Origin of the sequence: Gilliamella sp. HK2, from assembly GCF_001690265.1 — a bacterium.
Taxonomy (GTDB): Bacteria; Pseudomonadota; Gammaproteobacteria; order Enterobacterales; family Orbaceae; genus Gilliamella; species Gilliamella apicola_C.
On the sequence record NZ_LZGV01000086.1, the window covers coordinates 1 to 57671 of the forward strand.

Annotated in this window: 55 protein-coding genes and 3 tRNA genes (1 of these 58 running past the window's edge); 37 read left to right on the forward strand and 21 right to left on the reverse strand. The window is 34.1% G+C overall.

What is annotated here, in order from left to right:
* The 3 genes from A9G45_RS08745 to A9G45_RS08755 form a co-directional block, all read right to left on the reverse strand.
* The coding region (locus A9G45_RS08745) for an ABC transporter permease (RefSeq protein ID WP_065572391.1) at positions 1 to 1111 on the reverse strand (1111 nt) is incomplete at its 3' end.
* A gap of 14 nt (positions 1112 to 1125) precedes the next feature.
* On the reverse strand, positions 1126 to 2265 hold the full coding sequence (locus A9G45_RS08750; protein WP_065568261.1) for an ABC transporter permease: 1140 nt from the start codon (positions 2263 to 2265) through the stop codon (positions 1126 to 1128).
* The gene (locus A9G45_RS08755) at positions 2247 to 3218 is read right to left on the reverse strand and encodes an HlyD family secretion protein (RefSeq protein WP_065568260.1); all 972 of its coding nucleotides are present in this window, start codon (positions 3216 to 3218) and stop codon (positions 2247 to 2249) included. The genes A9G45_RS08750 and A9G45_RS08755 overlap by 19 nt, the downstream gene beginning before the upstream one ends.
* Before the next feature lie 351 nt (positions 3219 to 3569).
* Between A9G45_RS08755 and A9G45_RS08760 the strand changes: the two genes are divergently transcribed.
* Entirely contained in the window at positions 3570 to 4859 is a 1290-nt protein-coding gene (locus A9G45_RS08760) for an NAD(P)/FAD-dependent oxidoreductase (RefSeq protein ID WP_065568259.1), read from the forward strand.
* Between the two features lie 95 nt (positions 4860 to 4954).
* On the forward strand, positions 4955 to 5557 hold the full coding sequence (locus A9G45_RS08765; RefSeq protein ID WP_065568258.1) for a YiiX family permuted papain-like enzyme: 603 nt from the start codon (positions 4955 to 4957) through the stop codon (positions 5555 to 5557).
* Between the two features lies 1 nt (position 5558).
* Here A9G45_RS08765 and rnhB read toward each other — a convergent pair whose 3' ends face one another.
* Genes rnhB through fabZ form a run of 4 tightly spaced genes read right to left on the reverse strand, consistent with a single transcriptional unit; the run spans position 5559 to position 8567 of the window.
* Positions 5559 to 6149 carry a ribonuclease HII gene (rnhB, locus tag A9G45_RS08770; RefSeq protein ID WP_065568257.1) on the reverse strand — a complete coding sequence of 197 codons (591 nt, stop codon included), beginning with the start codon at positions 6147 to 6149 and terminating at the stop codon, positions 5559 to 5561.
* Positions 6150 to 7298: a lipid-A-disaccharide synthase gene (lpxB, locus tag A9G45_RS08775; protein ID WP_065568256.1), complete on the reverse strand. Its 1149-nt coding sequence runs from the start codon at positions 7296 to 7298 to the stop codon at positions 6150 to 6152.
* Positions 7298 to 8077, reverse strand: a complete 780-nt coding sequence (lpxA, locus tag A9G45_RS08780; protein ID WP_065568255.1) for an acyl-ACP--UDP-N-acetylglucosamine O-acyltransferase — start codon at positions 8075 to 8077, stop codon at positions 7298 to 7300. The genes lpxB and lpxA overlap by 1 nt, the downstream gene beginning before the upstream one ends.
* Positions 8078 to 8120: 43 nt before the next feature.
* Positions 8121 to 8567, reverse strand: a complete 447-nt coding sequence (gene fabZ, locus A9G45_RS08785; protein ID WP_065568254.1) for a 3-hydroxyacyl-ACP dehydratase FabZ — start codon at positions 8565 to 8567, stop codon at positions 8121 to 8123.
* A 231-nt stretch (positions 8568 to 8798) separates the two neighbouring features.
* On the opposite strand from fabZ, the gene fkpA reads away from it, so the two are divergent.
* Genes fkpA through tusC form a run of 3 tightly spaced genes read left to right on the forward strand, consistent with a single transcriptional unit; the run spans position 8799 to position 10347 of the window.
* Positions 8799 to 9608 (forward strand): FKBP-type peptidyl-prolyl cis-trans isomerase, encoded by an 810-nt coding sequence (gene fkpA, locus A9G45_RS08790; RefSeq protein WP_065568253.1) that lies wholly within the window; start codon positions 8799 to 8801, stop codon positions 9606 to 9608.
* Between the two features lie 4 nt (positions 9609 to 9612).
* Positions 9613 to 9978 carry a sulfurtransferase complex subunit TusD gene (tusD, locus tag A9G45_RS08795; RefSeq protein WP_065568252.1) on the forward strand — a complete coding sequence of 122 codons (366 nt, stop codon included), beginning with the start codon at positions 9613 to 9615 and terminating at the stop codon, positions 9976 to 9978.
* A 15-nt stretch (positions 9979 to 9993) separates the two neighbouring features.
* On the forward strand, positions 9994 to 10347 hold the full coding sequence (gene tusC / locus A9G45_RS08800; protein WP_065568251.1) for a sulfurtransferase complex subunit TusC: 354 nt from the start codon (positions 9994 to 9996) through the stop codon (positions 10345 to 10347).
* 208 nt (positions 10348 to 10555) lie between these two features.
* Here the strand turns inward: tusC and nagE are convergent, their stop codons facing one another.
* Entirely contained in the window at positions 10556 to 12049 is a 1494-nt protein-coding gene (gene nagE, locus A9G45_RS08805; RefSeq protein ID WP_065568250.1) for an N-acetylglucosamine-specific PTS transporter subunit IIBC, read from the reverse strand.
* Between the two features lie 248 nt (positions 12050 to 12297).
* Here nagE and nagB point away from each other — a divergent pair, with 248 nt between their 5' ends.
* From nagB to A9G45_RS08820, 3 genes are read left to right on the forward strand one after another with little or no spacing between them, the layout of a single operon-like run.
* Positions 12298 to 13104, forward strand: a complete 807-nt coding sequence (nagB, locus tag A9G45_RS08810; RefSeq protein WP_065568249.1) for a glucosamine-6-phosphate deaminase — start codon at positions 12298 to 12300, stop codon at positions 13102 to 13104.
* Between the two features lie 11 nt (positions 13105 to 13115).
* On the forward strand, positions 13116 to 14258 hold the full coding sequence (gene nagA, locus A9G45_RS08815) for an N-acetylglucosamine-6-phosphate deacetylase (RefSeq protein ID WP_065568248.1): 1143 nt from the start codon (positions 13116 to 13118) through the stop codon (positions 14256 to 14258).
* A 36-nt stretch (positions 14259 to 14294) separates the two neighbouring features.
* A complete protein-coding gene (locus tag A9G45_RS08820) occupies positions 14295 to 15524 on the forward strand; it encodes an ROK family protein (RefSeq protein WP_065568247.1) in 1230 nt (409 codons plus the stop codon).
* 69 nt (positions 15525 to 15593) lie between these two features.
* Here A9G45_RS08820 and asd read toward each other — a convergent pair whose 3' ends face one another.
* The 3 genes from asd to A9G45_RS08835 form a co-directional block, all read right to left on the reverse strand.
* Entirely contained in the window at positions 15594 to 16697 is a 1104-nt protein-coding gene (gene asd / locus A9G45_RS08825; protein ID WP_065568246.1) for an aspartate-semialdehyde dehydrogenase, read from the reverse strand.
* A 309-nt stretch (positions 16698 to 17006) separates the two neighbouring features.
* Positions 17007 to 17083 (reverse strand) — tRNA-Pro (locus tag A9G45_RS08830).
* A 25-nt stretch (positions 17084 to 17108) separates the two neighbouring features.
* Positions 17109 to 17184 (reverse strand) — tRNA-His (locus tag A9G45_RS08835).
* 518 nt (positions 17185 to 17702) lie between these two features.
* Here A9G45_RS08835 and A9G45_RS08840 point away from each other — a divergent pair.
* Complete coding sequence (locus tag A9G45_RS08840) at positions 17703 to 18383, forward strand: response regulator transcription factor (protein ID WP_065568294.1); 681 nt, start codon at positions 17703 to 17705, stop codon at positions 18381 to 18383.
* 17 nt (positions 18384 to 18400) lie between these two features.
* Positions 18401 to 19699 carry an ATP-binding protein gene (locus A9G45_RS08845; protein WP_065568245.1) on the forward strand — a complete coding sequence of 433 codons (1299 nt, stop codon included), beginning with the start codon at positions 18401 to 18403 and terminating at the stop codon, positions 19697 to 19699.
* A 3-nt stretch (positions 19700 to 19702) separates the two neighbouring features.
* Here the strand turns inward: A9G45_RS08845 and A9G45_RS08850 are convergent, their stop codons facing one another.
* A complete protein-coding gene (locus A9G45_RS08850; protein WP_176701653.1) occupies positions 19703 to 20374 on the reverse strand; it encodes a M15 family metallopeptidase in 672 nt (223 codons plus the stop codon).
* A gap of 254 nt (positions 20375 to 20628) precedes the next feature.
* On the opposite strand from A9G45_RS08850, the gene A9G45_RS08855 reads away from it, so the two are divergent.
* The 3 genes from A9G45_RS08855 (at position 20629) to A9G45_RS08865 (ending at position 23029) form a co-directional block, all read left to right on the forward strand.
* Positions 20629 to 21747, forward strand: coding sequence for a bifunctional tRNA (adenosine(37)-C2)-methyltransferase TrmG/ribosomal RNA large subunit methyltransferase RlmN (locus A9G45_RS08855; RefSeq protein ID WP_442903050.1), 1119 nt, complete (start codon positions 20629 to 20631; stop codon positions 21745 to 21747).
* 30 nt (positions 21748 to 21777) lie between these two features.
* Positions 21778 to 22386, forward strand: a complete 609-nt coding sequence (locus A9G45_RS08860) for a hypothetical protein (protein ID WP_065568243.1) — start codon at positions 21778 to 21780, stop codon at positions 22384 to 22386.
* A gap of 67 nt (positions 22387 to 22453) precedes the next feature.
* Positions 22454 to 23029 carry a manganese efflux pump MntP gene (locus A9G45_RS08865; protein ID WP_065568242.1) on the forward strand — a complete coding sequence of 192 codons (576 nt, stop codon included), beginning with the start codon at positions 22454 to 22456 and terminating at the stop codon, positions 23027 to 23029.
* Positions 23030 to 23200: 171 nt separating this feature from the next.
* Here the strand turns inward: A9G45_RS08865 and A9G45_RS08870 are convergent, their stop codons facing one another.
* From A9G45_RS08870 to A9G45_RS08890, 5 genes are all read right to left on the reverse strand, one after another.
* On the reverse strand, positions 23201 to 25330 hold the full coding sequence (locus tag A9G45_RS08870) for an AAA family ATPase (RefSeq protein ID WP_065568241.1): 2130 nt from the start codon (positions 25328 to 25330) through the stop codon (positions 23201 to 23203).
* A gap of 14 nt (positions 25331 to 25344) precedes the next feature.
* Entirely contained in the window at positions 25345 to 26976 is a 1632-nt protein-coding gene (locus A9G45_RS08875; protein WP_065568240.1) for a hypothetical protein, read from the reverse strand.
* A gap of 374 nt (positions 26977 to 27350) precedes the next feature.
* Positions 27351 to 28997 carry a chaperonin GroEL gene (gene groL / locus A9G45_RS08880; RefSeq protein WP_065568239.1) on the reverse strand — a complete coding sequence of 549 codons (1647 nt, stop codon included), beginning with the start codon at positions 28995 to 28997 and terminating at the stop codon, positions 27351 to 27353.
* Between the two features lie 46 nt (positions 28998 to 29043).
* Positions 29044 to 29337 (reverse strand): co-chaperone GroES, encoded by a 294-nt coding sequence (locus tag A9G45_RS08885; RefSeq protein ID WP_034915350.1) that lies wholly within the window; start codon positions 29335 to 29337, stop codon positions 29044 to 29046.
* Between the two features lie 147 nt (positions 29338 to 29484).
* A complete protein-coding gene (locus A9G45_RS08890; RefSeq protein WP_065568238.1) occupies positions 29485 to 29919 on the reverse strand; it encodes an FxsA family protein in 435 nt (144 codons plus the stop codon).
* 158 nt (positions 29920 to 30077) lie between these two features.
* On the opposite strand from A9G45_RS08890, the gene A9G45_RS08895 reads away from it, so the two are divergent.
* A tRNA-Phe gene (locus A9G45_RS08895) sits at positions 30078 to 30153 on the forward strand.
* Positions 30154 to 30620: 467 nt separating this feature from the next.
* Here the strand turns inward: A9G45_RS08895 and A9G45_RS08900 are convergent.
* Positions 30621 to 31391 (reverse strand): hypothetical protein, encoded by a 771-nt coding sequence (locus tag A9G45_RS08900; protein WP_065568237.1) that lies wholly within the window; start codon positions 31389 to 31391, stop codon positions 30621 to 30623.
* 375 nt (positions 31392 to 31766) lie between these two features.
* Here A9G45_RS08900 and A9G45_RS08905 point away from each other — a divergent pair, with 375 nt between their 5' ends.
* The 14 genes from A9G45_RS08905 (at position 31767) to A9G45_RS08970 (ending at position 43185) form a co-directional block, all read left to right on the forward strand.
* On the forward strand, positions 31767 to 32366 hold the full coding sequence (locus A9G45_RS08905) for an inovirus-type Gp2 protein (protein ID WP_065568236.1): 600 nt from the start codon (positions 31767 to 31769) through the stop codon (positions 32364 to 32366).
* A 121-nt stretch (positions 32367 to 32487) separates the two neighbouring features.
* Positions 32488 to 32949 (forward strand): hypothetical protein, encoded by a 462-nt coding sequence (locus A9G45_RS08910; RefSeq protein ID WP_065568235.1) that lies wholly within the window; start codon positions 32488 to 32490, stop codon positions 32947 to 32949.
* A gap of 278 nt (positions 32950 to 33227) precedes the next feature.
* On the forward strand, positions 33228 to 33407 hold the full coding sequence (locus A9G45_RS14115) for a hypothetical protein (RefSeq protein ID WP_131798866.1): 180 nt from the start codon (positions 33228 to 33230) through the stop codon (positions 33405 to 33407).
* A gap of 364 nt (positions 33408 to 33771) precedes the next feature.
* A complete protein-coding gene (locus A9G45_RS08920; protein ID WP_065568233.1) occupies positions 33772 to 34362 on the forward strand; it encodes an EcsC family protein in 591 nt (196 codons plus the stop codon).
* A gap of 115 nt (positions 34363 to 34477) precedes the next feature.
* Positions 34478 to 34930, forward strand: coding sequence for a RadC family protein (gene radC / locus A9G45_RS08925; protein ID WP_065568232.1), 453 nt, complete (start codon positions 34478 to 34480; stop codon positions 34928 to 34930).
* 302 nt (positions 34931 to 35232) lie between these two features.
* A complete protein-coding gene (locus A9G45_RS08930; RefSeq protein ID WP_065568231.1) occupies positions 35233 to 35859 on the forward strand; it encodes a hypothetical protein in 627 nt (208 codons plus the stop codon).
* Positions 35860 to 35910: 51 nt separating this feature from the next.
* Positions 35911 to 36447, forward strand: coding sequence for a hypothetical protein (locus A9G45_RS08935; protein WP_065568230.1), 537 nt, complete (start codon positions 35911 to 35913; stop codon positions 36445 to 36447).
* 40 nt (positions 36448 to 36487) lie between these two features.
* On the forward strand, positions 36488 to 36814 hold the full coding sequence (locus A9G45_RS08940) for a hypothetical protein (protein ID WP_065568229.1): 327 nt from the start codon (positions 36488 to 36490) through the stop codon (positions 36812 to 36814).
* A gap of 16 nt (positions 36815 to 36830) precedes the next feature.
* Positions 36831 to 38222 carry a hypothetical protein gene (locus A9G45_RS08945; RefSeq protein WP_141673650.1) on the forward strand — a complete coding sequence of 464 codons (1392 nt, stop codon included), beginning with the start codon at positions 36831 to 36833 and terminating at the stop codon, positions 38220 to 38222.
* A gap of 110 nt (positions 38223 to 38332) precedes the next feature.
* Positions 38333 to 38542: a helix-turn-helix transcriptional regulator gene (locus tag A9G45_RS08950; protein WP_065568227.1), complete on the forward strand. Its 210-nt coding sequence runs from the start codon at positions 38333 to 38335 to the stop codon at positions 38540 to 38542.
* Positions 38543 to 38626: 84 nt separating this feature from the next.
* The gene (locus tag A9G45_RS08955; RefSeq protein WP_065568226.1) at positions 38627 to 39874 is read left to right on the forward strand and encodes a tyrosine-type recombinase/integrase; all 1248 of its coding nucleotides are present in this window, start codon (positions 38627 to 38629) and stop codon (positions 39872 to 39874) included.
* 65 nt (positions 39875 to 39939) lie between these two features.
* Positions 39940 to 40641 (forward strand): antirestriction protein ArdA, encoded by a 702-nt coding sequence (locus tag A9G45_RS08960; protein WP_065568225.1) that lies wholly within the window; start codon positions 39940 to 39942, stop codon positions 40639 to 40641.
* Positions 40642 to 40834: 193 nt separating this feature from the next.
* Positions 40835 to 41941 carry a DNA cytosine methyltransferase gene (locus A9G45_RS08965; protein ID WP_065568224.1) on the forward strand — a complete coding sequence of 369 codons (1107 nt, stop codon included), beginning with the start codon at positions 40835 to 40837 and terminating at the stop codon, positions 41939 to 41941.
* A 17-nt stretch (positions 41942 to 41958) separates the two neighbouring features.
* On the forward strand, positions 41959 to 43185 hold the full coding sequence (locus A9G45_RS08970; protein ID WP_065568223.1) for a DNA cytosine methyltransferase: 1227 nt from the start codon (positions 41959 to 41961) through the stop codon (positions 43183 to 43185).
* A 6-nt stretch (positions 43186 to 43191) separates the two neighbouring features.
* Here A9G45_RS08970 and A9G45_RS08975 read toward each other — a convergent pair whose 3' ends face one another.
* Complete coding sequence (locus A9G45_RS08975) at positions 43192 to 44247, reverse strand: restriction endonuclease PLD domain-containing protein (protein ID WP_065568222.1); 1056 nt, start codon at positions 44245 to 44247, stop codon at positions 43192 to 43194.
* Between the two features lie 343 nt (positions 44248 to 44590).
* On the opposite strand from A9G45_RS08975, the gene A9G45_RS08980 reads away from it, so the two are divergent.
* From A9G45_RS08980 to A9G45_RS09010, 7 genes are all read left to right on the forward strand, one after another.
* Entirely contained in the window at positions 44591 to 44866 is a 276-nt protein-coding gene (locus tag A9G45_RS08980; RefSeq protein WP_065561594.1) for a type II toxin-antitoxin system TacA family antitoxin, read from the forward strand.
* Entirely contained in the window at positions 44863 to 45333 is a 471-nt protein-coding gene (locus A9G45_RS08985) for a GNAT family N-acetyltransferase (protein WP_442903049.1), read from the forward strand. The genes A9G45_RS08980 and A9G45_RS08985 overlap by 4 nt, the downstream gene beginning before the upstream one ends.
* Positions 45334 to 46098: 765 nt before the next feature.
* Positions 46099 to 47712, forward strand: coding sequence for an ABC transporter substrate-binding protein (locus A9G45_RS08990; RefSeq protein WP_065568292.1), 1614 nt, complete (start codon positions 46099 to 46101; stop codon positions 47710 to 47712).
* A gap of 129 nt (positions 47713 to 47841) precedes the next feature.
* Positions 47842 to 48858, forward strand: coding sequence for a dipeptide ABC transporter permease DppB (dppB, locus tag A9G45_RS08995; protein WP_065568220.1), 1017 nt, complete (start codon positions 47842 to 47844; stop codon positions 48856 to 48858).
* Positions 48859 to 48872: 14 nt separating this feature from the next.
* Positions 48873 to 49796 carry a dipeptide ABC transporter permease DppC gene (dppC, locus tag A9G45_RS09000; RefSeq protein ID WP_065568291.1) on the forward strand — a complete coding sequence of 308 codons (924 nt, stop codon included), beginning with the start codon at positions 48873 to 48875 and terminating at the stop codon, positions 49794 to 49796.
* Positions 49797 to 49809: 13 nt separating this feature from the next.
* Complete coding sequence (gene dppD, locus A9G45_RS09005) at positions 49810 to 50787, forward strand: dipeptide ABC transporter ATP-binding protein (protein WP_065568219.1); 978 nt, start codon at positions 49810 to 49812, stop codon at positions 50785 to 50787.
* Positions 50777 to 51775, forward strand: a complete 999-nt coding sequence (locus tag A9G45_RS09010) for a peptide ABC transporter ATP-binding protein (RefSeq protein ID WP_065568218.1) — start codon at positions 50777 to 50779, stop codon at positions 51773 to 51775. The genes dppD and A9G45_RS09010 overlap by 11 nt, the downstream gene beginning before the upstream one ends.
* A gap of 320 nt (positions 51776 to 52095) precedes the next feature.
* Here the strand turns inward: A9G45_RS09010 and A9G45_RS09015 are convergent, their stop codons facing one another.
* Positions 52096 to 53493 (reverse strand): RtcB family protein, encoded by a 1398-nt coding sequence (locus A9G45_RS09015; RefSeq protein WP_065568217.1) that lies wholly within the window; start codon positions 53491 to 53493, stop codon positions 52096 to 52098.
* A gap of 244 nt (positions 53494 to 53737) precedes the next feature.
* Between A9G45_RS09015 and A9G45_RS09020 the strand changes: the two genes are divergently transcribed.
* Positions 53738 to 54559 carry a DUF6882 domain-containing protein gene (locus A9G45_RS09020; RefSeq protein ID WP_065568216.1) on the forward strand — a complete coding sequence of 274 codons (822 nt, stop codon included), beginning with the start codon at positions 53738 to 53740 and terminating at the stop codon, positions 54557 to 54559.
* A gap of 57 nt (positions 54560 to 54616) precedes the next feature.
* Here A9G45_RS09020 and rtcR read toward each other — a convergent pair whose 3' ends face one another.
* Positions 54617 to 56230 carry an RNA repair transcriptional activator RtcR gene (gene rtcR, locus A9G45_RS09025; protein ID WP_065568215.1) on the reverse strand — a complete coding sequence of 538 codons (1614 nt, stop codon included), beginning with the start codon at positions 56228 to 56230 and terminating at the stop codon, positions 54617 to 54619.
* A gap of 279 nt (positions 56231 to 56509) precedes the next feature.
* On the opposite strand from rtcR, the gene A9G45_RS09030 reads away from it, so the two are divergent.
* Positions 56510 to 57671: the 5' portion of an RtcB family protein gene (locus tag A9G45_RS09030; protein ID WP_065568214.1), read on the forward strand. 65 nt of this gene lie beyond the right edge of the window; only the first 1162 of its 1227 coding nucleotides appear in the window; the start codon lies at positions 56510 to 56512; its stop codon lies beyond the right edge, outside the window.

A 57671-nucleotide genomic window follows, 5' to 3' on the forward strand; every position in this document is an offset into this window, starting at 1 on the left:
TTACTCGACCTTCTCGCAATGCTGCAATAAAAAAGCCTAGTGAACCGTATATAATCCCAAGCAACAAAATCATAAATACATTAAATAAATTATCTTTTAAGCTTAATCCCATTTGATTGACACCTGCTATCATATTAGTTGCCCAAGTTGATGGTAACATTTTAGAAACTATTTGTACCCCAAAAGGCATGGCATCAAGTGGCCAAATTGTACCCGATAAATAAAATACGGGTGTTGTCAAAAATGCGAGTGTCAAATAGATCATTTCGGTTTTACGTAAACATTCAGTCAGCAATTTACTGAGCCCTAAAACACCAAGCAATAATGGAAATGTCATGATTAAAATTTCTGGAATATTGGCGAGTTGTCGATAGCCAAGTGCCCAAGGCCATAAACCAAACAGAACAATGGATAAAAATAACCAGATCGGTATAAGACCACATAAACTACCAAATATAACTATTTTCGGTGGTTTACCTTTCGGTAGTGAGTTTAAAGTAATGTTAGTACGCGTTGAAGCAATTAAAAATGAGTGTTGCAATAACATCACTAATAAGCCAGGAAAAGTAATGGCAGCAAAGCTAACCCCCGCATTATAAAGTGGTTCAGTTTGACCATTAATTGGCGATAAAATAATCTTAATCTGCTTATCTGAAAAACCACTATTACGCATTATTCTAGTATTATATTCAGTTAATATCTGTTGATAGATTCCTTTTATATCAACTTGTATTAAGCCATTAGCTAAACGGCTTGAGGCATCGCCGTATGCAGGAATTGTGACCTCTTCGCCCTTTAATAATCGTTTTTCAAAATCTCTTGGAATAGTAAATACCGCAAACAGTTTATGATTATTAATATCATCATAAGCTTGTAGAGAGCTTTCATATATGATGGTCTCGATTTTAGAGCTAGTATTTAAAGAGCGAATTAAACCTCGACTTGTTGGTGTATGATCTTGATCGACGATGGCTACTGGCAAGCTGGTTATAGTTCCATTACTATAAACTAAACTCATCAATGAGACAGATAAGATTAACAATAACCACCTTGGTCTCACTAACATAAGCAAAAATATTTTTACAAATGAAGACCAAAATATTTTAAGCATCTTGGTATTTCCTCTTACTGTGAATGTAGTCGTCTTACTAGACGTTTTCTTACTAACACCGTAATAATTATTGGATAGATCATTAAAATACCACAGACTTTTAGCACTGAAAGATAGCTAGAGTGACGTAAAAACAGATCAAACAGTTTATTAAGTGCATAAGTTAATGGCTCTAAAGATGAAATGAATCTGGCAATCCATGGCATTGATAGTTCTGGCACAACAATGCCCGAATAAGTTAGCGCCAACCCAACTAAAAGGCCGATATAGGAATAAGCATCAATTGGCGTTTTTGTAAAAGTGTACAGCAAAATACCGATACTTTGCGCAGCAATAACATAGAAAAACACCACTATCATCATTGCAAAGGGGGATCCTGATACACGCGCATCAGAAAATAAAACCAGCATAGCAATTTCAAAAATAAGTAACATCGTAAACCAAATGGTATAAGGGGCTAATTTACCTAAAACAAAAGGGTAGTTTGGACGCGTTCGTTTAGGTAATTGCGCTAATATATGAATCGTTGTTGTAACAACAAATAACTGTAGTAAATGTACCACAGCCGAGAATTGCTGAAAGTACATAGAATTACCGCTAGCATTAAACAGTCCATCATAATTAAAATTCACTTTTGCAAGCTTGGGGACTGCTATCCCAATGCTGGTTGCCATTGTGGTACGGTATTGAGTATTTAATGCGACAATAAGGCCAGAATAGTCCATAATAGAATACAAGCCCGCACTATAGTATAACGCATTGTAATATAGCATTGGAGTGGGCTGACGGCCAGCTAATACATCTGCTTCAAAATTAGGGGGAATATAAAAAATGGCGTAAATTTTTGCTTTTCGCAAATCGCGCTCGGCCTCTGAAAGCTGGCTATCATAGTTAACAAGGCTTGCATGTGCACCCGAATTAAGATTGCGCACAATTTCACGTGATAAAACACTTTTATCATGATCTATATAGCCAACAGGTAGATCAAATAGCACACCGCGGTGGAATATGCTACTGATTAATAAAAAAATAATTAGTGGCAAAATCCACATTAGCCAATGGAAAGTAAATCGTTTAAAAATGGTGGGTATTTCAGCATTAAACGCTTGTTTAAAGCGATGCCAAAAATCCCCAATTAATTGTCTATTTTCCATAATGTGCTCATACCTGCACGTAAATTAGTAATAGGCTTTGTTGGATAAAGCCTAACTTCAAAGGTTTTTAAATCAAAATCACCAGTAGCTCGCGTTGCCCGTTTTGTTGCATAATCACCCATGGGCGCAATATAACGAACTTCAGCCTCAATTTTTTTATTGCCGAGTGCGGGCACTTCAAGCTTAACATGATCACCTTTATGAATATTGGGCATAATGTTTTCGCGAATATTAAATATAAAGTAAGCCTGTGGTAGCTGAATGACAGTTAACAGTGGGCTATTGGCATTAAATAACTCACCAACTTCAGCAGGTATCGAACCAACTTCACCTGCGACAGGTGCTTTTACTTGTAAATCATCATATTGAATTTGTAATTGTTTAAGTTGCTCTTGCGCCTCTTTTAATTTTGCATCGTAAATTTCACGTTGCTCAATGCGATCCCCATTTTGCGCTTGATCTAAATTAGCTTGTGCCGACAGAACTTGTTGAAAGGCTTCATCACGTATTTTTAATGCATTATCTAAGATTGATTGAGAAACATAACCCTTACTAAAAATAGCTTTATTGCGATCATACTCTTTAGTGGCATTAGCATAAGCAACTTTAGCTTGTTGAAGTAATGCTTGATAGTAGCGAATACTTTCTTCACGTGTGCCGTGCTTAGAAAGTGTAACTTGAGCTTGAGCTTGATCACATGCTGCTTGTGCGGCTTTAACTTGTGCTAATAACTCTGGGCTATCGAGCGTTATTAATATATCGTTTGGTTTTACATCATCGCCTCGATTAACATGGATAGCCTGCACCCGTCCTTTAGCTTTTGACGAAATACTAACATTAGGCGCATCAACCTCACCTTGTAAGATAAGCTGACTATTGTGTGAGCGAATTAAAATTGTCATTGAGATTAAAATAACAATTAACACAATCGTAATAAAAATTTTTTTATTCATAAATTTTGTATAGAGTGATAATGATTAGATAAGACCTAAACAATTAGGACGATGGTATGCATTACAGATTTTACATACTTAAATTGTAACGATTACTATATTATAGGTTATACCAAAAATGCTTTATTTCAACAACTAAAGCAGAATTTTTATTTTAAAAAATAAGAATATATTAACATTATGAATAGTCAATATGGCTATATTCTATTTAACTTTTAAATAAATTTTGATAATTATAAAACATCACTTTAATAGGTTTTATTTATAATTGATATTAGTTAAAAGAAATAGATAAAAACCTACTTATTTAGTATGATATTTTCAATTAATATACGATAAGGTTCGAAATTTATGAAAAAAATAATAATTATTGGTGGTGGAGCCGGTGGTTTAGAGCTAGCTACAGACCTTGGCGATAAACTAGGTAAAGACAACCAAGCCGAAATTAGACTAATTGATAAAAACAGCTATCACTTGTGGAAACCTTTATTACATGAATTTGCCACAGGTGTTTTGAACGAACAAGCTGATAAAATTGATTATGCTACACAAGGGCAACAACACAGCTTCCAATTTACACAAGGTACATTTAAAGATCTTAACCGTGAAGAAAAACAAGTTATTATTGAAGATTTAAACAACGAATCTATCTCTGTACCCTATGATATTTTAGTTGTAGCAATAGGAAGTACCTCAAACGATTTTGGCACACCTGGTGTTAAAGAGCATTGTATCTTTTTAGATGACCAAAATGCTGCAATTCGTTTACGTGAAACACTGATTGCCAAATTTGCTGGTTTTTGTTCAATTATTGATGAAAAACAAGAAAAAACTGAAGATAAAATTCGTATTGCTATTGTTGGTGGCGGTGCAACAGGTGTTGAATTAGCCTCTGAATTACCACACATGGTTGAAACATTCGGCGCTTGTGGTCACAATAAAATGTGTTCAGATTTACTAGATGTATCCGTTATTGAAGCAACTGATCGTATTTTACCTGCCCTACCTGAAAAAACAGCATTAAGTATCACTGAAACTTTACAAAACCGTGGCATTCGCGTATTAACAAAAACCATGATCACTAAAGCGGAAAGTGATGGCTTTTATCCAAAAGAAGGCGATACCATTCACGCAGATATTATGATCTGGACTGCTGGGGTAAAAGCACCTGATTATTTAAAAGATATTGCCGGATTAGAATCAAGTCGTTCTAATCAGCTTGTAGTAAAACCAACATTACAAACAACACGTGATGATAATATTTTTGTTATTGGTGATTGTGCTTACGCAATGCAAGACAGCGGACGAGCCGCTCCCGCTACCGCACAAGCCGCACATCAAATGGCAAAAATTTGTTATGAAAACATTGTTAACATGTTAAATAATAAATCCATGAAATCATTCAGTTATACAGATAATGGAACAATTATTTCTTTGCATGATACCGCTCAAGGTGTGGTTAAAATTGCTGGAAAAGGAGAAATGAGCGTTAAAGGCTTTTTTGCTTTAACGATCCATCGCCTATTGTACCGCATGCATCAAGCAAGCTTATTGGGTATATTCAAAACAATTCGATTCGCTAAAACCAGTAAAGAAACGTATAAAAATAAATTTGCTTCTATCTTTACTCATCAAGACTAGTTTCCCATTTAAATAGCTACTTACAAAACACTATTTTATAAGTGGCTATTTTATTTTATAATTTATAGCATTATTTACAGCTAAAGGTAAATTTAATGCGTTTTGTTATATTGTTTATGCTGTCTTTAGCTAGCTTTATTAGTATTGCTAGTTATAAACCTCAAGATGGGGATATTATTTTTCAATCCTCACAATCAAGACAAAGCCTGGCAGTTGAACAAGCTACAAACTCTCCATACAGTCATATGGGAATTATTTTTATTAAAAATAATGGTAAGCCATATGTTTTTGAAGCTGCTAATAAAGTCGTTTATACACCACTAAATAGTTGGATTGCACGTGGTAAAAATAAAAACTACATCATAAAACGTTTAAAAAATCACAATCTATCCCATAGCGAAATTGCTAAATTAAAGCAAGTCGCAAGTAGTTTTGAAGGCAAACCTTATGATATCTGGTTTGGTTGGGACAATAATTATATCTATTGTTCTGAGTTAATCTGGAAAATTTATGATAAGGCTTTGAAATTGAAAATTGGCCAATTACAAACTATCAAAGATTTTAATCTTTCATCACCTGTCGTGAAGAAAAAATTAAAAGAGCGTTATGGAAACAAAATTCCTTATCAAGAAACGGTTATTTCACCAGTTTCTATTTTTAATTCCCCCTTACTGACAACAGTTGACAAACAATGGTAAATTAAAATACGGCTAAACGCTTAACTGGTGCAAAACTTTTACGATATAAATGATTAATACCATGTTCTTTTATTGCAGCTAAATGCGCTTTAGTTGGATAACCTTTATGCTTAGCAAGACCATATTGTGGATACAACTTATCAAGCTCAACCATTTCACGATCACGAGTAACTTTAGCTAAGATGGAAGCTGCACTGATTTCGGCCACCAACAAATCCCCTTTAATTACCGCTTGAGTTTGAATACCAAAATCTGGACAACGATTGCCATCAACTAACACAAAATTGGGCTTTATGGGTAATGCCGATACCGCACGTTGCATAGCAAGCATGGTAGCATGTAGTATATTCAATTTATCTATTTCGTCTACAGATGCCCTTGCAATGCTCCAAGCTAAAGCATCTTGCTTAATTATATCAAATAATTGCTCACGCTTTTTTTCAGTTAGCTTTTTAGAGTCAGTTAAGCCTATAATGGGCTTGTTAGGATCTAAGATAACCGCAGCGGTAACCACATCACCACAAAGCGGACCTCGACCAACTTCATCAACGCCAGCAATCAGTGTTGCATTTGGGTAAGTAAAATCTAACAACTATGTGGATCCTCTAATTACATCAATTACCGCTTGTGCTGCTTGTTCATCGGCATTACAACGAATTTGATTATGTAAAGATAAAAAGGTTTCCTTCAATATACTATTGTCGCTTTCTAAAAAAGAAATAATATGATTAGTAATATTTTCAGGTGTGCAATCTTGCTGTAATAGCTCTGGCACAATTGCTTTACCCGCTAAAATATTAGGTAAAGAAACATAAGGTGTTTTAATTAATTTTTTAGCGAGCCAAAATGTGAAAGGCTTCATTTTATAGCCAACAACCATCGGACATTTAGCTAACATACATTCTAGTGCTACTGTGCCTGAAGCTAAAATTGCGGCATTACTGGCAATCATTGCTTCACGGGCATGTCCATCTAATAATTGTACATCAAGTGTTGGTGCTATTTCGGCTTTAATTTGTTCAAACTCTTGTCGTCTTTTCGCATTGACTAGTGGCACAACAATATGTAGATCAGGATAGCGCTTACGCAAGAGTATTGCCGCTTTTAAAAAAGGTGCTGATAATAATGCAACTTCAGCATGACGACTACCAGGTAATAAAGCTATACAACGACTATTAAGCGGAATACCTAATTGTTGGCGCATAGCGTGTTGATTTGGGTTAAGTGCAATGTCATCCGCCATTTTGTGACCGATAAAACGGCAAGGTACATCAAATTTATCATAAAACGCTTTTTCAAATGGCAAAAAAGCTAAAATAAGATTGGTATTGCGTTTAATTTTGAAAACACGTTTTTGTTTCCAAGCCCAAACCGAAGGGCTAACGTAATGAATGGTTTTTATACCTGCTTGCTTTAATTTGCCTTCTAAAGAAAGGTTAAAATCAGGCGCGTCAATACCAATAAATATATCAGGTTTAAGCTGAATTAAGCGTTGAGTGATATCTCGACGGATTGATAAAATACGACGTAAACGCCCCAATACTTCAACAATGCCCATAACTGACAATTCATCCATTTCATACCAAGCTTGGCAACCTTCGGCTTGCATTTGAGGGCCAGCAATACCAACAAATTCAATATTGGGGTGATGTTTTTTCAGCGCACGAATCAATCCTGCGCCAAGAATATCACCAGAGGTTTCTCCAGCAACTAGAGCAACAGTTAACGGTTTATTGACCATTAACGGATGATGCCTCGCGTTGAACGGGTAAAGAAGTCAATAAAAAGTTGGGCTTCAGGCTGTTGTTTTGCAACAGCTTCAATTTGAACTTTGGCTTCTTCTAACGTTAGACCATTTCGATAAAGGGTTTTATAGCAGTTGCGAATCGCTTGTAAAGCTTCTTTGCTAAACCCTCTACGTTTTAGGCCTTCGTAATTTACACCATGAGGTGTTGCATGATTACCTTGAGCAATAACATAAGGTGGAACGTCTTGCGCAACGCCTGAACAGCCACCAACCATCACATGCGATCCAATAACACAAAATTGGTGCACTGCGGTCATACCGCCAATAATCACATGATCATCTAACTGAACATGCCCACCGAGCGTTGCATTGTTGGCTAAGATACAGTGGTCGCCAATATGACAATCGTGTGCAACATGAGCATTGATCATAAATAAATTATCACTACCGATGCGAGTCAAATTGCCACCTTGAATGGTAGCACGGTGAATGGTTACGCTTTCGCGGATCATATTGCGATCCCCAATTTCAGTGCGTGTTGGCTCACCGCGGTATTTAAGATCTTGGTTTACTTCACCAATTGAAGCAAATTGATAAATTTGGTTATCTTTACCAATTTTGGTGTGACCATTGATGACAACGTGTGATTTTAAAAAGGTTCCGTCACCAATTTCAACATTTTCACCAATAAAACAAAAAGGTCCAATTTTGACGTTATCGCCAATTTTAGCGCCTTTCTCAATGACTGAACTTGGATGTATTTCAGTTGCCATAGTATTTCCTTAAAACAATTTGGAATATTTTAAATACCAAATGTTATTTACGAGCGCACATCATTTCGGCTTCGCAAACTAACTTGCCATCAACAGTTGCAACACCATGGAATAGCGCAATACCACGACGCTCTTTAATATACTCAACATCAAGTACAAGCTGATCACCAGGTACAACAGGGCGTTTAAAACGCGCTTTGTCAATTGAAGCGAAATAATAAAGTTGCCCAGGAGACAGCTCTTCAATGCTTTTAAATGCCAAAATACCCGTTGCTTGTGCCATGGCTTCTAAAATTAATACACCAGGGAAAATTGGTTTGTTTGGGAAGTGTCCTTGAAAGAATGGCTCATTCACCGTCACATTTTTTATCGCTTTTAATGTTTTACCTTTTTCATAACTAATCACGCGATCAACCATTAAAAATGGGTAACGATGGGGTAATAAACTGATGATCTCTTCAATATCAAGGGCATTAAGTTCGGTAGTCAAAATAGCTATCCTTATACATTATTTACTCTAAATTCTATACATTATAACTGAGGATACCGCTTTCACTCAAGGATGATTTAAATTGCGAAATATTGTCTACTCTAATTTGTTATCAACATATTAATACAAATTTATAAAATAAATGATCCACAAGCACTATATTATCCTATACCAAATCATATATAATAATTAAAATAATCAACTAAAAAGTTTATAACTTGGAGAAGTATAATGAAATCATTGATTAAAATGACCTTAGTAAGTGGCGCCATTGTTTTAGCATTATCGGGATGTGATGATAAAAAAACAGCTGAATCGAATACTGAAACAACGGAAAGCAAAGTCACTCTTTCAACTGATGCACAAAAAGAAGCTTATGCTTTAGGTTCATCATTCGCAACCTATATGAAATCAAATTTGGAACAAAATGAAATTAAGCCTGATCAAAAATATTTAATCAGTGGTTTCAATGAAACATTCCGTGATGCATCTCAGCTTTCAAAAGAGCAGGTTAAAGATGTTTTAGATGCTTTTGGTAAACGTATTCAAGAAGAAAGTAAAGCACGTTTTGAAAAAGAAAAAGCAGATAATACAGCTGCTGGCAATAAATTTCGTGAAGAATTTGCTAAACAAGATGGCGTTAAAAAAACCAAATCTGGATTGCTTTATCAAATCATTAAAGAGGGTTCAGAGAGCCATCCAACAGCTGAAGATACCGTTATTGTTCATTATACAGGGACATTAACTGATGGGCGTAAATTTGATAGCTCTTATGATCGAGGTGAAACAGCAACATTCCCACTTAACGGCGTAATTAAAGGTTGGACAGAAGGCATTCAATTAATTGGCGTTGGCGGTAAAATTAAACTAGTGGTTCCACCTGAATTAGCTTATGGAGATCAGAGTTTCCCTGGTCAAAATGATAAAGCCTCTATTCAACCTGCTTCAACCTTGGTTTTTGAAGTTGAATTATTGGGTATTGATAATGGTAATACCAAAGACCAAAATTCACAAGAAACTAACTCACAGAAAGCAAAATAATTTTGTGAATTCGTTAAATTATACACTTGTTGTTTTGGGTCCTGCTTATGGGACCCAATCTGCTTATTGCGCTTACCAATTTGCGCATACATTGCTGACAAAAACTTCTCATTCAATTAAAAATATCTTTTTTTATGCTGATGGCATATATAATGCCAATCATTATACCGATCCAGCTAATGATGAGTTTAATTTAGTTGTAGCATGGCAACAGTTAGCAAAGAAATATTCATTAACATTAGCTGTGTGTGTCGCAGCAGCGCAAAGACGTGGTGTTACTGAGGGTAATATTGCTGAACATTTTGAATTAACAGGGCTTGGTGAACTGAGTGAATCAATTGCTATGTCAGATCGTACGGTTCAATTTTGATTTAAGGTCGTTAGAATGAAAAAAGTGGCAATTATTATTAGCTCACCACCGCATGGAAATGCTAAAGGTCGAGAAGCGCTCGATGTAGCTTTAGCTGTATCAGCCATCAATCATGTTTCGGTTTTTTTCATAAATAATGGGGTATTGCATTTATTGCCTAATCAACAACCTAATCAAATTTTAATGCGTGATTATATTGCTACACTTAATATGCTTGAGCTTTATGATATCGAAGATGTTTATGTATGCGAATCTTCATTAGAAGCACGAAATTTAGCAAATGCCACATTAAATATTCCTAATAAAGTGCTTGATGCGCTATCTATAAGTCAACTACTTTCTATTCAAGATGTCATCTTACGGTTTTGATTTTATAGTGAAAAGTATATATTTCCTGAAACTTCTTTACAAATATAATATTCAACAATAAAACTAATCTGATTTTTATTAGCTATATTTTTATACGATATAAATTCATATAGTATAAATAATCCACCTTACCTTTCAGCAAAGCTGATTAATAAGATGGATTACCATGTTAAGTCGATTTAATCGAATAAGTTTTATTTTAACTTAATTAGACTAGCTTTTTCATCCCGTCGGCAATTTTTTCAGCTTGCGTTCCAACGACAATTTGTACGCCCGTTTTGCCTAATTTAATAACTGCCATTGCTCCTAGTGCTTTGGCTGCTGGTTCATCAATTAGATCAGAATCATTTACACCTAAACGCAAACGTGTAATACAAGAATCAATATTAGTTAGGTTTTCTTTACCACCTACAATTGCTAAATATTGCTCGGCAAGTTTAGAAATATCACCAACAGTTTGCTTTTGCTGAACATTTTCAGTTGATGAAACAGTAGTATCATCGTCTTCACGACCCGGTGTTTTAAGGTTAAATTTAACAATAACAAAGCGGAATACCACATAATAAACAACAAAGAACACTAATCCTTGAAGAATTAACATATACCAGTGAACAGCAAGCGGATTACGACTTGAAAGTAGCATATCCACTAAACCAGCACTAAAACCAAATCCTGCAATCCATTGCATTGCAGCAGCAATATAAAGTGAGATACCAGCCAAAACAGCGTGTACAAAATAAAGCATAGGTGCAACAAACATAAAGGCAAATTCTAACGGCTCGGTAACGCCTGTAAAAAATGCAGCAAATGAAGCAGCTAACATGATTGATGCCGTTTTATCTTTATTACCTTTTTTAGCTGTATGATACATAGCTAACGCTGCGCCAGGCAAGCCGAACATCATAACAGGGAAAAATCCTGCCTGATAACGGCCAGTAATACCTACTGTTGCTAACCCACTTTCAATAGATTTTTGTCCACCTAGGAAGTTTGGAATATCATTAATTCCAGCCACATCAAACCAAAATACTGAGTTTAAAGCATGGTGTAAACCAACCGGAATAAGTAAGCGGTTGAAGAACCCATAAATACCTGCACCAATAGCGCCTAATTCTTTAATATATTTACCAAAAGCGACCAGTGCATCATAGATAGTCGGCCAAACAAAAAATAAAATAGCTGAAATTAATAGCATAACAACTGAAACAATAATAGGTACAAGCCTTTTACCACTGAAGAAAGATAATGCTCTATGTAATTCAACTTGGCTAAAACGATTATAAAGTTCCGCAGCAATAATACCGACAAGTATACCAATAAATTGGTTATTTATTTTTTTATATGCCGCTGGAACTTGAGCATCCCACCCATCTAAACTGGTGTCAATGCCATTAAATAAGGCAATAGAATTTGGAGAAAGTAAGGTTGTAACAACTAAAAAACCAACCAAACCAGACAAGGCAGCCGCACCATCTTTATCTTTAGACATGCCGTAAGCAACACCAATAGCAAAAAGTATTGGCATATTTTCAATAATTGCACCACCAGATTTAATTAAAAAAGCGGCGAAAATATTGTTTTGCCCCCAACCATTGGGATCAATCCAATAGCCAAACCCGAGGAGTATTGCCGCAGCCGGCAGAACGGCAACAGGCACCATCAGTGAGCGCCCGATACGTTGCATATAAGCTAAAATTCCCATAAGTGTTACCTCATATTTGTTGAAATGGTACTTAAAGAAGTATGTGTAATTATATATTTTTAAGTAAAAACAGCTTGGTTATTATATTTCATCTTATATTATTTTACTTCGCAAATTAATTATTGCTTTTTTGTGACTAAAATCACTATATTTTTTGATTTATTGTCTTAATATAGTAAAATATATTCAACATTTTTTACTTAAAAAAAAAAGAGTTTATTTAATTATATCAAAAGAGGTGATATCTCATGAGACTTATTCCTTTAGAAAATGCACAAGAAGTCGGCGCTTGGGTTGCAGAGCGTATTGTTAATAAAATTAACCAATTTAAACCAACCGCTGAGCGCCCTTTTTTGCTAGGTTTACCAACAGGAAGTTCACCATTAGTTATGTATCAACAACTCATCAAACAGTATAAAGCCGGAAATGTTAGCTTTAAACATGTTGTTACATTTAATATGGATGAATACGTAGGGCTTCCAGAAGATCACCCGCAAAGTTATCATACTTTTATGTATGAAAATTTTTTCAACCATATTGATATTGACAAAAATAACATCCATATACTAAATGGAAATGCACCTGATATTGATGAAGAATGCCGCCAATACGAAGCGAAAATTAAAGCTTATGGTAAAATTAATATTTTTGTCGGTGGCGTTGGCCAAGATGGACACATTGCCTTTAATGAACCAGGATCTTCACTTTGTTCTCGTACGCGTATTAAAACATTAACTGAAGACACACGCATTGCTAACTCTCGCTTTTTTGATAATGATGTCAATCAAGTGCCAAAACATGCATTAACTATTGGTGTTGCAACTTTAATGGATGCACAAGAAGTGATTTTGTTAGTTTGCGGTCATAACAAAAGCTTAGCGCTGCAAGCAGGTGTTGAAGGTAGTGTTAACCATCTTTGGACCGTAACTGCACTACAAATGCACCCTGCATCAATTATTGTTTGTGATGAACCAAGTACTGATGATCTTAAAGTGAAAACCTTAAAATATTTTAAACAGATGGAAACTGATAATCTTAAAGTAACCATTTTATAAAGGATAAACTTATGTACGCATTAACAAATTGCCGTATTTATACAGGTTATGAAATCCTTGAAAATCACGCTGTTATTATCGACGGTGATAAGATTGCAAAAATCTGTAAACAAAACGAATTGCCGGTGGGCATCACCATTAAAAATTTACAAGGCGCAATAGTTGCGCCTGGGTTTATTGATATTCAAGTCAATGGTTGTGGTGGTGTACAATTTAATGAAACGCTTGATGCACTAAGTATTGAAACCTTAGAAGCAATGCAGACAACAAATCTTATCTCTGGTTGTACTAGTTATTTACCCACTTTAATCACATCGACTGATGAATTCATGATAAAAGCGGTTAAAGTGATGCGTGAATATCTAACGACGCATAAAAACCAAGCACTTGGCTTGCACCTTGAAGGGCCTTATATTAGCCCTGAAAAGAAAGGTATTCATGATGAAAATATCATTCGACAACCATCGCAAGAAATGATTGATTTTTTATGTGAAAATGCTGATGTCATTAAAATTATTACTTTAGCGCCAGAAAAAGTAGAAAGCCACTTCATCAAACAATTGGTTAATGCAGGTATTCATGTGTCTGTTGGCCATTCTAATGGTCATTATGATGATTGCCGCCGTGGGTTTAACGATGGTATTCGTTTGGGAACGCATCTATTTAATGCCATGCCTTATATTTCTGGGCGTGAACCTGGTGTTGTTGGCGCTATTTATGATGAACCTGAAGTTTATGTTGGTGTTATTGCTGATGGTCAACATGTAAGTTGGGCAAATATTCGCAATAGCCACAAAATTAAACAAGATCATTTAATTTTAATTACCGATGCAATGTTACTTGCTGGATCAAACTTAGAATCTGGTGTATTTGCAGGTAAAACCATTTATTATAAAGATGGTCGATGTGTTGATGAAAATGGGACGTTAGGCGGCTCTTCCTTAACCATGATAGAAGCTGTAAAAAATGCAGTCGAATATGTGGGTATCGCCTTAGATGAAGCATTAAGAATGGCGACACTTTACCCAGCAAAAGCAATTGGTGTTGATAAACAACTTGGCTCAATTAGTGAAAATAAAATTGCGAACTTGGTTATTTTTGATCGTGACTTTTCAAACGTGAAAACGATTGTTAATGGAGAGATGAACAGCTAGAATGCTAGATAGTTAACGAAAATATTGAGATAAAATATGACCTTTAATTATCTAAATCTAGTTGGCAATGCTGAATTAATCAAACAATTAAATTATGCCATGATTTACCGTTTGATTGTTCAGCAAGCGCCTATATCTCGAATTCAACTGGCGGAAATTAGTCAATTAGCACCAGCAAGTATAACTAAAATTACTCGTCAACTTCTTAAAAGCAATCTAATAAAAGAAGTTGATGCACAACAATCAACAGGCGGGCGACCAGCCGTTTCAATACAAGCAAAATTTGATTATTATCAAACAATTGCTGTTCAATTAAGTCGTTCCCGTGTTACCATTGAACTTTATGATCTTGGTGCTAAAAATCTAGTTACCGAAATTTACCCACTAACTACATTTACCCAGCAATTGGCTGAAGAGTATTTAATCGCGTTAATTGAACAATTTATAGAACAGAATAGTAAAAAGATAAAACACCTTGTGGCAATATCTGTTGTACTACCTGGTTTGGTCGACTCTGTACGCGGAATTATTCGTTATACACCGCATATTCCAGTTAAAGCATGGCCTTTAGCCGAAGCATTACACCATAAGTTTAATATTTCGATTTTTATTGGTAATGATATTCAAAGTTTAGCTTTAGCGGAAAGTTATTTTGGCTCAACCCAAGATGTAGATGACTCAATTTTGATTCGTGTACACCGTGGTGTTGGATCAGGCATCATTATTAATCAACAACTGTTAACTAATCATAATCAAACGGTGGGTGAAGTTGGTCATATCCAAGTGGATGCATTAGGTGAGCGCTGTCATTGTGGTAACTTTGGTTGTTTAGAAAATCGAGTTATTAATAAAGCAATTGAGCATCGAGCCAAACAAATGATTGAGCAAGGTTACCCAACTAAATTAAGTTTGGGTAATTGTAATATTGCCAATATCTGTAAATATGCTAACCAAGGAGATGAATTGGCAATTAAGTTAGTCAAAGATGCCGGTGAAAATCTTGGTAGAGCAGTTGCTATGATGGTAAATATTTTTAATCCACAAAGTATTGTATTAGCAGGTGAATTGACAAAATCTCCCGAAATACTATTGCATGCGGTAAATAGTGCATTAAATGCACAAAGTTTAGAAGAATTAAGAAAAAATCTTACTATTCATTGTTCATCGCTCAATGACCGTTCAGCAATTGGTGCGTTTGCATTAGTGCAACAAGCTTTATTTAATGGTTCATTATTAATGACATTGCTGGAAGATAAAGAATCATAGCCTATAGTTATAAAAATATAGTTATAAAAATAAAGCCCAACAAATCGGGCTTTACTTTTTATATCTAGTTTAAGCTAAAATGCGTAACATTCTACGCAATGGTTCAGCTGCCCCCCATAATAATTGGTCACCGACAGTAAAAGCTGATAAATAATCTTTGCCCATCTTAAGTTTACGTAAGCGGCCTACAGGCGTTGTTAAAGTGCCTGTTACTGCGACAGGAGTAAGCTCTCGCATCGAAATTTCACGTTCATTTGGAACAACTTTAACCCAATCATTATGGGAAGCAAGTAGTTTTTCAACTTCTGGCACGCTAATATCTTTTTTCAATTTAATCGTAAACGATTGACTATGACAACGTAATGTGCCAATACGGACACAAAGTCCATCAACTGGAATAATCTCGTCAGTCCCTAAAATTTTATTGGTTTCAGCTTGGCCTTTCCATTCTTCTTTACTTTGCCCATTATCAAGTGCTTTATCAATCCAAGGGATCAGACTACCTGCTAATGGCACACCAAAATTATCAGTTGGTAAACTACCGTCACGCATTTTTTGCGTCACTTTTCGCTCAATATCTAAAATAGAAGAATTAGGATCCTGTAGTTCTTTAGCAACCTCCGCATTTAACATCCCCATTTGGGTAAGCAACTCACGCATATGACGCGCACCGCCACCAGAAGCCGCTTGATAGGTTGAAACCGATACCCAATCAACTAAGTTTTCAGCAAATAATCCACCCAGTGACATCAACATTAAACTTACCGTACAGTTACCGCCAACAAAGGTTTTAATTCCTCTATCTAAAGCAGTATGGATGTTAGCTTTATTAATAGGATCAAGCACGATAATCGCATCATCTTCCATTCTAAGTGTTGATGCTGCATCAATCCAATAACCTTGCCAACCTGTTGCACGCAATTTTTTATAAATTTCAGAAGTATAATCACCACCTTGGCAGGTAACAATAATATCTAATGCTTTCAACGCATCAATATTATCTGCACTTTGTAATATCCCTGTCTTACCGCCAAAAGTAGGCGCAGCTTGACCCGCTTGAGATGTAGAAAAGAAAACAGGATTGATATAATCAAAATCGTGCTCTTCAACCATACGTTGCATAAGAACGGAACCAACCATTCCGCGCCAACCGACAAAACCGACATTTTTCATATTTTATTTCCAATAATTAGCGTTTATATAAAGAGATATTTATTATTAAAACAAAATATCATCATAAAACAAGCCAGATAAGAATTATTATTGTAAATAAGGAGATGATAACATGACGTTATATATTAATACGATATTTAATCAAAATAACAAAAATTGAGAGAAAAAATGGTTTCAAAGGGTTGCAATAAATCTAATTAAAATATCAGATAAGGGCTGAAAATAACTAACTGGTAAATGAAACTAATGTGCGGATCGTTAAATGAAACCAAATAGCTAAATGCTAACAAGTAGAATTTTATTAAAAAATGGTCGGCGAGAGAGGATTCGAACCTCCGACCCACTGGTCCCAAACCAGTTGCGCTACCAAGCTGCGCTACTCGCCGTTATAAGTTTTCCGCATTCTATAAATGGGGTGGCTAATGGGATTCGAACCCACGACAACTGGAATCACAATCCAGGGCTCTACCAACTGAGCTATAGCCACCATAGAAGCAGGACGAAATATTACGCATAAAAAACAATATTGTCCAGCATATTTTTAAAAAAATACGCCAACTGATTATATAAAAAGCGTTAAAAGTATAAAATTTAATTACTTTCAATGCGAACTTACTGCTTACTAATAGCTAGCGTTCTTTTTAACTACACTAAATAGCTACACTAAATTTTTCTTGCCTAATTACTTGTTGTTTCAATTTTTATCTCCATATTTTATTCATAAAGTATAGGTCTTTAAAAATATTACTTTACTGTATCTTTACTTAGAATTAATTAGTGCGCTGGCATAACCAATACTCAATGCCACTTATTAACTTGATTTGAAAATATATGCTGTAACATAGAGCTACTTTAAAAACTATTTATACTATTAATAATAGTAAATTACATTATCATTCCTCGTTCAAAAATATGTAATATTTTAGTAAAGGAGCCTGACTTTTTTTTTATTATTGCAATAATGTAAAAACCTAAAATTAGATAACAATGGCGATTGCGATTATGATAAATATTTTATTAATTGATGATGATATTGAACTATCACAAATGCTTAGTGAATATTTGACTAATGAAGGTTTCAATATCAAGAGTGTTTATTTGGGTAAAGATGGTATTGATGAAGCATTGTCAGGAAAATACCGTGCTGCAATTTTAGATGTGATGTTACCTGACATTAATGGTATTGATGTCCTTAAAAGCATACGGCAACAGCGTAATATGCCAGTTATTATGTTAACGGCCAAAGGCGATAATATTGATCGCGTTTTAGGATTAGAATTAGGCGCTGATGATTATATCCCAAAACCTTGTTATCCGCGTGAGTTGTTAGCCCGATTACGTGCTGTTTTACGTCGTTTTGATGAACGTTCAGTAGAAACAGTTGATGATAAAAAATACCATTTTAATGGCTTAACCTTAGATCTTCCCCAACGTTTATGCACGTGGAATGGAAAAGCTATTGATTTAACATCAACCGAGTTTAATTTATTAGTTTTATTAGTAAAACATAGCGAGCGGGTAGTAACTAAAGAGGAGTTATCAGAGATCGGTCTTGGTCGAGCACGAGAACTTTATGATCGTAGTGTTGATGTTCATATTAGTAACATTCGACAAAAACTACATCAGATAGCACAAAATGATGTGACAATTGAAACAATTAGGGCTGTCGGTTATCGTATCCGCTAACAACCAATAGGCTTGCTATGAATCGTCGATTATTTTGGAAAATACTCATTATATTTTGGGTTATCTTCTACCTCACTTTCCAATTAACTTGGATTGCATTTTCTGTTTATATAGAAAATAAAAATCAAAAATTTCTGAATCATATGCCGACAAAAGTGGATATGATAGCCCAGCTATTACATGTAGCAGGCGAAGATGAGACGCTTAATTTTATAGCCCATTTACCTGAACGAGAAAGGGCTTTATTATCAATAAAATTAGTTTCTCCAATCAATGAGCAAGTCAATATTTTGACCGACGAATTAGAAACACCAACCTATGTCTATCAACGCATGGCTGTCGCGCCTGATGGCACGCTTTATTCTATTTCATTTAAAGAAGATAAGGATAAAGATGATAAAAAGACATTATTCAATATGCCAATGCCAATTGTGTTAATGGGAATATGTGTTGGGCTAGCTTTTAGCTTGTTTTTGGCATGGAATCTAACTAGACCCATGCGGTTATTAAGACAAGGTTTTTTTCGCGTATCTCAGGGTGATCTTTCTGTTCGATTATTCCAAAAATTAAAACCTAGGCGTGATGAGCTTAGCGAATTAGGTAAAGATTTTGATATGATGGTTGAGCAACTTAATATTCTTATCTCAGATCGTCAAGCTCTTCTTCATGATGTTTCACATGAGCTAAGAACACCACTTGCTCGTTTGCAACTAGCGATTGGGCTTGCTCAACAAAACAAACAAAATATTGATACCGCATTAGCTAGAATCGAATTAGAGTCAGAACGATTAGATCAGCTAATCGGTGAGATTCTAAACTATTCTCGTGCTGAAATGAATAATCGTACCGATGAATATTTTGATTTAAAAGACTTAATAAGTGTAGTAATTAATGATGCTAACTATGAGGCTAATCATCAGCTCATTGATGTACATTTCAACTTATCGCCCGTTGCTCATTCTATTGTTAAAGGTAACTCAGAGCAAATTCGCCGAGCTATAGAAAACATTATTCGTAATGCGATTCGCTTCTCTAAAGCTAGACAAGCTGTCGAAGTTTCATTAAAAGAAGCAGGCAAGTATTTACAAATTGAAGTTAAAGATCGTGGGCCTGGTGTAGAAGCTAATAAACTATCGAGTATTTTTGAACCGTTTGTCCGTATCCAGTCTCCTCAATTAGGCAAAGGTTACGGGTTAGGTCTTGCGATTGCAAGAAAGACCGTTATTATGCATAACGGCACTATTCAAGCAACCAATCGTGATGGTGGTGGATTAGTTGTAACAATCGAATTACCTTATTGGAGAAGCAGTAATTAACGATTAATAACAGTCGCTATTAATGGTGAGCACGTACTGTTTAACTAGACTTTCTAGCTTAATTTTATCGTGACCTATAAAATCTAAAGTTTTTATAATAGCGTCTGGATCACTTTCTAGTATCGCTTTGTACTGCGCAATATATTGGCTGGCGATGTGCTTGTAGGACCAATGCCATTCTTCGGGTTGATATCCGCCTTTTCGCCCCTCATTAAATGCTTGGCAAAATCCATATTTGGGTAGGTTTTCTTGCAACCATTTGTAAAGAATGATGCCCTTTTTATCATTTTTAAAATATGCAGATGAAACGCTGGTAATATCAATATCTGTACCCCAGTGGTGCCTTGATGTGCCTGGCATTGATGAGTATTTTAAAATCTCTCGGGCAATTTTCTCAGGGTCATTGAGCTTATGAGATAAAGCATCCCATTTTCGTTGCCAAATCCCGTTTTGGTAAGCGTAATTACGTGTTGCACTTACCACAATAAAAGGAATATTGGGGTGATCTTTTTTGAAGTCTTTAAACGCTTTTATTAGCTGATCAGCAACTTCTTTTTGTAGATACATTCCTTTTTTATTAACTGGTAATTGAGTTAAATCCAATGCAATAAAATCACTATCTTTTTTTTCATCAAACTGCCCTGTTAGTTTATTTAATGGAATTGTTTGCGCCATAGTAATACTCGAACATAAAATTAACGTTAATGATGAGATTAAAATAAGAAGTGTTTTTAAATTTATTAATTTACTTTTCATTTTAAATATTACATATATTCTTTATAGTAAGATGAGATGAAAAACAGTATAATCTTTTTCCTAAAAATTGAAATAGCCATAATGTGTAAAAACGAGGCCTTATGTCAACACTATGTACGTCAAATATGTCTGTAAATTTATCAGATACTTCAAACTCAATAAATCTAACCACAATGAACCCAAGTAAAGAAAAAGTAAACTTACTCAATTTTACACGCCAACAATTAAGAGCGTTTTTTATTTCACTAGGTGAAAAACCATTTAGAGCCGATCAAGTGATGAAATGGATCTACCATTTTGGGGTAGATGATTTTGACCAAATGACCGATATCAATAAAAAGCTAAGAGAACAACTAAAAACGTTAGCTGAAATTAAAGCGCCAATGATTGCAATGGAGCAACGTTCATCTGATGGCACAATTAAATGGGCGCTTGATGTGGGCAATAACCAAATGATTGAGTCGGTTTATATTCCAGAACGCGATCGTGCAACATTATGTGTTTCATCACAAGTTGGTTGTGCATTAGAATGTAAATTCTGTTCTACCGCACAACAAGGATTTAACCGAAACTTAACCGTTTCTGAAATTATTGGCCAAGTATGGCGCGCATCAAATGCTATTGGTGTAACAGGCAAACTGGCGGATAGACCGATTACCAACGTCGTTATGATGGGGATGGGAGAGCCGTTACTTAATTTATCTAATGTAGTGCCCGCGATGGAAATTATGCTAGATGATTTTGGCTATGGTTTATCAAAAAGGCGTGTAACACTATCCACCTCAGGGGTTGTTCCTGCTTTAGATAAGCTCGCGGGTATGATTGATGTGGCACTGGCGATATCACTTCATGCGCCTAACGATACTATTCGCAGTGAAATCATGCCAATTAATGAAAAATACAATATGACTATGTTGCGTGATTCAATTTTACGTTACCTTTCTTGTTCAAATGCGAATCATGGAAAAGTTACTATCGAATATGTATTACTTAATCAAGTTAATGACGGTGTTGAACACGCACACGAACTTGCTAAATTCCTAAAAAATGTACCAAGTAAAATTAACTTAATTCCTTGGAATCCGTTTCCTGGTGCGCCTTATTCTCGTTGCTCTAATTCGCGTATCGATCGATTTATGAAAACATTGATGGGATATGGTTTTACTGTAATTGTTCGAAAAACGCGCGGTGACGATATTGATGCCGCATGTGGCCAATTAGCTGGTGAAGTTGTTGATCGTACCAAAAGAACGCTGTATAAAAAACAAAGCTTGGTGCAACAAACATTATAAAGGAAAAAAAACAGCAAAAAGGGGAAGTTGATGAAAAGAAGCTTGATATTAAACTGTTTTGCTCTGATCATTTTATCTGGTTGTCAAATCAAAAACAGCGATGAATTTGATCCAGAAAAAGCCGCTTTAGCAAGAATGCGCCTTGGGTTAGGCTATCTTGCCAACGCAAATGGATCTGAAGCTAATGTCAAAGCAGCACATTATAACCTCAAATTAGCGGCACAATACTCACCAAATAACCCACAAATTATGCTAGCAATGGCAATGTTTGATCAACATGTTGGTGAATACGAGGAAGCCGAGATGATCTATAAGCGCATTATTTTTATGCAACCTGGTAATGGATTATATCATGTGCATTATGGCTCTTTTTTATGTGGGCGAGATCGTTACCAAGAAGCACAGCAACAATTTAAGCAAAGTCTTGATTTAGATCGCCACCGTTGGAAAGCTGATACCTATGAACAATATGGATATTGTGCTATCCAAAATAATGATAAAAAAACAGCTGAGTTAATGTTTAAGCAACTTTTTCAATACGACGCAAATCGGCGTGATAATGTGAAAAAAATAGCTGAGATTTATCAGAAAAAGGGCGATATGAAAGTTGCCAATTATTTGTTTTCAGTCACAAAATAGTAAGCTATAAAATATTATTATTTAAACCGTAATAACATCATCATTATAATTTTTTAAAGAAGATATCATGAGTTTTTGGGCTATTTTATTATTAGCACTGGCTATGTCGACCGATGCCTTTGCTGTCGCTGTATGCCGCGGGGTTTCGCTTAAATCAACCCCATTTTTAGGTGCACTCAAAGTCGGTATTTTATTTGGTGTTGTTGAAGCTATTACGCCAATCCTCGGCTGGTTAGTTGGCTATATTGCACTGAAATATATCGAACAATGGGATCACTGGGTTGTTTTTACTGTCATGTTATTTTTAGGTATGAACATGATTTACAACAGCTTTAAAAAAACTGGTGAAGATTGCCTAGAGGATAGAGAAACATCATCAAAAAAATCCTTTCTAATGCTAATTTTTACAGCTATTTCAACCAGTATAGATGCATTTGCTGTTGGTATTGGATTAGCGTTAGCAAGCGTGAATATTTATTGGGCTGCAACAATGATTGGCATAGCAACCTGTTTAATGGTAACGATTGGATTATTATTAGGTAATAAATTAGGCTGTTTAATTGGTAAACGAGCAGAATTTTTAGGTGGTTTAGCGCTTATTATGATTGGCACAATTACGCTTTATCAACATCTATCTAATTAGACTTTCCCTTGTTTTCATCTAGTAACATCGCTTAGCTTTTCAAACAGGACTATCATAATAGCATTTATCACGTTAAAGTATCTAATAGATAAGATTGAAACCAATTTAGTTAACTAAACTGTTACCTGTTATAGGTAACAGTTTATGGAAAAAACTTCTATTTAAATCTTTTTAAATTTTACAAAATGTCATATCAAAGCTACGAGCCTGTTGATTATAGACTGCTTTAAAGGCACCTTTGTCATGAGGATTTTGCAAAATATGATTGACGATAACTGGTCTAATATTTGCTTTAATATAACCAGGTAATCCTCTCGCACCACGAATTAAATCGTAGTGATCATGACAAAATGAGCTTATACAAGAATCAGATATTTCTACAGAAAAACCTCGAGGTTGATATGCTTGATTCAATTTGTCAATTTCACGGCGAATAATTCGCTCGATAACGACCATTGGCAAGCGTTTGAAATGGAGAATATTTTCTCGTCCGTTAAAACGATTAAGTAGTTCTGAACGATAAGTGTTATTCAGGTCATTTGTTGCCAATTCACACGCAGCTTCATCAGAAAGGTTTGGATCTAAATAATAAGGTTGCCCGATATTTGAAGTCATAATAATCATAATATCAGAAAAATCGACTGTTCGACCGACATTATCAGTTAATCGTCCATCCGATAAAATCTGTAAAAAGATATTAAATACATCAGGATGTGCTTTTTCAATCTCATCAAATAGATAGATTCCAACTGGTTTTGCTCTAACAGAGTTTGTCAAAATGCCTCCAGCTTCAAATCCTTCATATCCTGGTGGCGCACCAATCAATTTAGCAACAGCATGTTTTTCCATGTATTCAGACATATCAAAACGTACCAATGATTTTTCATCACCATAGACATATTGCGCTAAGGCTTTAGCCATCTCAGTTTTACCTACACCGGATGGACCTAAAAATAGGTAAGACATGGCTGGACCTGATTCTTCTAGCGCATCGACTTTAGCGACTTTTACCGAATTAGCGACATGTTTAACAATATTATCTTGACCAAAAATTCTCGATAATAAATTTGCCTCTAAATTAATCAAGTTTTCAACTTCATTTTCATCTAGTTTGTTTGTAGGTATTCCTGAAACTTTGCTAAATTCAGTGATAACTTCTTGACGGTTAAGCCGTAAATCTTTGTTAGCTAGCATAACCAATTTTTGGTGTTGTTCGTTATTTTGTACTATTTCTGCATCAATCTGTCGAATCTTTTCCTTTAATTTGGTAACAGCCGGTGAGTCAAATCCACCAGCGGTTAGCTGTGCAAAGGTTTTTATTGTTGTTGATTCCGAATTTTTATTATTATCCTCTTCTTCTTGCAATTGGTTGATCTCATCTTGCAATTTAAAGCGTAATGTTTCGGCCTCACGTTGATATTGGTAAGTTTTATTGATTTCTGACTTTAATTCTTGCCAATCTTGTTGCCATTGTTCAAGTTGTTGTTGCAAATCTTGTTTTTCTGTTTCATTGGTACTTTTGGCTATCTTATTCATTAGCTCAATTATTTTAGGATGCTGTTTATGCGTAAGTTGGCGATAACTTGCAAGCGCACGATCAAGTAAAGCAATCGCTCGTTGCGGTTGTGCTCCACCTAAACCTAAACTATCTCGATACTTACTGGTTAAATGTATCGCTTCTTCAACAGCATCTTCATCAACTTCAATTTTATGGTATGCAGATAGCTCTTTAGCAACACTAGAAACAATCGATCTTAAATCATCCCCAATCGGCTCTTTAACATCATAAAGAGTGTAAAGCTCTGGCATGTTTGTACTGGCTTTTAATACATTACTCAATTTATCATCGCGGACTTCTAAAATAACTTGGAAATTATTTGCTTTGTCTGCGTTATTTAATGCATTGATAAAATGAGCATTGCCAGTATTATGTGCTGCTTCTAAAAAATTAGCCGTATCAGTAATAATCAATACTGATTCTGGAGTTTGCATTAGCTTTTTTAAAATACTTTGAAACTCATTGTTTATCTTAGCGCTATCACCACTAGAAAAAAGCGCATCACAATTTAACCAAAACAGTTTTTTTACAATCAAATCAAACGGTGTATCTGGGCTGTTTTTAGCTGCTTGCAAACCAAGGGTAAGCATTGAAACACCAACACCAGCAGGACCTGTTAGCAAAAGTGAATTTGATGATTTTCGTATAAGAATAGATGATATTCTTTCTAAATCATGTTCCCGACCCACTAAAGTAAAATTAGGGTATTGCGCTAAATATTCACGCCCTCTAACTAAATACATTGTGCATTCCTTTATTATAGTTTAAAGGGAGAGGTAGTTTGCGAGCTCTCTTTTTTATTCTCAGATTTTTCTGATAAAACATCACCTGTCACAGCAATAAATTCTCGCGTATCATTTTGAACATCTTTAGACATTCTTTCAATTTCTTCTAAATTTGCTCGCATTGTTTCTAATGCTGAACGTGTAATTTCAGTAGCTTCTTTTTGAGTATCACCAAATTCTGCTAAGTTCTGTAACATCGCTTCTAAATCATTATTAATTTCATCACGACCTGTTGCGATTCGGATGGCTTCATTTTTAGCTATGTCATTTGTTACTCGTGTCATTTCAGCTAGAGTATTACCTGCCATAGATTGTGCCTCATTAATTGCTGCTGAGTTAACAGCAGTAACCACAACACTAAGTTGTGAAGCAACCGATGCAATTCCTCGTGAATGCATTGCTCTGGCACTTTCAACTTGTTTTTTGGTTGCAGCTTGCATATTGCGAATTTTAATGGCTTCCGTTGTTAATTCACCATAGGTTTGCATGGTATCAACCGTTGCTGTTGATACAGTATCGATATGTTCATCTAAATTGCGTCTAGCTTCATCAAGCTTCATTGATTCTAATAGGTTGTCACCAACATCTTTATGCTCAAGCTCTTCTCTACGTTCGCGGTGAACTTTCTCAACTTTTTTAGTCGCTTCGTTCATAATGGCATAAATTTGTATCATATTGCCATTATTATCGCTAAGCCCTTCTATTTGTTTAACCATTTTTTCAAGGTGATTACGAATTGCACCAAAACGTTCTTTGCCTTGATTAACAAATTTTAATGCCGATTCAACCATATCAGCTTGGCGTAATGTATGCTGTTCTGAAGTTAGGTTCAGTAACTCCTTTAGTTTTTCAACATCGATTGAATCCTTGCGTTGTTCGTGACGTTGTGCAATTTCTATCTGAATATCACTTAATTCTTTTTGTTTATTTTGTATTTGCTGTTGTAACTGTACAATAGTTTCCTCATTAGCAGTGATTTTAGCTTGTGATGCAACTTTAATTTTTCCTAAACCAAAAAATTTCCTATCATTTTGTAACAAAACGATTTCTTTTTGCAAATTAGTTATTTTCTCTTCAATACTAGTAATTTCGCTTTGCACGCTTGCTTGTTGCGCTATCTTTTCTTCATCCCATTGTTGATCCGCTTTTATTTGCGCTAAAGCATTTCGAGTCTCACCATTTTGGCGTAAGTTATACAGTGCGTCTGTAAGTTCAGTAAGTGGTTTAATTTTTTCAATAAAGTCATTAAGGTCATTATTAAAGTCAGAATATACCCGCTGTAACTCAGCGAATACTTCGGTATCAGTCATTTCGATGCGCTGTTTAGACATCTCTTCTGAAATGGATTGTAGATATTCTTTAAATGTATCAAATTCTTGAATTTTGGCTCTATCAGCTTCTTTATTATCAGTAAATTCTAAAATATGAGTGACTTCTTCTACTTTCTGTTCAAGTGAAAGATTATCTGAAAAAATAACTTTAAAAAAAGTATTTTGTTGAATATTTGAAAGCGGATTTTCTACTTTAGCGCTTTTTTGTCGTTGCCTAACTGAAGAATCATTTTGTTCGATGCTAGTTACTTTTCTCTTAGAAGATACACTCATTGTTTTTTTCCTTATTATTTAGCTATTTTAAATCCTATTTCAAATGAAAAGGAGAAAGTTTGGAATAATTAATTTACTCCTATAGAAAAGACAAATGCCATCTTTTCATCATGTTATTATCTATTTAACAGTTTATTTTGACAAGTAAAACTGCTATTGATAATAAAAAAGGAAAATAGGAAACACATATAATTTAAGCCATTTACTGACATATGAAAGTATTATCAAGCTTTATATTTAACTTTAATCAATTTAACGGCGTATTTTTAATTTGTTTTATTTGGTACAAATAAGGAAAGAAATTAATAAGAAAAAACCACTCGCATGAACGAGTGGTTTATATTGATAAGTTTAAGGAGTAGCAACAGATGAGATTACATCATTCCGCCCATACCACCCATGCCGCCCATACCACCAGCAGCACCTAAATCAGCTTTATCATCTTTAGGTAAATCAGTAACCATACATTCAGTAGTAATCATAAGACCGGCAACAGACGCTGCGTATTGTAATGCACTACGAGTTACTTTAGTTGGATCTAAGATGCCCATTGCAATCATATCACCATACTCTTCAGTTGAAGCATTGTAACCATAGTTACCTTTGCCACCTTTAACCGCATTAACCACAACTGATGCTTCTTCACCACAGTTAGTCACGATTTGACGTAATGGCGCTTCCATTGCACGAAGAGCGACTTTTATACCTACGTTTTGATCTTCGTTAGCACCTTTAAGTTCCAAAATCGCTGACGCAGCACGAACAAGAGCAACACCACCACCAGCAACAACGCCTTCTTCAACTGCTGCACGAGTAGCGTGTAACGCATCTTCTACACGCGCTTTCTTCTCTTTCATTTCAACTTCAGTTGCTGCACCAACTTTAATTACTGCAACGCCGCCAGCTAATTTAGCAACGCGTTCTTGAAGTTTTTCTTTATCATAATCAGAAGTTGATTCTTCGATTTGTTTACGAATTTGTTCAACACGCGCTTTAATTAAAGACTCTTCACCAACGCCATCAATAATGGTTGTATTGTCTTTATTGATAACAACGCGTTTAGCTTGACCTAAATCTTCAAGTGTTGTTTTTTCAAGCTCTAAACCAATTTCTTCTGAAATTACAGTACCTGCAGTTAAGATTGCAATATCTTGTAACATAGCTTTACGACGATCACCAAAACCAGGTGCTTTAACAGCTGCAACTTTAACAATACCGCGCATAGTATTTACAACTAAAGTCGCTAATGCTTCGCCTTCAACATCTTCCGCAATAATTAATAATGATTTACCTGCTTTAGCGACCGCTTCAAGCACTGGCAATAATTCACGAATATTAGAGATTTTTTTATCAGCTAATAAAATATATGGGCTATCTAATTCAACTGTTGCTGTTTCAGGTTTGTTAATAAAGTATGGTGATAAGTAACCACGATCAAATTGCATACCTTCAACAACATCAAGCTCATCTTGTAAACCTGTACCATCTTCAACAGTAATAACACCTTCTTTGCCTACTTTTTCCATTGCTTGAGCAATTAAAGTACCAACGGTTTCATCAGAGTTAGCTGAAATGGTACCAACTTGTGCAATTGCTCTAGAGTCAGCACAAGGAGAAGATAATTTTTTAAGTTCTTCAACAGCTGCAACAACGGCTTTATCAATACCGCGTTTTAAATCCATTGGATTCATACCTGCAGCAACAGCTTTTAAACCTTCATTAACAATTGCTTGAGCAAGTACAGTTGCAGTGGTTGTACCGTCACCCGCTGCATCGTTTGCTTTTGAAGCCACTTCTTTAACCATTTGTGCACCCATATTTTCGAATTTATCTTCTAATTCGATTTCACGAGCAACAGAAACCCCATCTTTAGTAATAGTTGGTGCGCCAAATGATTTATCTAATACTACATTACGCCCTTTTGGACCTAAAGTTACTTTAACTGCATCGGCTAATACATTAACACCTTGAAGCATTTTGATGCGAGCATCGTTACCAAATTTTACATCTTTAGCTGCCATCTTCGTATTTCTCCTAAATTCTGTCTATAGTTTAATTATTTGCCAGTTATGCTTGAACAATGGCTAAAATATCGCTTTCTGATAAGATAAGCACTTCTTCGTTATCGATTTTTTCTGTTTTAACGCCATATCCTTCGTTAAAAATTACGATATCACCCACTTTCACATCTAATGGCTGTACTTGACCATTTTCTAAAATGCGACCATTACCAACAGCTAAAACCTCACCTCGTGTTGATTTACCAGCAGCTGAACCTGTTAACACGATACCACCCGCTGATTTTGATTCTACTTCTTTGCGTTTAATGATCACGCGATCATGCAATGGACGAATTTTCATTAGTTATCTCCTAGCACTAATTTTAATTAAAACAATTATTATCAATAAATCATGCAATTATGATTTTCAAATGTAGTGCAAACTATATGGGGACAATTTTAAATTCTTCAAGGGAAGAAAACTAAAAAAAGTCTAATTGATTATTTATCAATCATCTTTACGTTTGAATTCACCTTCAATAATATCACTGTCTTGATAATGTGTTTGCGATGATGAAAATTGAAATCTCATCGGTATTTTTCGAACTATAAATTCTACAATATAATCTTGAACACGGGGAATTAATAAAATTGCGCCAACAATATCAGTTAAGAAACCAGGAATAAGTAAGAAAAAACCAGAAAAAAGCAAAGATACACTTTTTATAATTTCAGCTTTAGCACTTTGATGATTAGCGATTTTTTGTTGCATAATACTTAGATTTTTCAAACCTTGTGTTTTAACTAATGAAAAACCAAGAATTGACGTTGCAATAATACAGATTAATGCAAGTAAAACACCAATTGAATTTGCAACAGCTATAAAAACACTGATTTCAAAATAAACATAAATAAAAAAGAGAATAAAACCAACAAATCGCATATAACAATCCTATAAGCACAAAGGAATAATATTAGAAATTAGCTATTAATATGAAGATGATTAGCTAATTTTCAACCAAGCAATAAATATTTTTTAAAAAATTTTACAAAAGGGATTGACTGACACTTACAAATCGTGTTTAATGTGCATCCATTGTTGCCCGGATAGCTCAGTCGGTAGAGCAGGGGATTGAAAATCCCCGTGTCCGTGGTTCGATTCCGCGTCCGGGCACCAATCACCAAATTCTAAGACCTGCTTCTAGCAGGTTTTTTTATATCTAAAGCCTTTTCAGATAAGACTTTCACTAAGATTCACTACTCAACCGAGTTCAACTGAAATCACCCCAAATCAAGTACAATTTCGGATACAAACCCGGATACATTTGGTTCGATAATGGCGTGTATCCATAAAATGGCCTTGAGGCCTTTGTTTGCAAGGCTTAAGAGAAATCACTTGGATTTGATTTATTTTGAACTAATTTGTAACAATTATTTATTAACATTTCTAACAAAAGCTGTTTGCACAAGACTTCCACCAAGTTTTACTACTCAACCAAACTCAATTGAAGTTACCCTAAATCAAGCACAATTTTGGATACAAATCCGGATACATTTGGTTCGATAATGGTATGTATCCATAAAATGGTCTTGATGGCTTATCTTTACTGGAAAAGATGAAGATCGCTTAGATGTAAAATTTTTTTATCTATATTTTTTGGGAAGATTAAAAAGACCCTCTGGAGGAGAGAATGAAGCATCTTTACCTAGAAGAGGACGCCTATTTTTATTCATTTTATTTATATTTTCTTCTCTTCTTTTCCTTTCATTAACTAATTTAACTTCTTTTTGAATTAAATTTTCAACAAAGTCTGTTATTGTTTTATTATTTTCTTTTGCTAGTTTCTTTAACTCATCTTTAACTTTAGATTCCAAATAAATATTTAATACTTTTTTCCCTTTTACTTTATCTCTATATTTCTTTTGCTCCCAATTTTTTTTCATCTTAATTTGAAGAAGTTCTTTACTTTCTTGAGAAGAACTCCAATCGTCAAAAATATAATGCGCTATATAGTACAACTCACTAAGTTCCATATGGACTAAATCAGTGATTGCGGTGAAATCATAATTATTTGAATTTATTTTCCTTCTAATATGCATATAAAACCAATATACTTGATCTTTGTTTTTAATATCTATCCATTGAAATGGTTTAGTTTTTTTTTCTATTTCATTCCATTCACTTATTAATGAACTAAGGCTAATAGGTGTTTCAGGTGAGCTAAAATAATCACATAAAATTTTGACCCTCAATGAATGGTTATTTGAACATGCTATACTTACTCTTTGCTCTTGTGAAAAGCTATCCAAGAAATTATCTCGTAATTTTTGCAATATCCAAAAACAAGCTCTTGGGTTTTTTTTTAAGTAATCTGTTTGATATTTAAATCTTTCTTCTTCAATATTCATTTTCATAATATTTTACTCTTACTCTTCCCTATTTTTGTATCTGTATGATTTTTAAACCACTAATCAATATAAATAATTATATCTATTTTTATGTTTATATTCACGTATATTTTATTGAGCATATTTACACTCATTTTTATGTTTAATTTTACGTAGTGATTTGTTATTTAATAATTATAAGTAAAATTAAATTAATATTAATAATCAATTAGATAAATTTCAATTTTTATAATTAAGGTTAATTAATATTATTCTATAAAAGAAAATTATTAGATATATAACATTAATATTATGTTATCTGAGTACATCATCAGTTACTAAGACAATAAAAAAATAATCTTGCCTCTTATCAAATAACTCTAATTTGATAAGGGAAACTAAATGCAAAATAAAAATTTTAATATTGATAAACAACTCAATGGTCAACTCATTGCACATCTAAATCATCTACAAAACAAATACTCAAAAATATTACCTATTAGAGCTGATATTCATTATGCTAAAGATGATGAATTAAGTACTGATATCGAAACAACAAAAAATGAAATAACATTTTTCCTCTGGCAAGCTATGCAATTTGAACTTGATATTGTAGGGTATGCTGTTGTTATGGAATTCAATCAAAATGAACATATCCATTTCCATTCTATTTTTTATGTAAACGGACAAAAAAGACAAAAGTACTATCCAATTTATGCTGTATTGGAAAGATTATGGCATGAACTGACTAATGGTTACTTATATGACTGTCAGCGCAATAATTATCGTATCAACGGGTTAAAAATGATAAACCATCATGATCATGAAGCATTTTGTTCGACATGTTATATGCTCAGTTATTTAGCTAAAACAGAACAAAAAGAGCCTTTTAAAAGACGTTATAGTGATTGTCTCTTTTTAAGCGAAGTTCTTCCACCTAGCCATCGAGGAAAGCCTAGAACACTTGGTGTAAGTAAATTTTTAATACCCTCCTCTATTTAATAACACAAAAGCAATTTACTTAATTTTGGAAAATAACAATGAGTCTTTGAGAGTACGTTTAGACAAATAAACAAAAAACAAGCTTATTGATATAACTCCAATTCATATAGAGGAATAAAAAATGTATAAGTATTATGATCTAATACTAAATAAGCTAAAAACTCATAATAAATCGTTACTTACACGTTATGGGAAGCTATATCCAGTCAGAATGAATTTTGCCTATCATAATGATGCCTATCAAAGGAAACACGGAATAGATGCGTATATGGATATGTTGAACTTGTCTGATTTAACATTACTTTCTAACCATATTCTTAGCATTGTTTGGGTAATGGCTTTTGATGAGCAATATGGCTTTTATTTTCCTGCCATGTTGTATTTCGATTCAGAACAATATGCAAATTATAACGTTATTATGAAATTAGTTACTGATTGTTGGAAAAATCAAACTGATGGAAATGGTATTAATGTTGAACAAGAACTAGCTAAGAATGCTTTATCTGAATTAGCACAACTCTCGTGGGAAAAACATAATCCTCTTCGTACTTTGTATATTAAAAGTATATATACTCTCGGCTAAATCAATTGATCGTTTGTAACGATCAGTCGTGATCTTATTGATCGTTACAAACGATATGACAATACGTAATATTTTTCTAATAATGATGATAAATTTTTGTTCAAAAATAATTTAAGGAGATGAAATGACTAAACATGATTGTGGCGAATGCAATGGTAAGGGAGAAATTCCTTGTCCATTACAATATTATCCTGGCGAACCTCATCCTGAAAGCTGTCCTGTGTGTGGTGGAGATCCGAATTTTACATCTCCATGCCCAGAATGTTCGGAGTACAAGTATGGCTATTAAGTGGTTGGGTAAAAAACTTTACCAAGCAGGACACTTTGCAGTGACTGAAATAATTCCAGAATTTATTGAAAAATCTGCAAAAATGATTTTAAATTCAGATAAAGCAACAGAGGAACAAAAAGAAAGAGCTAAGAAAAGTTTAGCTCGTTATGAAAAAAACAAGAAGTAGTATTAGTAATAATCAAAAATTTTGTTCATAACTCTGTGTCATTTCTTTTTTGTTACATAGTTTACCGAAATGACACAGAATATTGAACACTCTTGAAACTCCTGCTCCTCAATCTTATTCATGAAGCAAACCCATTTATCTTGTTTGCTTCATATTTTCTCAATGTATCTCAACACTCTGATTATAAATAATTTTAAATAGATATCATTAGTTGAACACCACAATGTGTTTGTTTAATTAATATTTTTATAAGGAGTGCACCATGTTAGATCATCAAATATCGAAAATCACCTTAGTTTATTCATTAGAACCTTATTTCAATCATGTTCATTCTTTATTTAATTCATTAAATAAGGAAGTATAAATGTCAGATAAATTATCTTTATTACTTGATAGGCTCTATCAAATTTGTTTAACAGGCGGATATGGTTTAGCTTCTGCTTACACGTTAGCCGAACAACATAAAGAACGTTTTCCTTTCTATTCTGATAGCCTTGATAACCTAATTAAACAGGAAGCTAATAAAGCTGGGACAACAGGGTTTATTACTGGATTAGGTGGAATGACAAGTTTACCGATTACTTTACCTGCAAATGCTTTGAGTGTATTGTTTATTCAAATGAGACTCGCTATAACCATTGCCATTTTGCAAGGCCACGATGTGAAAGATAAGCGAATAAAAACGTTAATTTATTTATCATTATGTGTGATGGCAAGTAAATTAAAATTACAGCAGTTTTGCTTAGCTACATTGCTCAAACAACCCAGTGAAGTGGTTTGGAAAATAAATCTATCTATCACTAAACAACTTATTACTATTTTAAGTGCAAAGTATAGCGTGAAGTTAATTAAGATGCTCCCAATATTCGGCGGTGTAGTGGGAGCGGTTATTGATCGCACAGTTACCTATCGCATTGGCCAATTTGCTAAAAATCAATTTAATCAATTCAATTAGTCGAATAACACTAATAATCATTTATCTAAAAATTCATCTAGTTATGAATTTATCTGATTTATTCCCGTTTTTACATAAAGACATGGTGCTTTGGCCAAGCTTAACAGGAGAAAAAATGAAAACCAACTATTCAACAAAGCGCATTGTGACAACAGCGTTAAAATTGCTTGAAAAGCAAATGAAAATAGAAAAAAATCAGTTCACCAAAACAAAACAGGTTATTGATTATCTTAGACTAAAATTAGCACAAAAAGAACGAGAACACTTTGTTGCTATGTATCTAAATAATCAACATCAACTACTTAAAGTAGAAACACTTTTTATGGGCACAATTAACTCTGTCGAAATCCATCCCAGAGAAATAATTAAACAAGCACTTAAACATAATGCAGCAGCCATTATTTTTGCCCATAATCATCCATCAGGTGAAGCACAGCCCAGTAATGCAGATCGCAATATCAATCAAAAATTAACAGAAATACTAAATATAGTTGATATCCGAGTATTAGATCATATTGTAATTGGTCGACAATCGCATTTTTCCTTTGCAGAACAAAGCTGGCTCTAATTTTAAAAAGTCTTCAATGGATATGTATTGATCGTTTTTAACGATCAATAAGATCTTATTGATCCGTTTAAACGATATGACTTTGCTGTAATGATCAGTGAAAATTAAAAACCAAATATTCTTAAATAGAACCTAATAATTAACAATGGAGCGTATTTTTATTATGAAAAATACCTTGTTGGAGTTTTTAACTAAAAATAATTTTTATGGTGGTAAAAAATTTAGAATCAAAATGCCAATACTAATGTTCAGAAATATTATTTAGCTAATTAGAATCTATATTAAATGAAAGGAATAACAAAATGTCTAAAATAACCTTAAATTTACTCATAGCGATATCGCTATTATTTTCGCAAATTTCATTTGCAAATAACAATCCTTACCAAGATAGTGAAATAGATATAAATGACTATCAATTAAGTCAAATGAAACCAATGGCTCGTTATGATTATGTTCCCGTCTATCCCGAACGTCTAAAATCCTTTAATGAATTGCTTAAAAAAGAAATACAACATAAAAAGATTACTCTAGATCAAATTCAATGTATTGATGTTGATGAAGGTAAGTTATGTAACCATCCAAAAGTGGTTGCAAGATTAGAGTTCGATCTTAGCTATATTCTTCTTGATGGTAAAACTGAAAAAGATGTTCGATTATGGGATATGGATAATACTGATTACAAAAATGCATTTATTGATATGATTCAAGATAAGCTCGATAGCTGGTTAAACACACATGGACTTCCAATTCGTTCAAGTCGCGATCATGTATTTGCTTTAACTTTAGAAGCTAGAAAATGGTATAAAGATGCTCCATTCTATGTTATTGGCCTACAACCAACAAAAGTCGAATATATCACTTATAAATATACTGAGCCAGGTTTATCTAGAGTAGATGACGAAAACCAATATGAAAAAAGCCCTTTTTAATTTTCGCTATTTAAATTTGATAAAAACAGAATAATGGAGCAAAACAAAACGATGAAACACTTAATTGTATTATTTTTATCTATTTTATTTTCAATTAGTATAGCAAATGCAGAAAACAATGATGATATTAAACAAGAAAGATTAAATCGACATTTAGCAGTTATCAAAAATGGAGTTCATACAATAAATATCCCTATTAAATTTAAAGGAATGCGTGACTATTACAATCAAAATGATATTGCTATGGTTCTATTTGAATTACGTTATGGATTTTTAGATAAAGAGCAAAAAGATAAGTTTTGGAAAGAAAACAGTGGAACTGCAAATTGGGAATCGAAAGTAGCTAATGGCTTAACAGGTTTGATCACAGGAACATTCGAAATGGAGGGGGAGGCTGATATATTCGTTGACTATAGTCAAACACGTGAAATGGTTTACAACTATACTAAAGAGGCTAAAAGATATTTTAAAGATAATAACATCCCTGCTTATGTAATTGGTTTTCAACCTATTTTAATATCTTTCGAAAAGTTTACTATTACCGATCCTAATATGTACCCAGATGAAAAAATGATAAGTGAAAATTAATTATGGAGTTAACTAATTTTTACATAAGGATTAAATGGCCATGAAAAAACTTATTATAACTACATTTCTGTTATTTTGTAGTAATGCATTCGCTTTGCCTAATTTGATTGTAGAAAAGGATGAGTACTATAACGAACGATTAGATGACTATGTACAACAAGCTTTTATCACTTCTAAAGAAAATAATATAAAAATTAATAAGGTAGTAATCAATCGTGATAATTGCAAAATTATTTCCTCTACTGAAAACTACCTTGTTGAACTTAAATTTGGAGAAAAAGTTAAAGTAACACCTAAATTTGGTTGTGACATACTTGAAGTAACAGTCGATACAAATAAGGGAACAGAAACATATGCTTTTGATTAAAAAGGGCAATTTTTACATGAAAAAATATTTTATTATAATTGTAGTTTTATTCTTAACAGCTTGTGGTGATTCGGAGGAGGTCAAAAGAGTAAAAGCTTTAATTTACCCTCAATTAGATCAAACAATCACTGTTGGTAATGCATTAGAAAATCGTGAGATATGTAAGTCAGTGAACTGGAAATTTTTAAAAGATGAAAAGAAACGAGATATTGTTGAGTATAATTGTAATCTAGATACAAAAAATGCTGAAAAATTCTTACACGCTCAATTAGATGATGAATTAAATATTCTTAAATCAAAATTTGTAGAAACAGACATTAAAGTCTCTCCAGAAGAATATAAAAAATTCCGAATAGATGAAGTCAAAGCATCAAAAAATAAACGATACAAATACACCATTTATGAAAATTATGTTGATATAAATGCGACAGAATTTATTTATGCTAACGCAAAATTAGCGGTGTATAACTTATTAGGACAAGCATTGGATGATATAAGTAAATCAAAAGCATTTATTCGTTATCAACAGAACCGAAATTATTTTATAACTAACAAAGAAAGTATCGAAAAAATTATTTTAGAAGATCATTCTATTTCTTTACCTAATGATCTTATTAATTATATTTATTCTTCCATATATTCATCGTTAGTCGGGGATATTCATTGGATGGTTGATAGGGATAATTCCTCACCAAGCTCATCTTTTAGATGGGAAAATATTTCAAATAAAGCTATTCATAATAAAATAGAAGAAATGCTTAGTGATATTAAGGATATTCATAACCAACTTAAAAATCATAAAATTTATTTTAGTTGGTCTTATCTTTTTGAGAATCAAGGTGGTTTTATAAATCCTATCTATAATAAAAAAATTCGTTATAGCGATGAGTTACTTAAAATTGACGATGATAACGGAATGATTAATCTTGCTCATAGTAGTGCTTGTAATCGAACATTACAATATTTTTTAGAGGGAGAAACACCAAAGACAGTTAGCGTTTATGATCATAAGATAGAAACAAAAATTCCAGCAAATAATTACCGAGAACTGCTTGAATCATTAAAAACAAAAGAAAAAAATATTATTTCAAAGTTTGTATCTGATGTTTTGGTTCCTCATAACAACAAAAATAAAGCTAATATTGAGATTTTAGAAAAATTGCAAAGCAATATTAAAATCAAAAACTATGATCAAAAAATACGTTGGTCATTAGTAGGGGAACAAAAACCAGTATTGGCCAACTGTGAATTAATTGTTGAAACCAATTCATTTCCACCAGTAATTTCTGACTCTAAATTGGCTAATAACTGTTTTAGTGCTGCTTATTCAGATCAATATGTAGACTCAGTATATAATGATCCACTTTATCAGCTTTTATATAATATTAATTCTAATCTAAAAAACTAAAGATCTAATCAATATAGATATTAGGAATAGATTATTAAATAGTAAAAAAATATTGTTGCTACCTATCTATTGAATGTAATTAACCCACTTCACTCAATAGAGGTACAACAATGTCAACATTCTTATCCCCTTTGGATGCACAAACACATCCAGATTACCTAATTGATATGAAATATATCACCACACTCACTGGCATGACAGATAAATGGTTTTATGCTTTGATAAAGCAAAATAAATTTCCACCTCCTATCAAATTAGGAAGATCCTCTCGTTGGCGTCTAAAAGAGATTGAAGCATGGATAAACACCAAAGCTAATTAGCCGTTAACTTTCTATTAACCAAGGCCGCATAGTCAAATATGCGGCTTTTTTTATGTCTAAATTTTTATAATTGAGGAATTCGTTATGTCCTTAACTGATTTAAAAATTAAATCCGCCAAGCCACACAATAAGCAATATAAGCTTTCTGATAGTGATGGTTTGTTCTTACTCGTTCACGCCAATGGTTCTAAATATTGGCGTTTTCGCTATTACTTCAATACTAAAGAAAAATTAATGTCTCTAGGTCAATATCCTAATGTTTTATTAAGCGAAGCTAGAAGGCTACGAGATGAAGCCAAATTATTATTAGCTAAAAATATTGACCCACAGGTAGAAAAGAAAGCAAAACAGTCTGAAGAAGTAATACAAGTTACTTTTGAACAAGTTGCACGTAAATGGTGTACCAATAATAAAACTTGGTCTGAGCCACATAGAGCAAAAGTACTACGAACATTAGAACTATATTTATTTCCTAAAATTGGCGCTTATTCTATTTCGGCACTAACTACTCGCCAGTTAATTGTTCCAATTAAAGCGGTTGAAGAAAATGGTCGGTTTGAAGTTGCTAGCCGATTACAACAACGTACTTCAGCAATAATGCGTTATGCCGTACAAAATGGTTATATCTCTTATAACCCAGCTCAAGATTTAAAAGGCGTAGTAAGTAAAGTAAAAGTGAATCATCGCCCTGCACTTGAACTTGAACAAATACCTGAACTTTTAGAGCGCATTAATAATTTTAAAGGACGAGAGTTAACCAAATTGGCAATTAAACTTTCTCTACTTATATTTATTCGTTCTAGTGAGTTACGATTTGCTCGTTGGTCAGAAATTGATTTCGATAAAAAGATTTGGACTATTCCAGCAGAAAGGGAGGAAATTGATGGTGTCCCTCACTCTCACCGAGGTTCCAAAATGAAAACACCTCATTTAGTTCCACTAAGTTATCAAGCAATAGAAGTTTTAAAACAAATATATGAAATTAGTGGAATGTATGAACTGGTATTTATTGGTGATCATTCTGCACGAAAGCCAATGAGCGAAAACACAATAAACAAAGCATTGCGTTCTATGGGGTATGATACAAAAACAAAACTTTGTGGGCATGGCTTTAGAACAATGGCATGTAGTGCTCTAGTGGAATCAAACCTCTGGTCACGAGATGCTGTTGAACGCCAAATGAGTCATCAAGAACGTAATGGCGTTAGAGCAGCTTATATCCACAAAGCACAACATATTATCGAAAGAACAAAAATGATCCAATGGTGGGCTGATTACTTAGATTCAATCCGAACTGAGTTTGTTATGCCTTACGAATTCAAAACAAATTAAAAAACACCTCACTGTTTAATTCGTTTCTCAATATCAATTAATATTAAAAAATTAAGGAATTGTTTATGCAAACATTACCTAGTGTATCATCATACCTAAAATCCACTACGGTGGGTTCTGGTATGATCTCAGTATTTATCACCCATTTAGGAAAATATAAAGAAGGACAATTGATTGGTGAATGGCCAGAATTACCAACAACACCAGAAAAAGTAAAACAATGCTTTAAACAAATTGGCATTGATAGTGTTAATTACAAAGAGTTCTTTTTAAGTGGTTACAAATCGTCTGTATATGGCATAACAAATTATATCTCTGAACATAGCAATCTTGATGAACTAAATTATTTAGCCTATAAACTTGACGAATTAAGCCATGATGAAATCGAAATCTATGAAGCAACCATTGACATTGGCATAAATATTAATTCAATCACAGACTTAATTAATCTAATGGATAACTTAGATTGTTTTCAACGCCTATATAACATCATCAATGAATATGATTTAGGTTTCTACTGGATTGCTGAAAGTGGTTGTTACAACTTGAAAAAGTTAGGCAATCTAACCAACTACTTTGATTATGAACGATATGGACATAATATTGCGCTTGAGCAAAGTGGTTCATTCTGTTCTTGTGGCTATATTTATTATACTGGCGAAAGCTTTAGTAACAATTTTGATGGAAAATGTGTACCAGAGGAGTGTTGTGTTTTAACAAACCCAAGTGATTTTATTTTGTCATTATTTTTATCTTGTTATATATAAATTTTGCGAGCTAACAAGAAAAATTGATAAAAAGAATTTTATTTTCAAAGGTATTTATTACAGAATACTTTTTGAGGTGAAAAGGAAAGGTAAATTATTCATTTTTTCTTCTATACTTTTTATATTTTTGATATTCTATCCGGTCAATTATGAATATTGTCATGAAAAATTCAATGATGGGAAATAAGTTTTAATGGTTGATGTAATTAAGCAAAAAGATACTTCGTATAAGGTTATAGACCTTTTCTGTGGGGCAGGGGGATTAAGCTTAGGCTTTCTTCAAGGTGGCTTTAACGTTATAGCTGGTATTGATTTTGATGATAGCGCTTTAAAAACTTATGGACATAATATTAAGGGTGCCAAAGCTTTAAAAGAAGATTTATTTGATTCAAAAAATGCAATCAAAAACATTAAAGATAAATTGGATAAACAACAAATTGATATAGTGATAGCAGGCCCTCCGTGTCAAGGATTTAGCTTAACTGGTTCTAGAGATATTAATGATTCTCGCAATAAATTGTATATCGCTGTTGTCGAGGTTGTTAAAACATTTCGACCGAAAGCATTCTTAATTGAAAATGTTCCAGGCATGTCTACTTTGTATGGTGGTGCAATTAAACAACAAATTATAAATACTTTTGAAGATATTGATTATGCTGTCACTGTAACAGATAAGCCTTTACTTGCAGCTGATTATGGTGTCCCTCAGATGAGGAAAAGAATGTTTTTTGTTGGATTTGATAAAAGAGTTAATTATGATTATTTTAATTTCCCAATCCCTTTTTTAGCGTCAGATAACTATATTTCGACAGAAGAGGCTATTTCTGATTTACCTTCTCTTGAGCTATGTTTGGGAACTGAGGTTAGTTCATACGAAAACGAACCTATTAGTGAATATCAGAAAAAGATGAGAGAAGGAAGTTCAAAGCTATATAATCATGTGGGGACTAATCATACAGACGAAGTCAAATGGGTTATAAGTCAAGTGCCAGAAGGTGGTAATTATAAAGATTTACCTGACGGTGTTGGTAGTTCAAGAAAATTCAATGAAGCATGGACTCGTTATCATAGTAAAAAGCCATCAAGAACAATAGATACTGGGCATCGAAATCATTTTCATTATAAATGGAATCGAGTTCCTACTGTGAGAGAAAATGCTCGATTACAGTCTTTTCCTGATAACTTTAGATTTTTAGGAACTAAAACCCAACAAAATCGTCAAGTCGGTAATGCCGTTCCTCCTCTCCTCGCAAAGGCAATTAGTCTTCAAATGTTGAAACATTTGAGTATTGAAAAATAAAAAAACATGAGAATATGATGTCCAAATTAACTCATATAGAATTATTTTCAGGTTGTGGTGGTTTATTAGATGGTTTTGAGCAAACAGGAAAATACAACACAATAGCTGCTGTAGAATGGATGAGACCACAAGTTAATACTTTGATAAATCGACTAAAAACAAAATATAATTGTAAAGATGCTGATTCTAGGGTTTTACACTTTGATATTCAGCGCACTGATGAATTGTTTTCTGGTTGGTTTAATGATAAAGATTACGGAACATCGCATGGATTAGATTCATTAGTAGAGCACAAACCGATTGATGTTATCTCTGGAGGCCCTCCATGTCAGGCATACTCAATAGCGGGGCGTATACGGGATAATGAAGGTATGAAGAATGATTATAGGAATTTTTTATTTGAATCCTATATTAAAGTGGTAGATAGATACCAACCAAAAGTAATTGTTTTTGAGAATGTTGAGGGTCTTTTATCAGCTATACCTACAGGAGAAAAAATCACAGATCTAATTAGGAAGGCATTTGATGATATTGGATATGAAATAATTGATGATTTAAGAAAATTTGCATTATTCAACTTGAGTGAATTTGGTATACCGCAGAATAGAAAAAGAATAATAATCATAGGAGTTCGTAGAGATATAATTAGTATTGATTATCAAGCAATATTACGTGATTTTTATATCACAATAGCTGAACAGATGAAAGAACCAATGAAAACAGTGTATGATGCGATTGCTGATCTGCCTGCAATTTATCCTTTGAAAGAACTGTCAAAACGGCAAGCATATGAAAATGGTTCTTTAATTAATGGCCATTCTGTTCGTTTCCATAATAAAAGAGATCAAGAGATTTTTTATGAATTAGCAAAAGATATCCAAGACGGTAACAATACTTATTCAAATGCTACTGCACTTATTAAGTTGTATCATCAGAAAACAGGAAAAAATACAAAAGTACATAAATACCATGTTTTGAAATGGCAAGAACCAAGTAATACAATCCCAGCACATCTAAAAAAAGATGGTTTAAGGCATATTCATCCCGATCCAAATCAAAAACGCTCAATAACTGTTCGAGAAGCTGCTCGTTTACAAACATTTGATGATGATTTCTTATTTACTGAATCTCAAAGTGATAATTTTGAGATGATAGGTAATGCTGTTCCTCCATTATTTGCAAAAAAAATAGCATCGCTTGTACCTATGTTAATAGATAAAATACATAGCATAGAAAAAATATGAATTAAGTTATTTTTTGACTGAAAAGTCTGCATAATAAATGCCATCACTAATAAGAGATAGAGTGATCGTATCTCTTCCATATTGGTTCAGAGTACTCATAGTTATTTGTTCATCAACATCTATTTTTAATCGTTTACGCAAATATCGCCCTAAAATACTTTTTTTAGATACCTTTTTTCCATCTATAATTGGTGCTTTTCTTTTGTAGGAAGCTAGTTGTTTCGGATAATTTTCACCATTATATTCTTGACTACCCTCCAACGAAGCTTCCATAATGATCCCATCATCCCAAATCAATTCAATAGGATCTGAATTTCTTTTTCTTTTACCGGAAGAATTCAATTGATATGATGAATCAAAAGGTTTTATTAATGGTGTATTTGTTTTTAAAATTTCTTTTGGTAAACGAATATAAGCATCGCCTTCTGCAACATGTGCATTACTTGTTAAACGTGCTCTTCCCCAGTTTAATCCACTTGATGGTTTAATAATTTTATTACCTTTTTCAACAGAATAAAGAGGAATATCATAACTATATTTTTTAACTAAAATATTTGGTTGATTTGGCTGCGGGGTTGTTAATGCTATATCAATCACTTCTTGAGATTTTTTAATTTGCGGAGTTATTGTTGACTGGCTAATTATAAAATTATAGTAGTCTTGTAAAGGTCTAAATGTATCTCTTGTTACATCAGCCAAAGATTCTCTATAATCAGTTCGAAGGCCATTAGACGAAAAATTTGCGGAACCAATTAATGCTGCTAATATTCTATTTTTTCGTTTCCAAATATAGATTTTTGAATGTATTTCTTGATTGGTATATTTAATTGAAAGATTTTTATTATTTTTTTCTATTCTTTGCAGTGAATTTAATAACCTAGCATCAATTCCATTTTGATACATACCTCCAATTACTGTAACACTTATATCCTTAAGTTCAGATAATCTTTCTATCGGAGCTGGGCCAAGATATCCGCTAATTATTATTAATTCATCAGGAGATTCAGATAACAATTCATGTTTTGAAAAAATAACTTCTTCTAATCCTACATAAAACAACATATATTTAACCTCAAATTCTAGTTATTATTTTATAATATCATTAGAAAATGAAATAGATATATTTTTATCTAAAATAAATGAAAATATAGTGATTTAAATGTATTATTGGTATTGTTCGATTCTCCGTGAAGAGATTAGGTAAGAGTTTATTAAAAGATGTACATTAAATGTAAATGCCCCAAACTCAGTACACAACTAACGTAGAAAATACCCCAGCCCATTTTTATAGTTTATATTCAATGGGTTTATGTTATTTATTTTTTGGATATTTAAATACTATTTCACACGTATATCAATTTGATATACAATGCGTATTCATACTAAATAAAAAACGGCAATTAAAATGAGAACTGAAACCAAAGAATCGCCTATTAATATTAGAGCTAAGGCATCTCAAAAAGAATTGATTGATATTGCAGCGCATTTACTATCTAAATCACGCACTGATTTTATTTTAGAAGCGGCCTGCTCAAAGGCTGAAGATGTTTTGCTTGATCAGCGTCTTTTTTTAATCGACGATGAACAGATAAATGCCTTCAATCATGCAATAGAAGCCTCTTTTGATAGTAATGAAAAAATTCAAGCTTTATTGTCCCGGAAGTCACCATGGGAAAAATAGAAGCGCCACATTTATTGAATGAAGATCATGATGTTACGTCATTTGATTGTGAAGAGTTGTCTTTGAATGAATGGTTGAAGAAAAAATCCTTAAAAAATCAAAAAAGTGGTGCTTCACGTACTTTTGTAATTTGTGACAATAACAAAGTAATCGGCTTTTATTGTTTATCAACAGGTAGTATCCAGCATCGACAACTAACATTGAGTAGATTTAAGCGAAATATGCCCGATCCTATTCCAGTTATTATTTTAGGCCGTTTAGCTATTGATAAAAATTACAAAGCAAAAGGATTAGGTGCGGCATTATTAAAAGATGCTATATTACGCTCGAAAGAAGTCTCTAAACAAGTTGGTTCTAGAGCACTATTGGTACATAGCTTAACAGATGAAGCCAATGCGTTTTATATTAAATTTGGATTTGTTGATTCTGGAATTCAGGAAAGAACAATGCTAATCTCTTTATGGTAATAAAATTAGGCTTAATTGTACATTTTTAAAGCAGATCAATTTAAGGATACAAATACGGGTACATTTTTCATCTAAATTTCTCAAATCCAGTAACCACAAGGCTTCAACCCACATCTTCGATTCCGCGTCCGGGCACCAATCACCAAATTCTAAGACCTGCGTCTAGCATTTTTTATGTCTAAATACTTTTCAGATAAGCCTTTCACCTTGTTTTACCGCTAAACTGTGTTCAATTGAAATTAAGTTAAATCAAGTAGTAAATTAATTTTATATTATTAATTTAATGATTATTTTATTTACAATAATTATAATACATTTTATAAAAATCAATTATTAAGTCACAAGCTCTATAATAAATTTAGAACTAAACATAAATTGAGAACAAATCAAAGAATCTATTTATATGTTCTTTTTTAGTAATACCTTTAATATGAATTGAAAATGGCACGATTTTTGCATTTTATATCGGTTACACAGTATTGAACTACCGTTATGCTTGTGTTAGAAATTATTTTCAATCAAAAATGGAATGATATTGTAAATTCCTAGGCAATATCGTAATTTTAATTATGGTGCATTTTGCACTACATTAGTGCAATGGATAGCAAAAATATGTATTTAAACAAAGTAAAAGCTAATTGATGTAAAAATCAAAATTAGAGTGTTTTACTAAATCTGTATTTAAAAAATATTAGAAATACAATGATCTTGACTCTATTTAATTATTACAAAATAGGTTTACAGTTAAATAATTGGGGTGGTTTTATGAGTAATCAAAGGAAATATAAACGTAAATTTTTATTGGGCGCGGGGCTAATAACGATGCTTGCTAGCGCACAACTTCATGCTGCAGGAACGTTAGTTTATTGTGCAGAGGCTTCACCTGAAACATTTAGTCCGCAGTTAGTGACAAGTGGTATTTCAATGGATGCTAGTGCAGTGCCTGTTTTTAACCGTTTGGTGGAGTTTAAATTAGGCACTACCGAAATCCAACCTGCTTTAGCAAAATCTTGGGATATCAGCCAAGATGGTTTGACTTATACTTTCCATCTACGCGATGATGTTAAGTGGCATAGTAATAAAGAATTCAAACCAACACGAAACTTAAATGCTGATGATGTTATTTTTACATTTATGCGACAGAAAGATAAAAATCATCCTTATCACAAAGTTTCTGGTGGACAATATGAATACTTTGAAAGCATGGGGTTCCCAGATTTAATCAAAGAAATTAAAAAGATTGATGACCATACTGTTGTATTTGAATTAAACCATCCAGAAGCCCCTTTCTTAGCTGATTTAGCAATGTCATTTGCTTCCATTTTATCAGCTGAATATGCCGATGCTATGCTTAAAAATGGCACACCCGAAAAAGTTGATTTAGTCCCCATTGGCACAGGGCCGTTTACTTTTGTTCAATACCAAAAAGATTCAAGAATTCTTTATAAAGCCAATCCCGATTATTTTGGACCTAAAGCCCAGCTTGATCGTTTAGTGTTTTCAATTACACCAGATCCAGCAATTCGTTATGCCAAGTTACAAAAAGGAGAATGTCATGCGATGCCATATCCAAATGTAGCTGATATTGAACGAATGAAATCTGACAAGAATATTGTTGTTAAAGAAATGGCTGGAGTTAATATTGGTTATTTAGCCTATAATATGGATAAGCCACCACTTGATAACTTACAAGTTCGTCAAGCATTAAATATGGCCGTGAACAAAGATGCGATTATAAAAGCTGTTTTTCAGGGTGCGGCAAAACCCGCTAAAAACTTTATTCCACCATCAATGTGGGGTTATAACGATGAAGTAAAAGATTATCCTTATGATCCAGAACAAGCAAAAGAGTTATTAAAATCAGCGGGATTAGAGAAAGGGTTTACTATCAATTTATGGGCAATGCCTGTGCAGCGTCCATATAACCCTAATGCACGCCGTATGGCTGAAATGATTCAAGCCGATTGGGCTAAAATTGGTGTAACAGCTAAAATTGTGAGTTATGAATGGGGAGAATATTTATCTCGTATTCGTGATGGCGAACATGATGCAGTACTAATGGGATGGTCGGGAGATAATGGTGACCCTGATAACTTTTATTCTGTTTTAATGAGTTGTGATGCGGTTAAAGCAGGCCCAAACTATTCACACTGGTGTTATAAACCATTTGATGATTTATTACAGCAAGCTCGCGTTGAGTCTAATCATGAAAAAAGGGTTGAGCTTTACAAACAAGCACAAGTTGAGATGCATAACCAAGCACCTGCACTAATGATTGCTCATTCAATGATTTATCTACCGATACGTAAAGAGGTTAAAGGTTATATTATGGCTCCTTTAGCATTACATAATTTTAACCAAGTTACGCTTGAAAAATAACATTCCTTGCGATTAACCACATAGGTGGTTAATCGCTACATTAGGTTTGATTGAGTACTATAAATATATTTATATAAAATTATCTATTTTATAAACGATAGTTTAGAAGCAATATTTAAGAGCCACTACATGTTTCAATTTATTTTAAAACGGTTAGGTGTACTTATCCCGACTTTTATCAGCATTACACTGCTGACTTTTATTTTCGTTCACCTTATTCCTGGCGATCCGATTACGATACTTGCAGGAGAGCGAGGTTTAACACCAGAACGCCATGCTGAACTAATAACACAATTTGGTTTAGACAAGCCACTGTATGAGCAATATTTTCAATACATTATAGGTATGTTTCATGGCGATTTAGGCATCTCTTTTAAAAGCCAAATCCCAGTATGGGATGAATTTGTACCCCGATTTAAAGCAACTTTTGAGCTTGGATTTTGCGCGATGTTGTTTGCAATTAGTTTTGGGATTCCAATTGGCGTGCTTGCAGCAGTAAAACGCGGATCAATATTTGATCACACAGCTATCGGGTTGTCTTTAACGGGTTATTCCATGCCAATTTTTTGGTGGGGAATGATGCTCATTACGTTAGTTTCTGTGCATTTAAATTTAACGCCAGTATCAGGTCGTGTTAGTGATATGCTTTTCTTAGATGAAAGTAAACCTTTAACCGGATTTATGTTAGTTGATACTTTATTATGGGGTGAAGAAGAAGATTTTATAGACGCAGTTACTCACTTAATTTTACCTACCATTGTATTAGGTACCATTCCATTAGCGGTTATTGTCCGCATGACCCGTTCTTCTATGTTAGAAGTGTTGAGTGAGGATTATATTCGAACAGCACGAGCTAAAGGCGTTAGTCGAATACGAATCATCCTTATTCATGCATTACGCAATGCGATGATCCCTGTGATGACTGTCATCGGTTTACAAGTTGGTACAATGCTTGCTGGTGCAATACTGACCGAAACAGTCTTTTCATGGCCAGGAATTGGTCGTTGGTTAATTGAAGCGCTACAACGTCGAGATTACCCCGTAGTACAAAGTGGTGTTTTACTTGTTGCGGTCATGATTATTTTGGTGAATTTATTAGTTGATATGTTGTACAGCGTTATCAATCCGCGTATTAGGCATAAATAAGAGTGTGTTTACAAATGAATAAACAGGTTATTACTGAATCGACCAATACGAAAGACATCAGTTTGGTTGAACCTAAGCCATTAACGCCTATGCGTGAATTCTGGTTTTATTTTTCAAAAAATAAAGGTGCTGTCGTTGGATTAGCCTTTATTATTATTGTTGTTTTACTTGCTGTTTTTGCTAATTTAGTTGCACCACATTCTCCTTCTGAACAATTTAGAGATGCTTTATTAGCACCACCTGTTTGGATGAAAGATGGTAGCTGGCAATTTATATTAGGGACAGATGATGTGGGGAGAGATATCTTATCGAGGCTCATTTATGGTGCCCGCTTATCTTTATTGGTTGGTTGCTTGGTCGTCATCATCTCATTGATTTTAGGTATTTCAGTGGGATTGATTGCGGGTTATGTAGGTGGCTTTTTAGACAACATCATTATGCGTGCTGTCGATATCATGCTTGCTTTACCTAGTTTACTGCTTGCACTTGTTTTAGTTGCGATATTTGGTCCATCGATTGTGAATGCTTCAATCGCATTAGCTTTTGTTGCATTACCTCATTATATCCGTCTAACCCGCGGAGCGGCGCTTGCTGAAATTAATAAAGACTATGTGATTGCTTCCCGAGTTGCTGGGGCAGGTGCTTTACGGCAGATGTTTATAAATATTCTGCCAAACTGTTTAGCACCATTAATTGTGCAAGCTTCATTAGGATTTTCAAATGCGATTTTAGACATGGCGGCATTAGGTTTTTTAGGAATGGGGGCACAGCCACCGACCCCAGAATGGGGAACTATGCTTGCTGACGTATTGCAATTTGCACAATCAGCATGGTGGGTAGTTACCTTTCCTGGCTTAGTAATTTTAATGACAGTGTTAGCTTTCAACTTAATGGGAGATGGTTTGCGAGACGCACTTGATCCTAAATTGAAGCAGTAATGGAGATACAGTCATGGCACTATTAGAAGTAAAAGAATTATCTGTTCAATTTGGTGGATTTAAAGCGGTAGACCACATTAGTTATGACGTTGAACAAGGACAAGTTGTTGGTATTGTGGGTGAATCAGGCTCAGGCAAGTCAGTGAGTTCACTCGCCATAATGGGGCTAATTGATTTACCGGGTAAAGTCAATGCCAATGCATTACATTTTGATGGTAAAGACCTGCAACAGATCTCAACCAAAATGCGTCGTAAAATTGTGGGTGCAGATGTGGCAATGATCTTTCAAGATCCGATGACAAGCTTAAACCCATGTTTTACCATAGGCTACCAAATCATTGAAACATTAAAAATTCACCAAGGTGGCAGTAAAAAGGCACTCAAAGCAAGAGCGATTGAACTGCTTAAATTAGTGGGTATTGCTGATGCGGAAAATCGATTAAATGTTTATCCGCATCAGTTATCTGGTGGAATGAGCCAACGCGTCATGATCGCAATAGCCATTGCATGTAACCCAAAGCTCTTAATTGCTGATGAACCAACAACTGCGCTTGATGTTACAATTCAAGGGCAAATTATCGAGTTATTGCTAGAATTGCAACGCAAAAATAACATGGCATTAGTTCTTATTACGCATGACTTAGCGTTAGTTTCTGAAGCGGCACAAAAAATTATTGTGATGTATGCTGGGCAAGTTGTTGAAATAGGTGATGCTGAAATCATCTTTAAAAAACCATTACATCCTTACACACAAGCATTATTACGCTCGCTGCCAGAATTTACGCAAGACAAAGAACGATTAGCATCGTTATCGGGTGTCGTACCAGGAAAATATGATCGGCCAACAGGCTGTTTACTCAATCCACGTTGCCCTTATGCTACTGAACGCTGTTATATCGAAGAACCTGCATTAATGAGTTATTCTACAACTAGAAAAGTAAAATGCCATTATCCATTATCAAGCGAAGGAATACCACAATATGAACAATAATATGGAAAATAAAGAATTACTGCTTGATGCTCGAAACTTGACAAAATATTATCATGTTAAAACGGGGCTCTTTTCTGAAGCTAAACAAGTTAAAGCTGTTGATGGGGTATCTTTTACATTAGGTAAAGCCAAAACACTGGCGATTGTTGGTGAATCGGGTTGTGGTAAATCCTCATTAGCAAGATTATTGACCATGATCGAAAAACCCACATCAGGAGAACTTTATTTTAAAGATCAGAATCTATTGGATGATGATCTGCAAGCTAAAAAATTGCGTCGCCAAAAGATCCAAATTGTTTTCCAAAATCCATACTCATCACTCAATCCACGCAAGAAAATCGGTTCCATACTAGAAGAACCGCTAATTATCAATACCGATTTAACAGCAAATGATCGTAAAGCAAAAGTACTATCAATGATGAAAAAAGTTGGATTAAAAGAAGAGTTTTATAATCGTTATCCACATATGTTTTCAGGGGGACAACGTCAACGCATTGCTATCGCAAGAGGTTTAATGCTTGATCCTGAAATAGTGGTTGCTGATGAGCCCGTTTCAGCACTAGATGTTTCTGTGCGTGCACAAGTGCTAAATCTGATGATGGATCTACAGCAAGATCTAGGTTTATCTTATGTTTTTATTTCTCATGACCTTTCGGTTGTTGAACATATTGCTGATGACGTCATGGTGATGTATTTAGGGCGCTGCGTTGAACAAGGGCGGAAAGATGAAATCTATCGTAACCCTGAACATCCATACACTCAAGCGCTATTATCAGCAACACCAAGATTAAATCCAGATCTTAGACGAGATAGAATCAAATTAGAAGGGGAATTACCAAGTCCTCTTAATCCTCCTTTGGGTTGTGCTTTTAATGCTCGGTGCCGTTTAGCATTCCCACGTTGCACAATTGAACAACCGCAACTTATTAATTATAACGAACATAAAATTGCTTGTTTCTGTATAGAGGAAAAAAATAATCATGGATAATAAAAGTGACAGTTAATTCTGTCACTAAATTCTATAATAAACCTACTTATTGTATTTTTCTTACTTACATAGAAATTGCCGATTGTTATATGTGAATGCCAAATCGATTAAAAAATATTGCCTCAAACTTATTAAGTAATAATGCTGAGAGCTGGATGAGTAAAACAAGCTCAATCTTTAAAACTTTTTACTACGCAATTTATTCCACACTCAATACCTAGTGATACGGCAACATAAACATAATACAATAGTAAAAATTAAAAAATAGCAATTGATTATAAAAACAGCCCAAACTAACAAAGCTTGGGCTGTTTGCTTAATCACGCTTTAAACGTGATCCAAGGTTTAAGTTTTACCACAGACTGAATTAGATCAGCATTTTCTTGCGATTCGATTACAGGCGTAATCGGTTTATAGGCCGCAGGAGCTTCTTCACGTAGACGTTCCTCTTTTAAGGTAACACATTGCCATGGCAAATTAACTTTATCAGACACCACTTTTTTGCTACGCATTGATTGCCGTCTTTCAGCTCTACCCGCACCATGCGAGCAAGACCATAACCAATCTGAGTTCCCTTTGCCAACCGCCACATAAGAGTAATCGCCCATCGAGCCAGGAATTAATACGATTTCCCCTTGGTTAGCCGGCGTTGCCCCTTTGCGGTGAATATTCATGCCATGCTCAGGTAAAATAATATTATGCGAAATATCCACGATTAACTGGCTATTATCGTGTTTAAAAATCGCCATGAATTCTTTACGTATCAATTCAGTGATAACAATTCGATTGATCCAAGCATAACGTGCAGCAACGCCCATAGCTTGTAAGTAATTTTCAGCATTATCATCGGCCAAACCAAATAATCCTGATGTTGGATATTTTTCGTTTACTGGCCATAATTCTTTGGCTTTATCTTGCCAACGCTTGCCAATATAAAATCCCACATCCCGTGAACCAGTATGAATCATTATCACAACAGCATCTTTCTTTAGCCCCATTTGATAAGCTAAGTGTCGATCAAGGATTTCATCAACAATTTGTAACTCAACAAAATGGTTACCTGAACCAACGGTACCTAAGCTTGCTGGGCGGATAATACTGCGTGACTCAAAAAAGGCCTCTGGCGCGTATTTGCTATCGGCAGTGATTAACGACTGTCCTGATATTTGATTAATTTCGGCAAGTAATCGCTTAACATTAACCTCTTGCCACAAACCTTGTTGTGGTAATGCTGCAATCCATTCTGCGATTCCTTGATCAAACAACGCTTGAAAAGATTGTGGTGTAACAGGAACATCTCGCTCATCTTGCAGTAATACACGTTTTAGTTGCGCAATAATTGCTGATTTTTGGTCATGCACTTGATCATAGCTTAAGCCTGTTGTTAAAAGGCGCATACCACAGTTAATATCAGTGCCAATAGCTGCTGGAATAATTAAATCTTCCGTTGTTGCCACAATACTGCCCACTGGCGCAATTGCACCTGGGTGAAAATCGGGAGTAGCTCGAGCGGCACACACGTGTCCTAAGCTATTAGGTACCTTGACCGATGCAAAATCCAGTAACTGCTTGACAGCTTTTTCTTCTAAAGGTAAAGCCTGCGGTAATAAAACTTGAGCGGTCGTATTTTGTTGATTAAAAGTATAAATATCATTATAAAAATGACTTTCAATCCCTAGTCGGGATAAACGTTTTTGTAAACGGGTAAATGTAGACATCATTGCCACCTAGAAAACAATAAAAAACGGTCTCCTCTGTTGAGAAGATAATTACTGTTTTCCTGCAGCAGCACGATTCAGGAAAGCGAGCGCATTCTATACAAAAAATATTTAGCTGTAAAGGTAAAAATATTGATATTTAATAAACAATATATTAGCATCATAGGGTTTCATATCAGTATTAAATCAAAACATAAAATTTAAATGGGAAAATAATGAATTATTATGGGTATGGGGAAAAGTTATGGTAACACCGTACAAATCTGAAAAAGAATTGTTAGAGCATTTTGGTTGTTATGAAATGGTAACACCATGCAAATCTGAAAAAGAGTTGTTAGAGCATTTTGGTTGTTATGGATTTGAAAAACAACTCAATTTTGATGAAAAAATTGGCGATAGCAATTGGCAAATAGATATTAATCAAGGTGTTATTTATTTTGATGATAATATAACCTTTTCTATTCAATTATTAGGTACTTTTTCTTTATCTTCTGAAACATGGCTTTGGTCCTGGAATAATGAAGCATCGCAGTTGCCCATATCGGTTATTGAACAAGCGTTGAGTTTAAAAAGCTACGGTGAAAAAAATAATATTAATTTATTCACTACTGCTCAATTTGACACTACACAACAAGAGTTATACAAAATTGGGGTAATTGCTACAGGAATGTTTAACACAGATGGGTATTATCTTGCTGATTTTGGGCAAGGAATAGCATTGGTAACCATAAAAAAAGATCATATTAACTCAGAAAATAATAACCAGAATAAAACCTCTAAAATTTTGCCAAAATTTATAAAAAATCTGTTTGGTCGTTCTTCATCTGAAAGTGATAACCATGAGCAGAAAAATAATCAAAACCAAATTTTTGAAATATTTTCTCAATTTATTTCAAACTTTGATGTGGATCATTATCAGGCGCTTAAATACTATCTAATTGCTAAAGATTATCAAGTCAAACCAAGCAATTTGACAGCTCAAACAGAGCTTGTTGCAATAAAAGGTGAGCAAAGAATAATTGCTAAATTTGATGAACAATCTCGTTTAATTAGTTTAAATGTATAAATATAGTTGTCAGTAAAAATCTTTGCATTTATGGGATAGATGTTACCGATACATTGATTAAGGTTTATTAACCATATCCCAATTTAAACCAAACTTGGCCAAATATTTTTTTAATCGATCGGCATCATTGCTACGTTGTTTTTTTATGCGAGACACGGCGAACAATAGTCTGCCTGCTTCAGATAAACAGCTACTTTTTTGGCAGATTTCGATTACCTTTTCCAGTTGGTAGCGATCAAATTCATCTATTTCTAATGGAATTAAAGGATCATCTGACTTGAGTTTCCCCCAGTTTTGTTTTAAACGCAAAATTTCCTTTTCTACTTGTTCCAACGTAATATTGGCTTGTGGTGCTAACGTTGCCATTCGAATAATCGAGCTATTCAATTCACGGAAGTTGCCCAACCATAAGGCTTCTGGAGAGGTAGCAAAGGCTAAATAAGCACGCCTTGATTGTTGATTAAAACGTGGCATAATGCCATATTCTTTAGCATAACGTGCCAATTCATAATCAATATTCGGTTCGATATCTTCTTTCCGTTCGGCTAAACTCGGCAGTTGATAACTCCACAAATTGATTCTGGTAAACAGATCTTCACGAAATTCGCCATTCACAATAGCCAATTTAAGATCCTTATTAGTTCCAGCTATTAATTGAAAATCACTCTGTATCGGTTTATCACTACCAAATGGATAAAATTGTTTCTCTTCGATAGCTTTTAATAGCATTGCTTGTTCATCAAGCCCAAGTTCACCAATTTCATCTAAAAATAATACTCCCCCGTCCGCATTTTTAAGTAATCCGCTACGAGCAAAATTTGCACCGGTAAATGCGCCTTTGACATGGCCAAATAAGGTTGACATTGCACTATCACCTCGTAAGGTGGCGCAGTTAATTTCGACAAATTGACCGTTAATTTGATGATTAGTGTGTTTTAGTAAATAAATTTGTTTAGCTAAAAATGATTTACCAGCACCAGTTGGCCCACACAATAAAATAGGAGCATGTGATCGGCTGGCAACCTGTTCTATTTCAGCAATTAATTGATTAAATTGTTGGTTACGAGTAGCGATACCAGATTTTAACAGATCCGTTGCTTGAATGGCATATTGTTGAAAACGGGTTAGGATTTTATCATAACGATGCAAATTCAAATCGATGATATTCATTTTACCATAAGGTACTTGCGCAATGAGATCGGCTTCCGCTAAGTTATATTTTTTTTCCATTATCTCCTTTTTGGATGGTGGAGACATTTGTAATAATTTAGCTGGATAATAGCGCGATTCTGCTAGCAAAAACCAACAAATCTGTGCAACATGCGTACCAGTTGTGATATGCAAATAATACTCTTCTTGTTCTGAATTAAATGAGTAGTTTTTCGAAATATCAAAAAGGCAGGTATAAACTTGTTCAAAATCCCATGGATCATCTATATTTACTGCAATTGGCCTTACTTCAATTTGTGGCGATAAAATTTTAATATCTTTAACAACTTCACAAAGCAGATGATAATCGTTTTGATAATAGAGTAATTCAAATCGAGTTAGTGGTAGATCAGATCGATGACATAAATCAATAGTCGGTCGCCATTGTAACCATCGCCGTTTACCTTTACTACGTTGATCCAGTACATTTCCTAAAAAACCAAATACTACATTCTTTTTCATTTTTATAAATATTTATAACTTTTTAGAATAAATTATAAAAAATTAATCAACCAAAATCTATTAAATTTCTATTTTCATCTATTTTAAACTTATTTTTGTTTTTTTAATCAAAACAATACTAATTATTTTTACCATTTTTTAATTTTTGGCACGCTTTTAGCAATATTTATCATACAGAATCACAAAAAAAAGATTTTATCGCCCAAAGGGGGAATAAAATCCAAAAATAAAATAGAGCTTATAAACTTAGCACTGTATGAAATTAAGAAGGAGTAAAAAATGAGACAATATGAAGTATTGAAAACCGAAAATACTAAGCCGATAAAAATGTGGACAAAAGGCGTACCAGTAGAGCTTGAAGCTAAAGAACAACTATTAAAATTGGCACAATTACCGTTTATTTTTAAACACATCGCTGTAATGCCTGATGTGCATGTAGGTAAAGGATCAACTATCGGTAGCGTGATTCCTACTATTGGTGCAATTATACCTGCTGCGGTTGGTGTAGATATTGGCTGTGGAATGATGGCAGTACAAACTTCATTAACCAAAGCTGATCTACCTGACAAACTAGCCCCCTTACGTTTAGCGATTGAAAAAGCCGTACCACATGGTTTAACGCCAAAAAAAATAGGTCGCGATCAAGGTAGTTGGCAAAATCCACCATTAATTGTGGATCAATATTGGCAACAGCTATTACCAGAATTTGAAAAGCTGACTGAAAAATATCCACATTTTTTAAATACCAATAACTACCATCATTTAGGGACATTAGGAACTGGTAATCATTTTATCGAAATTTGTTTGGATGAAGCTGATCGGGTTTGGATTATGTTACATAGCGGTTCACGTGGTGTGGGTAATGCTATTGGAGAGTATTTTATCAAAGTAGCTAAACAAGACATGGCTACTTATTTTATTGATAACTTTTTACCAAGCCAAGATTTAGCCTACTTTGTTGAAGGCACTGAGCATTTTAATGATTATCTTATGGCGGTAAATTGGGCTCAAGAGTTTGCCCGTTTAAATCGTGAAGCGATGATGCATAACACAATTAAAGCCATCGGTAATACACTAAATATTGAGTTTATTAGTCATCTACAAGCTGTTAACTGCCACCATAATTATGTTCAAAGAGAGCATCATTTTGGTCATAATATTTTTGTAACACGTAAAGGAGCGGTATCAGCTCGTAAAGGTGAGCTAGGGATTATTCCGGGCTCAATGGGTGCAAAAAGCTACATTGTGCGAGGGCTTGGTAATGAAGAAAGTTTCTGTTCATGCTCACATGGTGCAGGGCGAGTTATGAGCCGAACAGCAGCAAAAAAACAATTTACCATTGAAGACCACATCAAAGCCACCTCGCATGTTGAATGCCGTAAAGATGTTGATGTGATTGATGAAATCCCAATGGCATACAAAGATATTGATGCAGTAATGA

Coding starts and splice junctions, on each gene's coding strand:
- A9G45_RS08990 (WP_065568292.1), top strand. CDS start 46,099: ATGAGTAATCAAAGGAAATATAAACGTAAATTTTTATTGGGCGCGGGG.
- A9G45_RS08940 (WP_065568229.1), top strand. CDS start 36,488: ATGAAAAAACTTATTATAACTACATTTCTGTTATTTTGTAGTAATGCA.
- A9G45_RS08820 (WP_065568247.1), top strand. CDS start 14,295: ATGACCTTTAATTATCTAAATCTAGTTGGCAATGCTGAATTAATCAAA.
- A9G45_RS08950 (WP_065568227.1), top strand. CDS start 38,333: ATGTCAACATTCTTATCCCCTTTGGATGCACAAACACATCCAGATTAC.
- rtcR (WP_065568215.1), bottom strand. CDS start 56,230: ATGAAAAAGAATGTAGTATTTGGTTTTTTAGGAAATGTACTGGATCAA.
- A9G45_RS08855 (WP_442903050.1), top strand. CDS start 20,629: ATGAACCCAAGTAAAGAAAAAGTAAACTTACTCAATTTTACACGCCAA.
- fkpA (WP_065568253.1), top strand. CDS start 8,799: ATGAAATCATTGATTAAAATGACCTTAGTAAGTGGCGCCATTGTTTTA.
- A9G45_RS08845 (WP_065568245.1), top strand. CDS start 18,401: ATGAATCGTCGATTATTTTGGAAAATACTCATTATATTTTGGGTTATC.
- A9G45_RS08900 (WP_065568237.1), bottom strand. CDS start 31,391: ATGAAAATGAATATTGAAGAAGAAAGATTTAAATATCAAACAGATTAC.
- lpxB (WP_065568256.1), bottom strand. CDS start 7,298: ATGGTCAATAAACCGTTAACTGTTGCTCTAGTTGCTGGAGAAACCTCT.
- A9G45_RS08910 (WP_065568235.1), top strand. CDS start 32,488: ATGTATAAGTATTATGATCTAATACTAAATAAGCTAAAAACTCATAAT.
- lpxA (WP_065568255.1), bottom strand. CDS start 8,077: ATGGCAACTGAAATACATCCAAGTTCAGTCATTGAGAAAGGCGCTAAA.
- A9G45_RS08920 (WP_065568233.1), top strand. CDS start 33,772: ATGTCAGATAAATTATCTTTATTACTTGATAGGCTCTATCAAATTTGT.
- A9G45_RS08945 (WP_141673650.1), top strand. CDS start 36,831: ATGAAAAAATATTTTATTATAATTGTAGTTTTATTCTTAACAGCTTGT.
- A9G45_RS08965 (WP_065568224.1), top strand. CDS start 40,835: ATGGTTGATGTAATTAAGCAAAAAGATACTTCGTATAAGGTTATAGAC.
- A9G45_RS09010 (WP_065568218.1), top strand. CDS start 50,777: ATGAACAATAATATGGAAAATAAAGAATTACTGCTTGATGCTCGAAAC.
- A9G45_RS08975 (WP_065568222.1), bottom strand. CDS start 44,247: ATGTTGTTTTATGTAGGATTAGAAGAAGTTATTTTTTCAAAACATGAA.
- A9G45_RS08960 (WP_065568225.1), top strand. CDS start 39,940: ATGCAAACATTACCTAGTGTATCATCATACCTAAAATCCACTACGGTG.
- A9G45_RS08760 (WP_065568259.1), top strand. CDS start 3,570: ATGAAAAAAATAATAATTATTGGTGGTGGAGCCGGTGGTTTAGAGCTA.
- dppC (WP_065568291.1), top strand. CDS start 48,873: ATGAATAAACAGGTTATTACTGAATCGACCAATACGAAAGACATCAGT.
- dppB (WP_065568220.1), top strand. CDS start 47,842: ATGTTTCAATTTATTTTAAAACGGTTAGGTGTACTTATCCCGACTTTT.
- tusC (WP_065568251.1), top strand. CDS start 9,994: ATGAAAAAAGTGGCAATTATTATTAGCTCACCACCGCATGGAAATGCT.
- A9G45_RS08980 (WP_065561594.1), top strand. CDS start 44,591: ATGAGAACTGAAACCAAAGAATCGCCTATTAATATTAGAGCTAAGGCA.
- A9G45_RS08875 (WP_065568240.1), bottom strand. CDS start 26,976: ATGAGTGTATCTTCTAAGAGAAAAGTAACTAGCATCGAACAAAATGAT.
- nagB (WP_065568249.1), top strand. CDS start 12,298: ATGAGACTTATTCCTTTAGAAAATGCACAAGAAGTCGGCGCTTGGGTT.
- A9G45_RS08930 (WP_065568231.1), top strand. CDS start 35,233: ATGTCTAAAATAACCTTAAATTTACTCATAGCGATATCGCTATTATTT.
- A9G45_RS08765 (WP_065568258.1), top strand. CDS start 4,955: ATGCGTTTTGTTATATTGTTTATGCTGTCTTTAGCTAGCTTTATTAGT.
- A9G45_RS08970 (WP_065568223.1), top strand. CDS start 41,959: ATGTCCAAATTAACTCATATAGAATTATTTTCAGGTTGTGGTGGTTTA.
- nagA (WP_065568248.1), top strand. CDS start 13,116: ATGTACGCATTAACAAATTGCCGTATTTATACAGGTTATGAAATCCTT.
- A9G45_RS08935 (WP_065568230.1), top strand. CDS start 35,911: ATGAAACACTTAATTGTATTATTTTTATCTATTTTATTTTCAATTAGT.
- A9G45_RS08755 (WP_065568260.1), bottom strand. CDS start 3,218: ATGAATAAAAAAATTTTTATTACGATTGTGTTAATTGTTATTTTAATC.
- A9G45_RS08865 (WP_065568242.1), top strand. CDS start 22,454: ATGAGTTTTTGGGCTATTTTATTATTAGCACTGGCTATGTCGACCGAT.
- A9G45_RS08860 (WP_065568243.1), top strand. CDS start 21,778: ATGAAAAGAAGCTTGATATTAAACTGTTTTGCTCTGATCATTTTATCT.
- A9G45_RS08890 (WP_065568238.1), bottom strand. CDS start 29,919: ATGCGATTTGTTGGTTTTATTCTCTTTTTTATTTATGTTTATTTTGAA.
- A9G45_RS08750 (WP_065568261.1), bottom strand. CDS start 2,265: ATGGAAAATAGACAATTAATTGGGGATTTTTGGCATCGCTTTAAACAA.
- dppD (WP_065568219.1), top strand. CDS start 49,810: ATGGCACTATTAGAAGTAAAAGAATTATCTGTTCAATTTGGTGGATTT.
- groL (WP_065568239.1), bottom strand. CDS start 28,997: ATGGCAGCTAAAGATGTAAAATTTGGTAACGATGCTCGCATCAAAATG.
- A9G45_RS08850 (WP_176701653.1), bottom strand. CDS start 20,374: ATGGCGCAAACAATTCCATTAAATAAACTAACAGGGCAGTTTGATGAA.
- nagE (WP_065568250.1), bottom strand. CDS start 12,049: ATGGGAATTTTAGCTTATATGCAACGTATCGGGCGCTCACTGATGGTG.
- A9G45_RS09015 (WP_065568217.1), bottom strand. CDS start 53,493: ATGTCTACATTTACCCGTTTACAAAAACGTTTATCCCGACTAGGGATT.
- A9G45_RS08905 (WP_065568236.1), top strand. CDS start 31,767: ATGCAAAATAAAAATTTTAATATTGATAAACAACTCAATGGTCAACTC.
- A9G45_RS09020 (WP_065568216.1), top strand. CDS start 53,738: ATGGTAACACCGTACAAATCTGAAAAAGAATTGTTAGAGCATTTTGGT.
- radC (WP_065568232.1), top strand. CDS start 34,478: ATGAAAACCAACTATTCAACAAAGCGCATTGTGACAACAGCGTTAAAA.
- A9G45_RS14115 (WP_131798866.1), top strand. CDS start 33,228: ATGGCTATTAAGTGGTTGGGTAAAAAACTTTACCAAGCAGGACACTTT.
- A9G45_RS08955 (WP_065568226.1), top strand. CDS start 38,627: ATGTCCTTAACTGATTTAAAAATTAAATCCGCCAAGCCACACAATAAG.
- A9G45_RS08885 (WP_034915350.1), bottom strand. CDS start 29,337: ATGAAAATTCGTCCATTGCATGATCGCGTGATCATTAAACGCAAAGAA.
- asd (WP_065568246.1), bottom strand. CDS start 16,697: ATGAAAAATGTCGGTTTTGTCGGTTGGCGCGGAATGGTTGGTTCCGTT.
- A9G45_RS08870 (WP_065568241.1), bottom strand. CDS start 25,330: ATGTATTTAGTTAGAGGGCGTGAATATTTAGCGCAATACCCTAATTTT.